This window comes from Lysinibacillus sp. FSL K6-0232 (assembly GCF_038008325.1).
GTDB lineage: Bacteria > Bacillota > Bacilli > Bacillales_A > Planococcaceae > Lysinibacillus.
Genome location: NZ_JBBOYW010000001.1, coordinates 185,514 through 243,184 on the forward strand (window position 1 = coordinate 185,514; position 57,671 = coordinate 243,184).

A 57,671-nucleotide genomic window follows, 5' to 3' on the forward strand; every position below is an offset into this window, starting at 1 on the left:
GGGAAGATACGCTTCTATTGCCTCTAAAGGAATTTGAATTACTAGCATTACTGGCTTCACGTCCGAATCAGGTATTTACACGCAGCTATATTATGGAACAAATATGGGGCTATGACTATGACGGAGATGAGCAAACATTGACTACACATATTAAACGAATTCGTGAACGATTAAATCGCTATCAGACAGCTGTTACCATTACAACAGTGCGAGGCGTTGGCTATAAGTTAGAGGAAACTAGATGAAAACGTTATATGGAAAATTTGTTATTATAACGATGCTTGTAATGGTTGGTAGTATGGGTATTGGCTTTTTAGCGACAAATACTTATTATCATCAAGTAGTAAAAGCTAAAAACGATGCGAAAAATGTAAAAATCGCACAGGATATTGTCAACTATATTGAAACGGCTAAACCACAGGATTTAGATAATTATTTAGCAACACTTGGCGATATTGGCTATCAAATTTATGTAACAACTGGTGATGAAGCACGCTTTTTTGGTGGGCAATATCGTGATAAAACATTGCCACAGTCGGTTATTGAGGATGTATTAGGTGGAGAAATCTATCATGGTATGCGGGACTTTCCAAAAGAAACCTTTGTAACAGGCTTTTTTGCGAATGAGCTTATTAATACAATTGGTGTACCCTTTCGTTATAATGATCAATCCTATGCATTATTTATTCGACCAGATATTCGACTATTATTTTCAGAAGTGCATACAATACTTGCTGGGTTAATTTTAGTGATGACAATATTGAGCCTACTTGCGATGCTATTGTTTGCAAGAGCATTGATTCGACCAATTACAAAGCTAACGGCTGCAACACATCAGCTTGCACATGAAAAGTTTGATACAGCACTTGATATTGAGCGGGCAGATGAAATAGGTCAATTAGCAACGAGCTTTACGATTATGACTGAAAAATTACAGGAAAATGATCGTATACGAAAGGAGTTTATTAGCAATGTATCACATGATTTTCAGTCGCCATTGCTAAATATTCAAGGCTATGTTGATCTCCTGAAAAATCCACAATTATTAGAGCAGGAACGGCAGGAGTATGCAACAATTATTGAGCTTGAAACAAAACGTCTATCTACATTAACAAAGCAATTATTATTACTAACATCACTCGATCAATCCACAAGAATAATGACACAACAGCCCTATCGCTTGGATGAGCAGCTAAAAGAAACGATAAGAAAATATCGTTGGCAGATTGAAGAGGCACAGCTCCAGCTTAGTTACAAAATGGAACAAATAATATATAAGGGAGATGCAGAGCTGCTCCAAAATGTTTGGGATAATTTGCTAACAAATGCTATCAAATATAATAAAGAGCATGGGCAGATCGATATCCGCCTGCTGGAGAAGACAAACTCTATTGATATTTTTATCGAGGATAATGGTATTGGAATGACATCTGAGCAATTATCAAAAGTATATGAACGTTTTTACCGTGCAGATACTTCTAGAACGAGGCAGGGCACAGGGCTGGGATTAGCGATTGTAAAGCAAATTATTGAGCTGCATGGTGGCACTATACAAATGGAAAGTGCTATAAATGCTGGCACAAAGGTTACTATTCATTTGCCTAAACTGTTATAAGAAGTTCATATAAAGTTTATATTCACACGATAAACTCCTTATTAAGTTAAATACGCTTAGAAGGAGTTATCGTATGGAACAAAAATGGAGTATACGTCTTATTCGGTTAGCAGCGATTTTTGCGTTCATTGGCACATACTTAGGAACACATATGTCAGGCTCAGGTAGCTATGAATATCGACCAATCCATGCACATATTTTACTTGTTGGCTGGTTGACTATGTTTGCGTGGGGTATTTTTTATCGTGTTTTCCAAGTAAAATCGCCAAAATTAATAATGATTCATGGCTGGACAGCGATTCTCGGTGTTTTTGGTTTAACAGTGGGAATGTGGTTTTATACAATGAACCCGTTTCATTTAGACGACACCTTTACGTTAGTATTCTTTATTATAGGTGGCACTACATTGTTAATTAGCTTTGCTTTATTTATTGTTGTCACATTTATGATTCGAAAATAATAACAACGCCCATATCATAGGCTAGTTTGTGATATGGGCGTTTTGATTAGCAGAGGTGAAGAAAATGCCACTGATCGAGGGTTTACTTTATTCCATATTTTCGAGTGATCTTTTTAACCACATTGTTGCTTCTTGATAGTCTTGTGCGACACCAAGTCCCTTTTTGTAAAGCATACCAAGCTGATACTGTGCCTTTTGATGCCCTTGATTGGCCGCAAGTCGATAGAGCTGGGCAGCTCTTGCAAAATCCTTTGGTACACCTTGTCCATGAATGTGCATTTGAGCTAATTGATATTGAGCCTTTGCATGCCCCTTTGCTGCAGCCTGTTCAATCCATTTTGCTGCCTCCGTGTAATCCTGCTCAACGCCCTTTCCTTTATCAAATAAATTACCAAGCTGATATTGTGCACCTGCATGTCCCTGAATCGCAGCTAACCGATAGCATCTACGTGCCTCCTCAAGGTCTAGAGCAACCCCTAATCCTTGCTCATACAATAGCCCTAATTGATACTCCGCCTGAATATGTGATTGATCGGTTGCCGCTCTCCACCATTTTGCCGCTTCCGTATAATTTACAGGAATATCCGTTCCTGCTGTTAGTAATAGCCCAAGCTCATATTGTGCATCTGCATAACCCTTTTCAGCCGCAGCCTTTAAGTATGATAGTGCTTTTTTGGGCTGCTGTAGCTGATAAGCATAGAGGCGTCCAAGCTCAAAGCCTGCACTAATATGCCCTTGCTCCGCAGCTAATAATAGCCATCTCTCTGCTGTGGCAAAATTTTGCTCTTTTTGATACAGTAGCCCAAGGCAATATTGAGCATTTAGATGCCCTTTATGTGCGGCAAGCTTAAACCACTTAATGGCTTCTTGCCCGTCCTGCTCAATGCCTTGCCCCGTATTATAGAGCATGGCTAGCTGAAACTCTGCATTTGTATGGTCCTGCAATGCAGCTATATGAAACCATTTTGCTGCCTCTTCAAAATTTTGCGAAATACCACGCCCCTTAAGGTACATATAGCCTAAATTGTATTGGGCACTAGCATCTCCTGCTAATGCAGCCATTTCAAAATAAGCAATCGCTTCTTCATAGCTTTGCTTAACACCTGTCCCATTATGATAGAGAAAGCCAAGATTATTTTGAGCGCTTGTATTCCCTTGATTGGCAGCTAATGAGTACCATTTTGCCGCTTCCTGAAAGTTTTGCGCCATACCAAGCCCTTGGTTATAAAGTACACCAAGGTTGTATTGTGCATCTGCATTGCCTAAATCCGCAGCAATTTGATAATAGTGTGCTGCCTTCTGATAATCTTGTGTTATACCTTGACCTAGATGATAAAGCACACCAAGGCTATAATAAGCATTTGCATCATTTTGCGCTGCTGCTCGTTCATACCACATTTTAGCGAGTGCATAATCTTTTTGCACACCACGCCCATGATTATATAAAACACCTAAATTATATTGAGCGCTAGCATCGCCATTTTGTGCAGCAACCTCAAACCAGCTTGCTGCATGTTGATAAGCCTCTATAGATTCCTCTTGCTGTAGCGTGTCATTGAAAAGAGCAACTGCCTCTTTAGCGAGAGCGGTTTGGCGAGTTGATTGAAATTTTCGGTCATATCGCTTAATAAACCATTCTACAATATCACTATTATAATCAAGCACAATTTTTGTAGCCTTTGCTTCTACAAGCTCATTGCTATTACTATTGGTCATTTTATATACAAGGTTCATCAATAAATAAATACGACGTGGATGAATTTGTGTAATAAAGCTTCGATTATTGAGCAGCGTTCGAACATTTTTTAATTTCGGCTTTGTATGCATCTCCAAGCGATAGACCTCATATAAAATGTCCGCTAGTACAAGGAGAGATTTATGCAAGGATAGCGCTGGATTTGTAGCAGCAAGCATACTAGCCTCCCGAAAATTTTTAGCTAATGTTGTAAAGGATAGTTGCTGTAACTTTTGATATTGCTTTTGTAGCACTTCATTATGTATAACGATAACAATCACCTCTTTCATCAAATGTTCTTCCTTCATATATCGGAAAAATCGCCATTTTATTGATATGTTTTCATGGTATTCATCAGTTGAATTGTTAGTATTACATGATACTATTTGATATAAGGAAAATGCATACAACCTGTCAGCCTATAGGTGGAGGAGAAAAATGAAAAATATTGCAGCTATTATTCCAGCATATAATCCACAACAGTCACTTATTACTTTTGTCCATCAGTTATTAACAACAACGATTACACAAATTATTATTGTGGATGATGGCAGTGATGCAAAATATAAAGGTATTTTTGATGAGTTAAAACAAATAGATGGCTGCCAAGTCCTTCATCACGATTTCAATATTGGAAAGGGTGGTGCACTGAAGACAGCGTTTGCTTATATACAGGGACATAGAAAGATGTTTCAAGGTGTTCTTACTGTAGGAGCACATGGTCAGCATACATTACAAGATGTTAAGCTTGTCTTAACAATGACAAAGGTATTTTCAGAAGGAATTGTGCTAGGTGTTCGTAATTTTCACTCCACTGATAGTACATTTTTTTCCTATTGGGGAAACCGTGCAACAACATTGCTTTTTGAACTACTGTACCATCGAAAATTAATGGATACACAAACTGGTTTACGTTATATTTCGATTAATGAGTTGCCTTGGTTGATAAAAGTAAAAGGTGAACGCTATGATTATGATACAAATATGCTTATTGCTGCACTTAAAAGAAAGTGTCCTATCTTTGAGGTAGAGATTGGACAGCTACGTATAAAGAAAAATACAATTATCCAATATGATGAAGTTGCAAATGCAGGAACCATTATTACGAAAATGCTAATGAATTATTTAAAACCAAGAATATAGTGCAGTATAAATAAAAGGAGCAAAGCTTATGGAATACTCAGACCAAGTGAAAAATCGTGTGAAGCGGATGGAGGGGCAGCTACGTGGTATTTTAAAGATGATGGAGGAGGGAAAGGACTGTAAGGCAGTTATTACCCAGCTATCAGCTGTCCGCTCTGCTGTAGATCGTACAGTCGGTGTAATTGTTAGCACAAACCTATTGGAGTGTGTACAAAATGCTGAAGGCGATGGTGAAAAAATGAATGAAGCTATACAGGAAGCTGTTAATTTAGTGGTGAAAAGTCGATAATATTTTCTTGAATGAAGTAAGGCAACACTGAATCTATAATATATAAGAAGCATAAAAGGGCTTGAGAGTGAGTTCTTTATGCTTTTTTTGTATATAATGAAAGAAAGACAACTGGAGGTGAGGAGTTTGTGGAAGAAGTTAGCGATTATCGTGATGATCATTATTTTTATCGACCCTATTTATACAGTTGGGAAGACGGTTGTTCAACAAGTGAAGACATGGGTAAATAATGATGAGATCGAAACAATGCTTGTGTCAACAAAGGATAAAATTATAGATGTTACTGCTAAACTATCAGATAAAGCCTCTATCGAAACAGCTACACCAATAGAAGATGTGCATCAAGCAGAGGTAGCCCCTACAGCTCCACCAGTTCAGAAACCAGAAACAAAGCTAGTTGTGACAAATGTCAAGGAAATGGCTGATGCAATGTATGCATACTACAGTAGCTTTTCACCTACATTTGAAATTCAGTATAAGGGCAATACGCAACGAATCGAGCAAATAGTGGAAGAGGCTTATAACGATGCCATTAAACGTGATGATTATGTATACGGTCATATTAGTAAACATGCTATTCGTTTCGAGTATGGGCGGAATCAGGCAACCATTTTTGGAGAGCAAAGCTATTTAATGACGCCAGAGCAGGCTGCCTATGTGGAGATGAATGCTCAGGAGATTATCGAAAAAATCGCAAATAATGCAATAACAGATGTAGAAAAAGTGCGAGCAGTTAACGACTATATCGTTGCAAATACAGTTTATACAGAGCAAACAAATGCTAGCCCACATAGTGCCTATACAGTTCTTGCGGAGCGTGGCGGTGTATGTCAGGGCTACGCCTTACTTGCACATACAATGCTGCAAAAGCTAGGCATTGAAACAAAATATATTGTCGGCTATGTTGGTCAGGAGGGACATGCGTGGAATTTAGTAAAGCTAGATGGTGAGTGGTATCATCTCGATACAACATGGAATGATCCAGTGCCAGATCGTAAAGGGGCAATTCGCTATCAATACTTTTTAGTGGATGATCGTACAATGGCAAAAGACCATACATGGATTGCTGAGGATTACCCAAAAGCAACAAGCACCCTTTATAGCTATTACCATGATATTGATTTCCCTGCACAAGTTGGCGATCAGTTATTTTTTAGTAATATTGCTGATGATAATAAATTATATGTACTTAATATGAAAACAGGCGATACAAAGCGTGTTACAAATTCACGTGCGCAATATATTGTTTACTCGGATGGTTGGCTCTATTTTAGTAATTATTCTAAAGGGGCATACTTAACGAAGATTCGTCCTGATGGAAGTGGGGAGCAGCTACTAAATAGGGAAGATACAAAGGATTTATTTGTAAAGGATGGCTATCTTTATTTTACAACAAATGAATTAAAGAAAATGGCACTATAAGCAACAGAAAAGGGCATGACTGGTTAACAGCCATATGCCCTTTTTGTACGTTCAATTAAATAAGTGATCGGCTGATGTTGGCATAAAGCGATAGTAATATGCGGATACATAGATGTTATTTGGGCTGTAAATGTTTTGAAAATCAATGGGTTATGTTTGATAGCACCACCATTACAATAAAGTGTGAAGGGTCCACTTTGATAATCAATTTTTTTCAAAACGGCATTTGCTAGCAGTGCCAATTCATAAGCTGCTTGCTGTGATATTTCAATCGCACAGCTATCATTTTGTACTACTGCCTCTGCAACAAAGGCACCCATTTTAGCAAGCTGTGCATTTGTATAAGAAGGATGAAATAGCCATGCGGCAAGCTCTGTTACATCTTGAATACCGAGGGCATGATAGACAGCATCCTTTAAAATAGTTGGCTTGCCACGACCATCCTCCATTTTAAAAATGGCTCGTATGACCTCCTGCCCTAACCAATACCCGCTACCCTCATCACCAGCTCGATGCCCCCAGCCTCCTGCACGGACAATTTGGTTGCCATCGTAGGCATAGGCAATGGCTCCTGTCCCAGCAATTAGTAAAGCTCCTGCTTGTCCAGCTGTGACACCTAATAGGGTAGCTTCGGCATCGTTTTCAATAATAAGGGTATCAATATGTAGCTGTGTAGCAGATAATGCCTTTTGAACGATTGCTGTTACCATTTTATGATCTTTTGGGGAGTCAATCCCCGCTAATGCAAAGGTAGCCACAGCAATATGCTTAGAGGAATGCTTTTGCAAAAAGGCTTCGACGGTTGCTAAAAGCTCTTGTAATATTGCTGTAGCTGCTTCAACACCAATTGCTTGATAATTAGAGCCCCTAGTTGATGTTGTATATTGAATAGCACCAGAATCAGCATCTACAACGGCACACGCTGTTTTTGTTGCACCACCATCAATTATCAACAGCCATTTTGTCATTGATTCCATTCCTCGATAAATGTTGTTAATTGCTTTTCAGCTTCGATAATGGCGTTTTCCTTTAAACGAATCCATTCATAAAGATGGTGCGTATTTAATTTCGAGCGCTCAAGGGTTGCCTTCATTGTGGCTGGGGCAGGGCCACCTAATACTGTTCGAACACCGACAAAAGATTCTGGTTTTAAAATTTTATAAAAGTCCTCTTCCGAAAGCTTCAATTCCTTGCCTGTAATCAATTTAGATTGTGTATTTGCCAGTCCCCATGTAAGGCTTGCAAGCGACTCCTCACCATGAGCGAGTAAAACTTTAATACATTTACTAACAATGCTATGTGCTTGGCGGAATGAAATCCCCTCTGAGCGCACTAATGTATCAGCAAGCTCGGTAACATTGGCAAAGCTATTTTCTGCACGATCCCTTAATTTTTTCTTATTTACATCCATTGTGACAACAAGAGAGCCAAATAGCTTATAAATACCGATTAGACGGTCAATAGCACGCCATAAATAAGGCTGCATATCATCCTCCGTATCTACAATATCCCCGAACGGTGTATTATGCACCATTTGTAATACAGTATTTGCATCACCCACAACGGCGGATAACAGCGAACGTGTATGCTCTATTGACACTGGATTACGCTTTTGAGGCATAATCGAGCTTATTTGTACATAAGGACTTGCTAGTGTAAAAGCATTAAATTCCTGAGTAGCCCATAATAAGAAATCCTGAGATGTACGACCGAGGTTTAGTGCAGCGAGCTGTACAATACTAGCTGTTTCTGCAATATAATCTGCACCTGCTACAGCATCCCATGCATTTTCAATAATATCATCGAACGCTAGCAAATCACGCATACGCTCTCTGCTAATATTAAAGCCTGTTGTTGTTAAAGCAGCAGCACCCATACTACTGCGGTTAACTGTTTTGTAGGCATGTTGCATCCGTTCAAAATCACGCTCAAGCTGGTCGATAACAGCCTTTAAATAATGAGCAAAGGTTGTTGGCTGAGCCTGCTGCGTATGCGTATAGCCAATCATAATCGTATCAATATGCTCCTCTGCAGCAGCAATAAGATCATCACGTAATTTCAGCAATTCGTGCATTAATAATAATAATTTTTTTCTCAGTGTCATGCGATAGATGGCGATGCCCATATCATTACGGCTTCTTCCAATATGAAGATTTCCAGCAACATCACCAGCAAGCTCGATTAATTTATTTTCAATACGGAAAAATAAATCTTCATATTGGGGGTTGTAATCCTCTAAACGATAATAATTTAAGTCTAATTTTTTTAGAGCAATCCCAATTTGTTTTGCTTCATCTGCTGTCACAAGTCCTTGTTCTTCTAGCATTTTTAAATGAGCGATATTAACTTGTAGCATAATTGTTAAAAAGTTTTTCTTAGCTTCATCATAAGCTGGCTGTAAAACAATTTTACGATAGATGTTAGACGGGAATATCATCCCATCCTCCTGCTGTGTTTTGTTGCGAAAATCTTCAAACATTGTAATGGCCTCCTAACAGATTAGCAGTTATATGGCTGAGCCAGCACTGCCTTTCGATAATTTTTCAGAAATAATAAGGACAACTAAAATTAAGCAAATTTGTAAAACACCATAAGCACAGGCGGTTCCAAATTTGAATGCGTATAGTTTTTGAAATATTGCGACAGATAATGGGATAGTAGATGTACTATAAATTAAAATGGATGCAACAAACTCACCAAAGCTTTGAACAAGTGCTAATAATGTCCCTGCTAATATCCCAGTAAATGTTAAGGGCACAACAATACGTCTAAATGTATACCACCAAGTAGCACCTAAGCCGCGGGATGCTTCCTCAATGGATTGATCGAGCTGGACAAGCGAAGCGGCGGTCGATCGAAAAACAAGTGGTAAATGTCTAATAAAATAAGCTAATGGCAAAATCCAAAACGTTCCAATTAGTACTTGGTTAAAGGCAAAAATGTTTTCTGTGCTAAAGGCAGCAATTAAATTCACTGCAACAACTGTCCCTGGTAATGCCCATGGCACCATAATTAAAATATCAAGCACTGTTTTACCTTTAAAGTTTAAGCGCACCATTGCATAGGCAGCCGCAACACCGAAAAGTATATTACCGATTGTCGCGATAACCCCCATCTGAATTGAGTTCCAAATAGGACGCCATGTGCGCTCATCCGTAAAGAGTGCGATATAATGATCAAATGTGTAATCGGTAGGAAGAATTTGTGTCTTCCAAGCACCATCGACAGAAAAGGAGATGAGTATTAATACTAATATTGGTAATAGTAACATGAATGTACCAATAAAGGAGGAAATTGTTGCAAAAATTTTCATTCCTTTAGAGGAAACTTCTGAGCGATGGACACTAATTCCTTTACTAAGGTTTTGATAGTTACGTCGATTTTGATACCAGCGCATTATGATTAAAAATGTAATGGATACAAAGGATAGGATCATCGACTGTGTTGCTGCCATTTCCAAATTTCCATTTGTTCGTGATAAATAAATTTGCATTGTCATCGTACGCTCAACACCAAACATTAAGGGTGCGGTATACGAAGCCATTGAAATCATAAATACTAATAGAGAAGATGCGACAATGGACGGGGTCAGCATTGGTAAAATAACCTTTGTCCATACGCGAATACGCCCCGCACCTAAACTTGTTGCAGCTTCTTCTAAAGCAGGGTCAAGCCCCTTAATTGCAGCAGAAGCGGTTAAATAGAAATAGGTATACATTGTAAAGGTGTGAACAACAATAACGCCCCAAATCCCTTTTAAGGAAAATGGTACATGGTCTAAACCAAATAACTGCTGAAAGAAACGTGGGAAAATACCGCTATCTCCATATAAAAATGAAAAGGACAGTACACCTACAAGGGGAGGGAGCGCCATAGGGACTAATACTAAAATAGAAAGTATTCGCCTTCCCGGGAAATTATAGCGTTCAAGTAGAAACGCCATCGTTACGCCAACAATGGCACAACTTATAACACTAATAATAGATATATAAACACTGGTCCATAAAGCCTCTAAATTTGCTGGACTTGCAATATCAAAAAACTTTTTATAATGAAAGAATGGCTCATCACCAGCAAAGCTTTGGATAAAGGTTTGATAGAAAGGATAAACGACATAGGCGAACAGCACTAAAAATAATGGTGCTATTAAAATATACACAAACCAATTGGAATAAAAAATCCGTGTCCATCTACTTTCGCTAGAGGCATTGGCAGACTGTTTTTCCATACTGGCTTCCTCCTATTCCCCTAAAAAATACAGTGAATCATAAGCAATATTGATAGTTATATCTTCACCGATATTTTTTATTTGGTCATAAGAATGAATAATCATTACTTTAAGTGAGAACGCCGTAAAATCTACAATATAATTAACACTTATCCCAGTAAACTCTACAAAGGTAATTTTCCCTGTTAGTGTGTTATCACCAGTTCCTAAATAGATGGATTCTGGACGAATCGAAATAAATACCTTGTTTCCAATCATATGCGTTAAAGCTGGAGAGCTTTGTTGTTTTCGCCCAGTGAAAACAAGTCCGTTTGCTGTGGTAACTTGTATATCCTCATCATCGATTGCCTTAATTGTACCTTCAATTAAATTTGTTTCACCAATGAAATTAGCAACAAAGCGATTGATAGGTCGATGATAAATTTCCTGAGGTGTGCCAATTTGCTTAATATCGCCATTTTCCATCACCATAATACGATCTGACATTGACATGGCCTCCATTTGGTCATGAGTAACATAAATCGTAGTAATACCTAGCTCAGCTTGGATACGTTTGATTTCAACACGTGTTTCCTCACGTAGCTTTGCATCTAAGTTGGATAAAGGCTCATCAAGCAATAAAATATCTGGCTCAATCACTAAAGCTCTTGCTAAGGCTACTCGCTGCTGTTGACCACCAGAAAGCTCATTAATTTTTCGCTTACCGTAATCGGCTAGATGTACTTGTCCTCTAATACGGTCAACCTTGTGCTGAATCTCTGCCTTTGAAAGTTTGCGTACTTGTAAGCCAAATGCAATATTCTCATCAACAGTCATATGCGGGAAAAGGGCATAATTTTGAAATACCATACCGATATTGCGTTTATTTGGCGGAAGTCGTGTAACATCGCGCGTATCAAAAAGAATTTTTCCATTGGTAGGGTAGTAAAAGCCAGCAATCATTCGTAAGGTCGTTGTTTTTCCACAGCCGCTAGGACCAAGAAATGTAAAGAACTCGCCTGCCTTTATCTCAAGATTTAAATTTTTTACACCATATACCTGACCAAATTGCTTAGAAACATTGTCGATATTGACACTTTTCAATCATAAGCTCCTCTCCAACAAAGAATTAGGGGATGATACAGAAAGGTAAAAATTCGCTAACAAAGCCGAATTTTTACCGAATTGCTTATTTCCCGCGTCCTTTAATATTGTTATCCCAATATTCCATCCACTTAGTTTCTTTGTCGGACATTTGCTGCCAATCAATATCAAATGTTGTTAAATTTAATTCCTGATACCATTCTGGCATGGAAGACTTATCAATATCAGAACGTGTTGGAATTTGATAATAATCATTTGCTAGTTGTGTTACCATGTCTTTTTCAAATAAAAACTCTACAAATAGCTGCGCATTCTCAAGGTTTTTCGCATTGTTTACAACTGCTACACCATCAACTAAAATAGGTGCACCACTTTTAGGGTAAATATAATCAAAAGGATAATCTGTTGTATATTTCTTTAATAAAATATCTTGCAGGTTCCATAACGATACACTGCCTTCCTGACGTGTAAGCTTTAAGTACAATGCATTAGGGTCTTGTGTATATTCCTTTGTATTGGCATCTAATTGCAGTAGCCAATCATAGCCCTTTTCAGGAGAATTAGCATCTTGTCGTACAATCATTGAGGAGTAAATTGTTCGCATTGTCCCTGATGCAAGCACGCCACGGATTAAAATTTGATCCTTCCACTTAGGGTCAAGCAGCTCATCCCAATCCTGTGGTCCCGTTTCCTTTGTGAGTACATCGCTATTAATCATAATCACCTCAGGCAGCAACATTTCCCCAAACCAGCGTCCAGCGGCATCTTTATGGTCAGGCTCGATAGCGTCGATAAAACTAGGCTGCCAGCTGTGCAATAAATCCTCATTTGCCCCAACAATTAAAGCAGATTGTGTACCACCCCACCAAAAGTCAGCCTGTGGATTAGCCTTTTCACCACGTAAGCGTTCTAAAATTTGCTGAGCGCCCATTGTTAAATACTCTACTTCAATGTCTGGATACTTTTCATTAAACTGAGCGATCACCTTTTGCACCATTTCCTCGTCACGCCCCGTGTAGATGACGAGCTTGCCAGAAGGTGTTGTAGCTGCTACCTCTTTTTTGTCATTATTTGTAGAATTTTTACTATCATTCGAACTACAGGCAGCCACCAGCATAAGCATCAACACAAGGAAAAAACTAAGAAGGCGTATTTTTTTCATTATATTCCCCTTTCTTAAAGTAAGGTACTTGCATATTGCAGTATAATACGAAGGGAGAATATTAATGTTAGAATTATTAAAAAAATTACATTCAACTTCATCATAACGAAGGCTATTATCGTTAGCAACGACATTTCAGTAAAATTCAAAAAAGCTCCTTAAAAAGGATTTTTCCATTTTTAAGGAGCTTTTTATTATTCGTTAATGTGCCTCTAATAAATTATTTTTTTGTCGACGTTGGGCAACAATTGTCGGTAGCATCATGCCTACAAGTACAAAAACAATCCCAATAATTTGTAAAATTGTTAAAGGCTCATGTAGCACAATAACCGAAACTGTAACTGCCACTGGCAATTCAATGGCACTTAGAATCGATGCAAGAGCGCCACCAATTTTAGGGATAGCAATAGAGAATAAATAAATCGGCAAAATAATACCGAACAGACCTAGTGCTAGTCCAAATTTCCATAAGCCATGAATAAATAATTGACCATTCCAAATAATTTCAGGGCTAAGGAAAATACTAATCATAATCAGAGCGACAAAGGAAACAATTAGCACCCTTGATGTTGTTGTGACACCCTCTACAGGTCGAGAGTTAAATTGAATAAAGCAAGCAAAGGTTACAGCAGCCGCAAAGCCAAATAGCCAGCCTTGGAGCGGAATGCCGCTTAAGTCTACATTTAAAACACCTGCCGCTAAAATAGTGCCTGCAAATAAAATAATAAGAGAAATGACCTCAGCTCGGCTTGGCCATCTTCTATGTAGCGCACAGTCGATTAGTAGACCAATCCATGTAAATTGAAACAGCATTACCACTGCAAGAGATGCAGGTAAATATTTCAATGATTCACCATAAACAATGCCTGTTGTTCCAGTAAAAATACCTGACCAAATTAAAATCAATAAGCCACTTTTAGAGGGCCTTGGTAACTGTCTTTGTGTCACAATAAAAATAAACACAATCAGCATAAAGCCAATAATATATTGACTTGATACAGCCTCTGCTGATGTAAAGCCATGCTGCATAGCTACTTTAATAATGGTTGATAAAATACCATAGCTACTAGAGGCAATGACAATCAAAAGAGGATAAATAAAATTTGTTTTCATAGATTTATGTTGTCACTTTCTAAAACTGTTTCACCATATGATGAAAAGGTTCATCAATAATGAACCATGGCTCTGTAATGACAAAGCCTAATCGTTCATAAAGACGGCGAGCATCTTCTTTTTCGATTTCAACATTTAATGATAGCTTTGTATAGCCTCGTTGCTTTGTTAGCTCCTCTGCAAATTGCAATAATAATGTACCAATACCTTTCCCGCGCGCTGCTGGTGCTACACAAACTGTATCAATATAGGCTTCATCCTCATGAGCCTCACGATCAATTACAATGGATGGAGCATTTTTTGCTGCTAGCCATTGCACAAGCTTAGCGTCCATTTCAATGGCATGTGCACCATAATAATAAACAAGAATTCCTAATATTTGTTCATCTTCAGTAGCAACAAAGGTATTTAAGTATGAGTGTCGATTGTCCTCACGTTGAAAAAGAATTGTTAGTTCCCGTATAACAGCTTCCGCTGATTGCTCGCCAGTTAAGCGATTAGCAATATCGCCAATGGCATCGATAATTAAAGGCACAACGGCATGGGCATCTTGTGGTTGCGCTTGTCGAATTGTAATAGTCATCTTGAACATCCCTACCTTCCTATAGGCAAGTATAACAAAGATAGAGGATGACTCAAGTTTTCCAGCTTGTTATAAAAAAATGCCAAAAGTAAAAACCTTTATAGAATGACAATTTTCGTGGTAATCTATAATGACTAGACTTTCAGGAGGCCAATCATGACAAAGCAAGATAAGGAATTTATATTAGTCTATGGAGATGCTTTTATTGACTATATTGCTGATGATGTTACAAATACATCATTTACTAAATATATGGGAGGTGCAACCGTAAATGTTGCAGCAGGAATTAGCCGCATTGGTGCGCCTTCCGCATTAATTACCATTACAGGAGATGACGAAGGCTCACAATTTGTGCGCGATGGACTTGCACAAGAGGGTGTAAAGCTAGATTATGCCGTATTTCATCCAGCTAAGCGTGTTAGTGGGGTTTATGTGCATTTAACAGAGGCATGTGAGCGTATTTTTAAAGATTATGTGGATGAAACACCAGATTTACAAGTTGAATCAACACAATTAAATGAAGAGGCCTTTAAGCATGCCTCTGCTTTAACAGTATGCTCAGGCACAATGTTCCATCCAACAGCACTTGCTACAACACAAGCTGCTGTAGACATGGCTAAGGATAAGGGAGCGATTATTGCAATGGATGCCAATATTCGCCCGTTACGCTGGAGCAGCGAGGAAATTTGCCGCGAAACGGTGACATCATTTTTTGAGGATGTCGATATTCTAAAGGTTACGGATGATGAATTATTTTTCTTAACAGAAACAACTAGCTTAGAGGAAGGTATTGCTCAGTTAAGCAGCTATTTAGTGCCTATTATTTTAGTAACAGTAGGGGAAAATGGCACATATGCCGTGCTAAATGGTGAGGTTATCCATGTGCCAACAGAAAAAGTAGTGCCTGTAGATACAACAGGCGCTGGAGATGCATTTATGGCAGGGGTATTACGCGATATTCACTATAACGGTTTACCTACAACAAAAGAGGAGCTTGTGCGTTGTACAAGCTTTGGCAATAAATTAGGTGCTTTAGCGGCGACAAAAGCAGGTGCATTGACGGCACTACCATACTATCAAGATATTAAGCATTTACTAAAATAACCTTAGAGGTGTATAAAAATGGAGAAAAACTATGATGTTTTAGTAAAAGACAAAATATTTTTTGGCGGTGCAAAAGATGCAGAAGCAGCCTTCGAACAAGAAGCCGTTGATATTGTAATAGATGTACGTGTTAACGGACTGTCATCACAGGAGCAAGAGGTAGCTTCTTATTCTTACAAGCATCTACCTATTGCGGATGAGGATATCGCTGTTGCCTCTTCGATTGAAAAAGTCGCGAAGGAAATTGCTTCAGCCTATAAAGAAGGACAGAAGGTATATATTCATTGTGGAAGTGGTGGGGGACGTGCAGGCGTAGCAGCAACAGCTACATTAATAGAGCTAGGAATGGCACAGTCATTAGAGGAAGCAGGGGCCGCAGTCAAGAAAGCCCGCCCACAAGTAACAATTCGCCCAAAAATGGAGAAAGCTTTACAGGAATTGTATAAATAGACAATAAGATGTGCCAGTCAATGGTGCATCTTTTTTATCTTGGTTCAGCAAATTATTTTTGTATCAAAAGCGAAGCATCAGCAGCAGATGTTTTATGTACTGAAAGCATTAGCAACAGATATAATTATGCTGGGGCGTAATTGATAAGCAGTATTCAACAATGAATAGCCTTTTTGCTCATTTAAGGGGATAATGGTACAGTAAAAATATCGTACTTATGTAAGAATAAAGGGGTGGAAATATGTTTACAGTCGGCGTTGTAGGCTCTGCAACATCCGTCCATAAAGTTATCTCAATTGCACAAAACTTAGACCTTAAAGCACATTTTATTTCACTACCATATACAAACTTCCAAGAAACAAAAGAAATTATTCAAGCACATGATCATGAAGTAGATTTTTGGTTTCCAACGGGGCAGCTTCCGTATGCCATTGCCCAAGAGAGTTTGCAAACAGGTGAATATTTAATACCAATACAAAACAATGAGGCAAGCCTATATAAAGCATTTTTAGAAGCTGCCTATAACTCCAATGTCTTTTTAAAACAACTAAGTGTAGATGAGATGGCTGAACATATATTAGAAGATGCACTTATGCAATTGAATATTCCCTCAGCTAATATTTACTTAAAAATCTATGACACTACAACGACAACAGAAGAATTGATTGATTTCCATCAAAAGCTATGGGAAGAAGGAAAAACATGTGGAGCTATTACGAGCTTTGAAGGCGTATATCGAGAGTTAAAACAAGCAGGCATCCCTGTTTATTGGTATTCCATTAGTCATTCTGAGATTATTCACGCGTGTAAAATGTTAGAGGAGAAAATAAAAACATCCTTCTTCAAAGATACACAAATAGGTGTATGTATTATCGACGTTGAGGATGTTGATGCGACAATTTTGCCAACAAACCCTTACGCACAACAATATCAAGCACTACAAATCAAAGAGGTACTTATTAATTTATGTGAGCATGTAGATGGGCTGCTAACTGAAAAGGGAGATAATAGTTATCTAATCGCTAGTACGCGTGGGGCAATTGAGAAAAATATGCAAACTTTGCGACAAAAAATCCATGAATTAAAGCTACTATCTGATAAACGAATTATTACAGGCATTGGTTATGGTGAAACAGCATTAGCAGCTGAGGTAAATGCAGCTTTAGCCAACCAGCATTCAAAGCAAAATGAGCAAAATGAAGTGTATATTATTCAAGAGGATGGTTCAGTTATTGAGCATCTTGGCAATAATAAAGAGCTTATTTATTTGAATAAACTATTAGACACACCTTCTGTTGAAGCATTGAAGGAAGCAAATATAAGTATGCGAACATATAACCGTATAAAGGCATTATTATTAAAATTAGGAACAGATCATTTTACAACACTTGATTTAACGAACCATTTACATATAGAAAATCGTAACGCACGCCGTATCGTTACAAATTTAAGCAAGGCAGGGCTTATTGAATGCATTGGTGAATCTACACATCATGTCAAAGGACGCCCACGTAAAGTCTATCGTTTTACTCAAAAATAACCAGATGATAATTTAAAAAGCGCTTAGCATAATGGAAATGCTAAAGCGCTTTGCTTTATCGTAAATGAACCTTAGTTCCTTTGCTTAAAATACTATGATAATCAATGTAATCATAAATATCTGATTGAATAGTATCACTAAATTGCTGAAGCTCTTGTAATGTAAGGTCCTCTATACCTTTATTATGATCCTCACAATAAATAACTACTTTCCCAACAATACTATGTGCATCTCTAAATGGTGTACCTGCCTTTACTAAATAATCAGCAAGCTCTGTTGCATTAAGGAAGCCTTTTTTTACAGATGCATACATATTCTCCTCATTGACCTTTAATGTACGAATCATTTCCGTCATAATTTTTAATGAGGCAAGCGTTGTATCAATCGCATAGAAGAATGATTCCTTTTCTTCCTGCATATCTTTATTGTATGTTAATGGAATACCTTTCATAATCGTAAAAATGGAGAATAATGCGCCATATACTTTCCCTGTTTTTCCACGAATTAATTCTGCTGCATCAGGATTTTTCTTTTGTGGCATAATGCTACTACCTGTTGCGTAAGCATCATCAATTTCAATAAACTTAAATTCTTGACTGCACCATAAAATTAATTCTTCACTCATGCGGCTTAGATGCATCATAATAATTGAAAAATCAGATGTTAATTCAAGTACATAATCTCGCTCACTAACACCATCCATAAAGTTATCTACAGGCTTTTTAAAACCAAGCTCTTGTGTTGTAATTGTGCGGTCGATATTATGTGTTGTGCCAGCGAGTGCGCCACAGCCAAGCGGATTTTCATTTAATATTTCAAGTGCATTTTGTACACGTTTTTGGTCACGGTCTAACATGTGATAGTAAGCCATTAAATGATGCTTAAATGTAACGACCTGTGCTCTTTGTAGATGTGTATAGCCAGGCATAATATATGGATTAGCCTCTGCTTTTTCCTTTAATGCATACTTAAAGGCTTCAATGGCTTGGACAACTTCAAGTGCCTTTTTACGTGCATACATCCTTGTGTCTACTGCTGTTTGATCATTACGGCTCCGTGCTGTATGAAGCTTTTTCCCAACATCACCAATGCGTTGAATTAAATTCATTTCTACAAAGCTATGAATATCCTCGTAATCACCTTTAATCGGCAATATACCATTTTCAATATCTTCTAAAATACTCTTTAGACCATCTGTAATAATCTCACCTTCTGCTTCAGAAATAATATCACACTGTGCAAGCATTTTTACATGCGCTAAGCTCCCAGTAATATCCTCAAAATAAAGTCGTTGGTCAATTGCTAATGAGCTATTAAATTCCTCCATTAAATGATTTTCTTCATTGCGAAAGCGTCCGCCCCAAAGCTTCATACCTTTAAACCTCCTCTAATTGTTGCTTTCTCTCTTTATTTCGTGCAAATCTACCTAAAATAATCGTACCGATAATCATTAAAATAATCGCTAATACTGCTGTATAAACGCTCTCATATACACCTGCAACTAAAAATGCTATTAATGTAATACATGCATTAAATAACGCAATTGGAATTTGTGTTTTATTATGATCAACATGGTCACAGCCAGCACCTGTTGAAGATAAAATTGTTGTATCGGAAATTGGTGAACAATGGTCGCCAAAAATTCCTCCTGAAATTACTGCTCCAATAGCGATATAAACTGAAATATCCATATGATAGGCTAACGGAATTGCCAGCGGTAGCATAATGGCAAATGTGCCCCAAGATGTCCCACAAGCAAAGGACATAATTGCGCCAAGAATAAAAATAATAGCTGGGATTAACATCACTGGAATGGCTCCATCCATGACACGTACTAAATAGTTAGCTGTTCCCAATTGCTCTAATACCGTACCTAATGACCATGCCAGTACAAGAATAATGACAATATCCATCATGCGGCGCATACCTGATACATAAATATCAAATGCTTCAATAAACTTTTTAACTTTATAAATAACCATTAAAGCAATTAACACCATTGCAGCTACTAAATATGAAATACTTAATGCTACCCTAAAGTCGCCACCTGGCACTTGTTTAAATGGGAAGCCCAATGGAATTAATTGTCCAAATAGCATTACAAGCAATACAAATATTGGAACTAATACTAGGCTTGCTTTACTTTTTGTTTCCAGATATTCATTCATCGCCTCTGTTTTACGTAATGGCTTTGAGTGTGCCCAATAAATTTCGCCTGTTTCTTCAATGCGTCGGTCTGCCTTACGCATAGGGCCGAATTCAGATTTTGTTAACAGCATAATGGGCACAATTAGTACTGCTAGCATTGGATAGATGTAGAATGGTAAAGCATTCATAAAGGCATCCCAATCCGACTCTTTAACACCTAAACGCTCGTACTCCTTGCTAATAAGCCCCATAATATAAACACCCCAGCCAATGAATGGAATCATTACTGCTACTGGAGATGCTGTAGAATCAATAATCCATGCAAGCTTTTCACGAGAGGCTTTGAGTTTATCAAAAATAGGCTCAAAAACAGGACCTATAATTAACGGTGTTCCTAAATCTGAGAAGAAAATAATAATACCGCCAACCCATGCAGACAATTGTGCACTAATTTTTGTCCGAATAAATATTGAAATTTTCTCAGCAAATGCTCCTGCGCCACCTGATTTCTCCATTAAGGCAACGAATCCGCCGATAAATACAAGCAGTGCTAGAACAGCCGCATTATAACTATCTGTCGATTGAACAAAAATATAATCACCGACAATAGATTTCACAGCCTTTAAGACATTACCGTTTAATAGAATCAATATCCCTGTAAAAGCGCCTAAAAATAATGAGATAATTACATTCCTTGTGATAAATGCTAAAGCAATCGCAACCACGGGTGGAATAATCGAAATTAATCCGAATGTTTCCATATATACGCCTCCTTTGATTTATGAGTATTTACTAGAAGTAAAGGTTTCATTAAAGGGTATTTACCCTTTAATTATCCTTTATTATAATTGCGCTTTATTTAATTTACAATCTATTCTGAAAAAAATAATTCTGTTGCTATAACAGATTACTGGATAGCCTATTTAAAGTGGCGGATAGGATCATTAAATCAACGGATAGAATGCCAAAGTTAACGGATTTACCATATTTGTTATATACATATTAGAACAAAATTGTTATATTAAATGTATAACAAAAAATGAGGTGATTTGTATGATGGAGGAGTTAGCAAAGGTTCCATGGGCGATAATAGCACCAATAATCGTTGTGCAACTTATTTTAATGATTGTTGCATTAATTGATTTACGTAAAATTCACGCAACAAATGGACCTAAAGTTTTATGGGTGTTTATTATTATCTTTGCCAATCTTATAGGCTCTATTGCGTACTTTATAGCGGGGAGAAAGCAATCATGACAACATTACTTCAAGTCACAGGTTTAACAAAGCAATTTGCAGAGCACAAAGTCGTAGATAATGTGCATTTTATGTTAGAAGAAAAAACTTCAACAGCATTAATAGGTCCTAATGGTGCTGGGAAAACAACAACATTGTCCATGTTAACAGGGCTGTTAAAGCCGACTGTTGGCAGTGTTGAGATGCTTGCAGGTGATTTACGCACAAATATAGGGTTTTTACCGCAATATCCTCAGTTTCATCCTTGGCTGAGTGGATTGGAGTTTACGGAAATGGCTGCGAGGCTAAATGGTGTAGCAGCAAAAAGGGCAAAATTAGAGGCACAAAAAACATTAGAATTTGTTGGCTTAGGAAATGCTCAGCATAAAAAAATTGCCATATTTTCTGGTGGCATGAAGCAACGTCTTGGTATTGCTCAGGCAATTGTGCATAAGCCTAAATTATTGTTATTAGATGAGCCTGTATCAGCATTAGACCCAGTTGGACGTCGAGAGGTGCTAGATTTACTAAAAGGGTTACAGCAAGAAACAACGATTTTATATTCAACGCATATTTTAAATGATGCAGAAGAAATGACAGATCAACTATTATTTTTACAACATGGCAGACTGGTGGAGCAGGGAACATTACATGAGGTACGACAACGCTTTGATGAGTCGAATTATATGATTGAATTTAGTACAGAGCAAGAGGCACAGCTTTTTGCAGGTCCATCTGATAATGTCAAAGGCTATTATGTTTTTGTAAAAATTATTAATGAGGAGCCAACAATGAAGGAGCTGCTTCAGCGTTTAAGTAAGTGTCCTTATACAATACGAAAAGTGGAAAGGCAAACAGCATCCTTAGAAGAAATTTTTATGAAGGTGGCGAAAAAAGCATGAGGGGATTTAATGTGTTGCTACAAAAGGAATTTAGAGAGGCATGGCGTAGCTGGAAATTTCTATGGATACCCCTTGTCTTTGCTTTGCTTGGAATGAGTGATCCACTAACAAATTATTATATGATGGATATTTTAAAGGCTGTTGGAAATGTCCCTGAAGGCTTTGAAATGCTTATGCCTGAATTAATGCCAGTTGATTTACTACAAGCTTCTATTAGTCAATTTCAAACGATTGGCTTGCTTGTGATGATGGCTGTCTTTGTTGGTACAATTAGTAAAGAACGAGCAAGTGGTATGGCAACATTATTATATGTACGCCCCATTTCATTTAGTGCTTATTTTCTCAGCAAGTTTATTGTTATGAGTACAATAAGCTTGGTAAGCATTTTAGCTGGCTTTACAGCAAGCGTATACTACACAAATATTTTATATGGAACATTAGATATTGGCTTATTACTCGCAGGCTTTCTTACGTATTATATATGGCTATTATTTGTAATAGCTGTAGCATTGATGATGAGTGCTAGCTTTAAAACTGTTATTGCTACTACATGTGCATTTACACTTATTTTTCTAGGGCAAATAGTAGATATGATTGTAGGAATTTTCTGGACAATATCTCCTTGGAAGCTAGCAAGCTACGGCACATTACTAATTCGAGGGACAATGGAAATGTCTAATTATTGGTGGAGCCTTTCGATTACTATAGTCCTGACAATGCTCTGCATTGGCATTGGAATCTTAATGATGAAAAGAAATGCCTCAATGGTGAAAATTTAAGAAGATGAGGCGAGGAAAATCCATTCAATAGGATTTTCCTCGCTTTTTTCTAGTTAAAACTTCCTTGGATTATCCATTATATAGACATATAATGTAGCTATAGCTCGAAATTTGTCAAATAACTCGGAAAATATAAAAAGAAGGTGCATAAAATTGGGGACAAGAAACTCTGATCGTTTCCTAACAGCGTTTAACCGAATAGACCATAGACTTAGAGATATTGTTGGTGTAAAGGATTTTATGCCCTTTTCACGTCTGATTGAACAGGCTAAGAGGAAGGATGTGCTGGTAAAGAAATATGAAGATGATTTACGTTCCTATGCAGACTTGCGCAATGCAATTGTGCATCATCGTACGTCTTTAAATTATGTGATTGCAGAGCCACATCTGGATGTAGTAGAAAGAATTGAATACATAGACGCTACCTTAGCGAAGCCAACACTTGTTGGACAGATGTTCTGTAAAAGGGTACTTGCTTTCCAAGAAAATGATTCCCTCAAACAAGTGTTAAAGGTAATACGTCAACGTAAATATACACAGTTTCCTGTTTATCATAACAAGCAATTTAGAGGGCTTATTACTACAGTAGGTATTACAAATTGGCTGGCATCCACAATGGGCGGCAACCAATTGCCAAATAAGGTTCCAACATTGCATGATATTTTAATACATGAGAAAAATAGGGTGAATTATAAATTTATCAGTAGGTATATAACGATTTATGAGGCGGAGGAGATTTTCAAGCAAGGGGTTGAAAGAGGGAAGCGCTTTGAGGCATTATTAATAACGGAACATGGCAAACCACATCAAAAATTAATTGGTATTATTACGCCATTAGATATTGTAAAGGTAGACTAACAAAAGTCGAGACAACAAGCAATTATGGGCTTGCGTGTCTCGCTTTATCTTTTAAGCTGATATATAGAGAACCATTTGTTTGAACTTGTGCAAAATAGACATCCTCAACAGCATGCACATTTTGCTTTTTCAGCTTCTTCATTACCCAGTCCTCTGTTAACTCAAGCTCCACAAGGTTTTCTTTAATAAGCTGCCCATCAGAAATAACCTCAGTAGGCAGGTAGGTAGGTGGTGATACGTCTGCTTTTACGTCCTGCTTTGTCGCAACCTGTTCAGAGGTTTTTTGTAGCACACTTAGTTTCCCATTTGTTTCAAGTAGCGCATATTGTACATCCTGAACAGAGAAAATAGCTTGCTCACGAAGCATCATCGTTAGCTCATCTAAATGCAAACGATTTTTCTTTAGGGCAGATTCTAAAATAAGACCATTTTGTACGACAATTGTAGGCTTATCGTCAACAAGGACACGAGCTTTTTTAGATTTAATAGTAATGAGGGTCATTAAATACGTTAAAGCACTCCACCAGATAAGAGAAATCATGCCATCTAAAAAAGGTGTTTCCTCTTGTGAGGCAATTTCAGAAGCAATCGACCCGAATGTAATACCTGTAATGTAATGGAAGAATGTTAGCTGGCCCAATTGCTTTTTCCCTAGAATACGGGCTAAAATGAGTAACGCAAAGAAGGAAAGTGTTGTTCTTAAAATCATCTCCCAGAAATGAGCATGAATAAAGCTTTCCATATCTATATCAACTCCTTTTACGGCTTGTCATTTTATAGCTTGTGCAAAAAGGTCAATAGTATGCGACAATCGTCTATACACATCATGTGAAAAAAGAGGTGGCAGCATGAATCACCAATTAAATACAACAAATCCAGTCTATCCTATTATGATTGCAATAGGCGTTGCGCACCTTATCAATGATACAATGCAGGCTGTTATCCCAGCGATGTTCCCAATATTTAAAAGTGAATTAGGGCTAACCTTTACACAAATAGGGCTTATATCGTTTGTTTTAAATATATTTGCTTCCGCATTACAGCCTGTTGTAGGCTTTGTCAGTGATAAAAGACCAATGCCATATGCGTTGCCGATAGGAATGGTTAGTTCCTTTATTGGTATAGCAGTTATAGCGTTTACAACACAATATTGGATTATTCTTATTGCGGTATTATTTTTAGGCTTTGGTTCAGCAGTATTCCATCCAGAGGGATCAAGAGTATCATTTATGGCAGCAGGCTCTAAACGAGGGCTAGCTCAATCAATTTATCAAGTTGGGGGAAACTCAGGACAAGCACTTGCACCATTAATTAGTGCCTATATTTTTGATATTTTCGGTCAGCGTGGTGCAGCAATAGTCTTAGTGGTTACAACATTCGGTATTATTTTATTGAGCAAAATTGCAGGATGGTATAAGAAGCAATTGGAGCAAGAGCGTATTGCAAAGAAAAAACGAGTATTAGTGTCAACATTGCCGCCTTTAACAAAAAAACAAGTCGGGATTGCATTAGCATTATTATTTACAATTATTTTTGCACGATCATTTTATACCACAAATATTACAAGCTTTTATGTCTTTTATTTAATGGATCATTATGATGTAAGCCTTCGATTGGGACAAATATTAATTTTCACCTTTATGGCTTTTGGTGTAGTGGGGACATTTTTTGGTGGTTCCTTATCAGACCGTATTGGCAGAAAGAATGTTATTATTTTATCGGTAGTAGTGCCTATGCCATTTTGTTTGGCATTGCCATATGTGCCATTATGGGCGGCAGTGCTATTTTTAATCATTATCGGTACATTAATTATGATTAGCTTCTCTGTCACAGTTGTCTACGCGCAGGAGCTTGTACCTGCGAAAATTGGTACGATGGCAGGGCTAACAACAGGCTTTGCATTTGGCATGGGGGCAATTGGGGCAATGGTGATTGGTATTTTAATGGATCACAAAGGCATTGATTTCACAATGATGGTTGTTTCCTTATTACCATTATTACTGCTAATTGCCTTCTTCTTACCAAAGGATAAGCCCGCATCAACTGCTATCTAACAAAAACGCGCCCTCTTTTAAAAAGAGGAGCGCGCTTTATTATTGTCTTAATGGCGATAAAAATTCTGCTGGCAGTTTTTCTTGGTCAATCACATAACCCTCTGAAATGTGAACCTCATGCATTTTATCGTTGTAAGTAAATTTGAAAATACCGTTATCAAAATCCGTACCAATTTCCTTGAAAAATATACCTTCTATAGATACATACTTAGGACATGTAAAAGCTACTTTAAAATTATCCTGCTCTTTAATTAAGTAAGCACGCACACCTTTTTCATATGTTTCATTTGCATCATCATCAGTTGGGCGTTGAACAGCAACAATATGAAAATCTACAAAAGGTACTTCTTTTAACAAGACGTTTAAGAAGGAGCCTTTTGTGATTTCCTCCCAGCGGCTTTGAGCACTTTGCCCTACAATTATTTGGGATATGCCATAATTTTTTGCGACCTCTGCAATAACCTTTTGTATCGGGCGTTTTTCATTATCTTGTAAAATGAATTTTTCAACCTCAAGTTCTTCTGCTAATTCTTTCCATTTTTCAATGTAATTAGATTTCTCTGCGTCAAATGCATCAAGGGGTTGCGAATCGACTGAAAGAATATAAAGCGGACAATCTAGCATTGTGGCCATTTTGTGACCACGACGTATTAAACGTTCGCCATTGCGACCATAGTAAACACAAACTAATATACTTTCGTCTAAACGCCCTTTTACATGCTTCATAAAAAATCTACACCTCTTATCTGTTATTATTTGGTTCACTGTTGATTTTGAAAAAATTATCCTAAAACAGCTAAAATCGATGCTGTTACAGTGCATTATGCTCATTAATATTGTATACTTAAAAATGTATAAAAGTTAACGATAATATATTGGAAAACCCTTGAAAAATTAAGCTTAAATCAATAATTATAAGTTATTTAATTTATGCATTACATGCATTTAATTAAAAATGTTGCCATATGAATCACTATTATGCAGGCTGTTAATTAGATAGTCAAGTGTATTTATAATGCTGATATTACTGATTTTTATTTGTATAAATTATTTGATTTTTCACAAGTTATTTAGGCTTACACAGGGTTAGAGGTGATGAGTCTGTAACCTCTTTGCATTTTGTGTTTTTATCTATTACCATGCTATCTTTTAAGAAGGTAACAATCGTTACTTTCTTACCCCGTGCAGTTTGCAAAAAATCAAGTTCACCATCTAATATATTCCTTAGCTTGAACAAATTTCTCTAGTGTTAACACTAAATATTCCAATCACCACAAACTTTGTTAGATGATTTTAGATAGTAGGAGGTTTTTATTTGCTTACAATTCTTATCGCAATTCTTTTGCCATTTGTTGGTGCTGCACTTATCCCATTGCTTTATAGGCGACTAAGGCGTGTCACACATCTTGGCTGGTTTGTTTTATCAGTCCCATTACTTTTATTTATTTTACTTATACGCTACATTCCACAAGTTGCCAAGGGTAAAACATTTATCCATACATATGAGTGGATTCCCTCTTTTAATATAAATTTTACAACCTACCTTGATGGACTCAGTATGATTTTTGGCTTACTGATTACAGGCGTGGGTAGTTTAGTTATTTTATATTCTATTTTTTATTTATCAACGAAAGAATCACTTCATCATTTTTACTGCTATTTATTACTATTCATGGGTGCTATGCTTGGTGTCGTTTTTTCAGATAACCTAATGGTATTATACACATTTTGGGAATTAACAAGTGTGTCATCGTTCCTATTAATTGCATTTTGGCATCATCGAAAGGCATCGCGTGCAGGTGCTAAAAAAGCGATGATGATTACAGTCTTTGGTGGACTATCTATGCTTGCTGGCTTCCTTATGCTTTATGTAGCTTCCAATACATTTAGCATTCGCGACATTGTGGCAAATGTAGCGGTTATACGAGATCATGCTTTGTTTACACCAGCATTAATTTTAATTTTACTAGGGGCATTTACAAAATCTGCTCAATTCCCATTTCATATTTGGCTGCCTGATGCAATGGAGGCGCCAACGCCTGTTAGTGCCTATTTACACTCAGCAACAATGGTGAAGGCAGGAATTTATTTAGTAGCCCGTTTTTCTCCGGTGTTTGGCGGAGAGGCTATCTGGTTCTGGCTAGTAAGCATTATTGGTCTTGTAACATTATTCTGGGGCTCCTTTAATGCGGTACGTCAAACAGATTTAAAGGCTTTATTAGCCTATTCAACTGTAAGTCAGTTAGGCTTAATTATGAGTCTATTTGGTCTTGGTTCTGTTGGGCATTATTACGGCTATGCAGAAAGTTCTATTATTTATACACAAGCAAGCTTTGCAGCATTATTTCATCTTGTGAACCACTCTACATTTAAAGGTGCACTATTTATGATGGTCGGCATTGTCGATCACGAAGTAGGTACGCGTGATATTCGTCGCTTGGGCGGCTTAATGGCGATAATGCCTGTAACATTTACAATTGCAGTTATTGGTAGTTTCTCAATGGCAGGGTTACCGCCATTTAACGGTTTCTTAAGTAAGGAAATGTTTTTTGCGGCAGTATTAGCTATCAGGGATGTTGAAGCATTCTCCATTGCTGATATGGGGCTACTGTTCCCGTTAATAGCATGGGTAGCGAGCGTCTTTACGTTTGTTTACAGTATGATTTTAATAAGTCGTACATTTTTGGGAAAACTACAGCCTGAGAAATTGGATAAAAAGCTGCATGAAGCACCATTCGGTATGTTAATTTCACCACTTATTTTATGCTTATTTGTAGTCGGTATCTTTTTCTTCCCAAATGTGTTAGGTCACTATATTTTAGAGCCTGCTATGGCAAGTATTTATCCTACTTTCCCAACGGCAGGTGAGTTAGCACCACATATTCATGCTTGGCATGGCATTTTAAGTCCAGAATTATGGATGACAATCGCTGTTATTCTTATTGGTACAATTTTATTTAAGACACTAAAAAAGTGGAAGCCGTTGTATCGCATATTTTCTCAAAAATATACGTTTAATACGTATTACAACCGATTGCTTGAAATGAGCGAAAGTGGCTCAACAAAGCTAACACGTAAATATATGACAGGTAATTTAACACATTATTTCATCTATATATACGTATTCTTTGTTGCTCTTATCGCAGGCTACTTTATTTGGTCAGATGCTATGACATTTAACTTTGACAAGGACTCTGCTATTGAATCTTACGAATTAATACTTGTATTCGTAATGATTTTTGCATCTATATGGATGGTTTTTGTAAAGGGTCGTGTGACAGCGATGCTGCTAAATGGAGTATTAGGTTATTCTGTTGCCTTTTTCTTTGTAATTTTCCGTGCACCTGATTTAGCCTTAACACAATTAGTTGTTGAGTCAGTTACAACAGCATTATTCCTTCTGTGCTTTAAATATTTGCCAGATTTAATGCCTGAAGTTCCTCGCAGAAGCGTGAGATGGTCAAAAGCACTTATTTCTATTTTGGTTGGGGCAACGGTGACAATTGTTGGCTTAGCAGTAGTGCACTATGATCGCTTTGAGTCAGTAGCCACTTATTTTAATGATTCTTATGAGCTGGCTGGTGGTTCAAATATTGTTAATACAATACTTGGGGATTTTCGTGCATTTGATACGATGCTAGAGGTTGTTGTTCTTCTAATTGCTGGCTTAGGGGTTTATACATTAATAAAGCTTAAGCCGCGAAAGGAGGAAGCAGATCATGAAAATTAATGATGTGATATTACGGACGGTTACAAAGGCTGTAGTATTTATTATTCTAACGCTTGGTATATATTTGTTCTTTGCGGGACACCATGCTCCAGGTGGCGGCTTTATAGGTGGACTTGTACTAGCTTCCGGCATTGTCTTGCTTTATCTTGCCTATGATATTGAAACAGTGCATAAAGGAATGCCATTCGATTTTAAAAAGGTCGCTGCTTTAGGTGTTTTGCTTGCTACAGGAACTGCGGTAGGATCATTGTTTTTCGATGTACCTTTTTTAACACAGACATATACGTATATAAATGTACCTATATTTGGAAAGATGGGCTTTTCAACGGTAACTATTTTTGAAGCGGGTGTAGCTTTAACCGTTGTTGGTGTTGTTGTGACAATTATTTTAAGTATAAGTGAGGATGAGTAGCCAATGGAATCTTTAATACTGGTTTTAGTAGGTATATTAGTAGCTGTTGCGACGTACTTAATCCTCTCGAAACAGTTATTGCGTGTTATCTTGGGAACTGCTGTATTATCACATGCCGCCCATTTACTTATATTAACAATGGGAGGTCTTAAAAAAGGGAATGTACCTTTATTAGGGGAATCAGAAGGTCCTTATACGGATGCATTGCCACAAGCATTAATTTTAACAGCCATTGTTATTAGCTTTGCTGTTACAGCATTTGTTCTCGTTTTAGGTTATCGAGCGTACAAAACAAATGGTTCAGGGAATTTTGATGAATTGAGAGGTACGCCAGATGAGTAATATTATCGTTTTGCCATTAATCGTGCCAGTTATTACAGCTATTTTACTGGTGTTTTTAAAGGAGCATGTATTTTTACAACGTATTATTAGCCTATTAACGCTTAGCTTTATTGTTGTAATTAGTATTATTTTATTGCTGGAAGTACAAGCACAAGGTGTTATGCGTATTGACTTTAGTGGTTGGATACCACCGTTTGGTATTTCCTTTGTGGCAGATTCATTTGCAGTCTTACTGGTGTTAGTTGCCAATCTCGTTGCAGTCATTTGTTTGCTTTATGCTATTTTTACAATGGAGCTAGCCTATGAAAAAATGTATTTTTACCCACTTACATTACTAATGGTTGCCGGTGTTAATGGCTCATTTTTGACAGGGGATATTTTTAATTTATTTGTCTGCTTTGAAGTGATGCTGCTTGCCTCCTATGGGCTGATTAGCTTAGGTGGCGAGAAAATTCAACTGCGTGAGGCATTGAAATATGTCTTAATTAATATTGTAGCATCGTGGATTTTCCTAGTGGCGCTAGCATTCCTATATGGAACTGTTGGTACATTGAATATGGCTCATATTTCGCTTCGGGTGATGGAGGCAGGAGTAAATCCATTGATTACAACGGTGGCACTGATTTTTTTAATTGTCTTTAGTTTAAAAGCTGGACTCTTACTATTCTTTTGGCTACCGGGTTCCTATAGTGTACCTCCAACAGCCGTCGCAGCACTATTCGCAGCACTATTAACAAAGGTAGGGATTTATGCACTTGTACGATCCTTTACATTGCTTTTCCCGAATAATACTGAAGTCACACATACAGCACTTGGTATTATGGCAGGGGTTACAATTGTAGCAGGCTGTATTGGCGCTCTTTCAGGGCGAGATGTCAGGACCATTGCTTCCTATAATGTGCTGATTGGCGTTGGATTTATTGTTGCTGGTTTAGCGATTGGTACAGAATCAGCCTTACAGGGTGTTATCTATTATTTAATGCATGATATGGTTGCAAAGGCTATGTTGTTTTTAGCAGTTGGCATGATGATTTATGTAACTGGAGAAACTGTTATTGATAAAATGAGTGGGCTCATTCGAAATTATCCTTTCTTTGGCTGGTTATTCTTTATTGTGATGTGCTCATTAGCTGGTATACCACCATTAAGTGGCTTTTTAGGGAAAGTTTTAATTGGGCAAGGCGCAATAGAGGGCAGCAATTTTGTTCTATTAGGTCTAGGGTTTTTATCTAGTTTAATTGTTTTGTATTCGCTGTTACGAATTTTCCTATCCTCCTTTTTTGGAGAAACGATTATTAGCTTAGAGGATGAAAAGCCATTGCCAAAGCTTGTGATGCTACCGTTAACACTATTGGCGGTGTGTACAATTGGCTTAGGAATTGGCGCAGAAAGCTTAGCACCTTTTGTAACAGATGCGGCAGAAGCACTTTACACGCCCTCTATTTATATAGATGCGGTATTGGATGGAGAATTATGGCAAGGTGAGGTGAATAAATAATGGCGATGCAGTTTATATTAAATTTATTTATCGCAACACTTTGGTTGCTCTTGCAGGATGAGGTAACACCGCAGTTTTCAACATTTTTAATGGGCTTTATTGTAGGTATGGCTATCTTATATGCGATGCATCGCTTTTATGGCACTCAATTTTACTTGCGACGAGTATTTTCCATTATCAAATTACTATGGCTTTTTAATTGGGAGCTGTTTTTATCAAGCTATAGTGTACTCAAACAAATTATGACACCCAAGCTCAATATTACACCAGGTATTTTTACGTATAAAACGGTGTTAAAGGGTGATTGGGAAATTACGGCACTTGCAGTATTACTCACTTTAACACCCGGCTCTGTTGTGATGGAAGTATCTGAAGAGGGCGATGTGTTTTATATTCATGCAATGGATATTGAGGAATCTAAAGACGCTGTCATTCGCTCAATTGGAAAGTTTGAACAAGCAATCATGGAGGTGACACGCTAATGCTTAACAATATCTTGCTACTGGCTCTTGCTTTCTTTAGTATTTCCATTGCGCTGTCGTTGTATCGTGTTATTCGTGGGCCATCTATGCCTGATAGAGCAATAGCACTTGATACAATTGGTGTTAATCTGCTATCAGCTATTGCAATTGTATCGATTATTTTAAAAACAAAAGCTTATTTAGAGGCCATTCTGATTTTAGGAATATTAGCGTTTATTGGGACGATTGCTTTTAGCAAATATATTGAAAGAGGTGTGATTGTTGAACGTAAATCAAATGATTGAATGGGCAGCAGTCGTACTTATTTTAATTGGCTCAATCGTCAGTGTGATTAGTGCATTTGGTATGATCCGCCTGCCAGATGTTTATACACGCTCACATGCTGCTACAAAAAGCTCCACATTATCAGTATTAACATGTCTATTAGGTACATTTATTTACTTTTGGGTGCACGATGGCTATGTTAGTGTACGATTAATTTTAGGGATTCTTTTCGTCTTTGCCACAGCACCTGTTGCAGGACATTTAGTATGTCGTGCTGCTTATCGTTCTCGCGTTCCTTTAGCAAAGGGCTCAGGGGAGGACGAGCTAAAGCCAAAGCTATTTTCAGAAGAAAAATAAAAGGAAAGGGGCTGTGCAAAAGCTTTGTTGCACAGCCCTCTTCTATAAAATAAAAATATGTTAAACATGGTTGCTTCTATGATTGATATTGAAAAATTAATTGATAGCCAGTGCCTCTTGCCATCACAATCTTAGCTGGTTGTCCTGGAATCGCATCTAGCTTTTTTCTTAGATTACTAATATGCACTCGTAATGCCTGTGTTTGCCCAATACTATCCTCATCCCAAATACGTCGATATAGCTCAGCGGCTGGAAAGGCTTGTTGGCTATGCTGTGCTAAAAAGAATAAAATTTGAAATTCCTTTGTTGATAAAGTTAATACAGTATCGCCAATTGAAACCTTTCCTAAGTGTATATGAAAATGCAATGTATGAATAACTTTAGAAGATTCCTCCTCGACTGGCATTATAGATTTAATAGGGTAGCGTCGTTCAGATAATCGTTCAATTGTTTTTAATAATCGATCATGGTCAATTGGCTTTAAAATATAATCCGTAGCTTGTACATTAAATGCTTCTAAAGCATATTGCTCATATGCTGTAACAAAAATAATATCGATTTGATGTGAAGCATTCTCTATTTTAGATGCAAGTTGAAGGCCAGTCATTTCAGCCATTTCAATATCTAAAAACAAAATATCAGGCTTTAATATATCAATATTTGTTAAGGCGTCCTTTGGGTTCCGAAAGGTTCCGATTACCTCAATGGAGTCGCTTGCTTTTAGCATAGATTCTAATAAATGGATGGACAAAATTTCATCGTCTACAATAATTGCCTTTAGCAAAATGCTCAAATCCTTTCTATCGAAATAATTGGAAAACGAATTTCAACGGTTGTTCCTTTATTTTCAATGCTTTCAAAATGGATAGTAGCATTTTCAAATTTTTTCAATCGTTTAGAAATATTGCGAATACCAATACCTTGACTAGGGGTTGTTTCACCATGCTGAATTTGTTGTAAAAGCTCAGAAGATATGCCAATACCATTGTCTATAAGCTGAAAAATTACCATATGCTGCTCCTGCATTATCAATAATTGTAGCTTGCCACCCTCTTTTTTGAGCTTTAACCCGTGAAGCAGGGCATTTTCCACTAATGGTTGAAGCAGAAGCGGTGGAATAAGACATTGAATAGGCTTATCCATACAAATTTCCCATTCTAATTGCTCAGGATATCGGATACGATGAATATCTACATACGCATTAATAAGACTAAGCTCTTTTTCTAAAGGCACAAGGCTATTGGCATTTTCAAAGGCAAAGCTATTGCGTAAAAAAGTAGCAAAGTTTGTAATCATCGCCCGTGCCTGCTCCAAATCTAAATAGCTAAGTGATAAAATTGAATTTAATACATTGTAAACAAAATGCGGTTTAATTTGGGCTTGTAAAAAAGCAGTTTCCATAGCAATTGCTGCCCCAGCTGAATCCTTTAATAAAATAAGATTGCGTACACGTGTCTTTAGCTCCACGCTATCAAGAGGCTTATGTAAAAAATCATTCGCTCCTGATTGAAAGGCTGCAATCATATCTTCTGGACGAATCGCTGCTGTCAGCATTAAAATAGGTAGCTCTGTAGCTGTGTAGCTTTGTCTAATTTGCTGGCAAACCTCATATCCAGAAATCGTAGGCATCATAATATCTAAAATTAATAAATCAATATCAGGATGCTGTGTCAGCTGTTCAAAAACATGTTGCCCATTATCAATAGCAATAACGGAGTAGTTTTCTTGTGTCAAAATATCAATTAATACTTTTAAATTAACAGCATCATCATCTACAATAAGAATTTTTTTCTTCCCTATTTTTTCAACAATATGTGGGAATGTTAGGAAAGGTTGCTGATAGGTTTGGGTAGGCATTGCTGGCAATTCCTCCATTGTTGGCTGTGCTTTTAGGAGTTTGATTGAGAATATTGTACCTTGTCCAACAATAGAATTTACACTAATTTTCCCACTTTGCCGTTCTATGAGCTCTTTTGCAATGTGTAAACCTAGTCCAGTACCACCAACTGAATGGTTTAATTGCTGGAATGGGTTAAAAATGGTTTTTAAATTTTCAGGTGCAATGCCACAGCCAGTGTCTTGTATATCAATGACTAAAAATCCTTGTTCCTCATAGCAAGTGATATCAATTTTCCCTTCGTTTGTATACTTTACTGCATTATGAATTAAGTTATATAAAATTTGCCGAAGTCGATTTTCATCAGCTTGGACAAAGCATCCGCGCTTAATATGGTTATATATTTTTACATCTTTGCTAATCGTATAGGACAACACTTCTACAGTCATATGTGTAACCGCAAATAAATCCACAGATGTTATCCGTAATGTTAATTCATTTTCCTTTAACTTTGAAAAATCAAGTATATCGTTGACCAAATAGGAGAGGCGTTCAGCGATATTAAAAATAAGTGTTACTTTTTCCTTCTGTTCCACAGCTAGGACAGGCTTACTATTGTCATTTAACATAGACTGAGAAATCCCAATAATGCCATGCAAGGGTGTTTGAAATTCATGAGATGTTTTAGCAAGAAACTCATCTTTTAATTGGTCGACATGTATAAGTGCCTCTGTAAGCTTGCCCTTCTCTAAATAGGAATCTGCAAAACGGTGAGAAATATATAAAGAAAGCATTGTTAAGCAAATAAACGGTAGCAATGGTGGCAGAGCATTCAGTTCAAGGTTAATATTGGTGTTTAAAGTAGCAACGATAAAATAAAGTAAAATAGCTAATGAGCTTAAGGTTAAATACATTACACCAGTGGCTTTCTTATAAATAGCGTTAATTTGTACATAGAAAATATAAACAATATTTGCAAAAACATATAATGAGTTGATATTTTGCAATTGTGAATTAATTGCTGTTGGTAGCATACCTGCAAAGATAAATAGGATACCGATAATGCATAATACTTTTACAACTCGACGATTCATATATGTTAGTAATGCGCGATAGAAATATAACAATATAAAGAGACCTACAGATACACTTGACACCATTTGTATGCTTTGAAATGGTGCATAGCTCATATTAACAAAGGCTAGTAACAGCTTTTCACCATGCGTAAGCGTGTAGAGCGCACTAGCAAAACAGAATAAAGCAAAATAGAGCTGCTCAATGCCTAACCTTGAATACAGATAAGAGCCGAAAAAATAAATAAACATTGTTAAAAATCCTGCTAGTGTAATTAAGTCATAGAATAGTGCACCTTCTCGAAGCTTTGCAATACTATGTTGATCCCCTAAAAAGATGGAACTTATAATACCTCCACCTGGTGCATAATCAAAATTGGCTACATGGACAATCAATTCCAGCTCTTTTTTATCAGGCGAAAAATAAGCAGTATACGGTGTATTATGTGGGGTATAGCTATGATCCTCGGCTGGCTCTCCACTATGTCCAATCCGTTGTCCATTAATATACAAGGCGTTTGACATACGTATTGTGCTCGTTTTAATGCCTAAAATCTCCTCAGTATCATCAATTAAAACTTTAAGGCGATAAGTCCCACTTGCAAAGGAGGGTAATGGTTGTCCATCAACTGTATATTTTGTCCAAGGAGAAGGAACGTCAACAATATAGCTTTGATAGGTGTCGAAGGCTTCACCACCCACTAAATGATTTGGAATAAATGCCCAATCCCCGTCTAATTTAACAGGGGCATTATCATGAAATGTATGATGGCGTAAATCCATCACACCTTTAACTGCTTGGGGTTCATGCGAGCTAGGTTGAGTTAAGTAAAAGGTAACGCTCGCTAACAGCAGTGACCCAATAATAATCGCGAATAATAGTGATAATTTTTTCATTTTTAAAAACCCCCTTAACCTGCAACTCCCTCACTCAACATGGTTTTAGTTGGATTATACAAGATAGCCTATCTTATTAAAATAGAAGCAGGCTGAACGTTAAGAAATCTTAACGCTAAAAATGCTCATAATTCTTTTATACTTGATAAAACAATACACAGAAAAAGGAGAATAGTAGATGATAAAAAAATGGAGTAGTATCTTCATTATTGCGGTATTTATTTGGTCACAGCTAGGGCTGCTATCCCCAAAGGCTGATAGCGGTTTTCTAACGGAAACAAATCCAGATGGTTTAACTATTACTGGGTATGCGGGATTAATCCCAGACGGGGACTTAGTTATTCCACGCACTTTATGGGATGGGGGTGTTGAAAAAAGCGTAACAGCAATAAAAGAGTCCGCTTTTTCAAATAAGCAATTAACATCCTTAACATTTGAGCCAGCGTCCGAGTTAGTAGAGATAGGGGAAGGAGCTTTTGCTGGCAATGCATTAGGGAGTGTCCAAATCCCTTCTTCCGTTCAAAAGATAGGGAATGTTGCCTTTTCAGTTAGTCAACTAACCTCTTTAACATTTGAACCAGGGTCTGAGTTAGTAGAAATAGGAATTGGAGCTTTTACTGGCAATACATTAGGGAATGTTCAAATCCCCTCTTCCGTTCAAAAGATAGGCGACAATGCCTTTATGTTCAATCAACTAACGTCCTTAACGTTTGAGTCACCTTCTAATTTGGAGGAAATAGGGGCAACTGCTTTTCAACTAAATGAACTAACAACCGTTACCATTCCTTCTTCTGTTCAAAAAATAGGTAATGGTGCCTTTCAACAAAATAAACTAACATCAGTAAATTTTGAACCAGCATCTAACTTAATTGAGATAGGGCATAACGCTTTTTCGTCTATGATGCTGACTGGAGAATGGAACAATATAGTATCTATTACTATTCCCGCAAGTGTAACAAAAATAGGCGAGTCAGCATTTTTTGGGAATAAACTAACAACAATTATATTTGAAGAGGGAAGTCATCTTGAGAAAATAGAAACGAGTGCATTTGTAGGAAATGAGCTAGAGAGTATTACGTTCCCATCCAGTATAAAAATGATTGGTCATTCAGCATTTGTACTTAATAAATTAAAAACAATTGAATTTAAACAACCACTAAATCCGCCAGTAACAGTCGATGTTAGTGCATTTAATTTCCAAGATAATAACATGAGTATTCAGTGGTTTATAAATGGCAATATCCAAACTCCTTGGGATCAGCAAACTGTAACAACTGCACTAAAAATTTATTCTACACCGCAAACAACACATGAAGTAACCTTTGAAACAAATGGCGGAAGTCCGGTGAACACGGAGGTTGTAATAGCTGGAGAGCTTGTCATGAAGCCAGCAGACCCAATACAAGATGGCTATATATTTGATGGCTGGTATCGTGAGGACTTACAAACGTTATGGAACTTTGCAACAGATACAGTGACAGAGCCAATAACGCTACATGCAAAATGGGCAGCAGCAAGCCCATTTACCACTTCTAACAATAGTGATGGCACTGTAACGATTACAGGCTATAATGGCACTGTACCAACAGATTTAGTGATTCCTGCTGAAATTAATAATAAGCCCGTGACGATTATTGGGATGACTGCTTTTATGCAAAAGGGTTTAACAAGCGTCGTTATCCCAGAAGGTGTTAAAAAGATTCAAACATCTGCTTTTTCAGGGAATCAGTTAACAAATGTAGTGATTCCGTCCACAGTGGAGGAGATTGAAAGCACAGCATTTAAAGGCAATAAATTAGAGCAAGTCGAGTTTAAGGGGAACGTGAGTAGTGTAGATGGTTCAGCCTTTTCTAGCCAAGCATTCGCTACATTTACAGGTTGGTACACAGACCGCACTATGCAACCATCTGCACTATGGAATGGAACTGTACCACAGGCAATGACAATTTATTCGACAGGTATTCCTGGATATACGGTGACATTTAATACAAATGGCGGAAGCATAGTTGCGCCGAAATTTGTAACATCAGGTGAAGGCATTGCAACACCAACAGCACCGACAAGAGCAGGCTATACATTTGCAGGCTGGTACAAGGATAGTCTATTACAAACAGCTTGGAATTTTGCAACAGATAAGGTGACAGCCAATACAACGCTTTATGCGAAATGGAATGCTGTATCAACACCAAATCCACCACCATCTAATTCAGGTTCAACTTCATCTACACCTGCTCCATCTAATCAAATCACGGTGGATGTAGTGGATGCAAGTAACCCAAATGCGGTATTAGTGAAAACGGTTATTACACGTGAAAGTACTGGTGGTGTTGTAAAGGATACAGTGAACTTTACGTCTGCGAATGCAAGAGAGTCGATAGAAAAACTAGTGAATCAAGAAAATAAAAAATCACGTATTGTTATTCCAGATATGGAGCAACAAGTAAGTGAAACAACCGTGGGAATTGCAAGAGAAGCAGCACAGCTATTAACAGAGGGGCAAACAGGCTTAGGGATCGATATGGAAACAGTAAAAATGGATATCCCAGCTACCTCTCTAGCAAATTTAGCAAGCGATATTTATTTCCGTGTAGTGCCAGTCAAAGCACAGACAACACAGCAACAGCTAGAGGAGCGAGCTAAAGCAGAGGCGAGTGTCCAGCAGTTAACGAACAATGCAACCATCACATTACTTGGGCAGCCAATGACTATCGAAACCAATATGCAAAATCGTCCTGTCACGTTAACATTGCCTCTACCAAAAGATGTGACGCAGGAGCAATTAGATAATTTAGCGGTGTATATTGAGCATAGTGATGGCACAAAAGAGGTGGTACGTGGGCAAGTAGTGGATTTCAAAGAAGGGACAAAGGGAATCCAATTTGATGTCACAAAATTCTCGACGTTCTCGATTTTATACGCACCTGTGAAAAAGGAGCAGCCAACAGAGGAAGTGGAAATTGAAGATGAAATCGTGGTAGAGGAACCTATTTTTATACCATATATTAAAGGCTACCCAGACGGTACATTCCGCCCGAATACAGCCGTTACACGTGCGCAAATGGCAAGTATGTTAGCTCGTTACCTAACAGATAACGCTATTCCAGAAGCAACAGCGAGTTTTACAGATACAACAAAGCATGAGGCGAAGGATGCTATCGAATATGTACACATGCAAGGCATGATGAAGGGGTATAACAATCATTTATTTGGACCTAATGATGCCATTACACGTGCACAAATGGCGGTTATTGCTGTACGCTGGATTGACCAGCAGTGTGAGGCTGACTCTACAGATAGCCCTTACTGTAATAACAATAGACATCAAATAACGTATACAGATGTAGCCTCCCAAAATTGGGCTGCCGAGGAAATTGAGCGCATTAGTCAAATGGACATTATGACTGGCATAGGGGAAAATCAATTTGCCCCGAATGATATACTAACGCGGGCGCAAGCTGTAAAGGTGCTGAATCGTTTATTGAACCATCCAGTAACAGAGAAAGTCGAAGCCCCGCTATTTACAGATGTTACAGTTAAACATTGGGCATTCTATGAAATACAAGCAGCTGCAATAAAAAAATAACTATGTTAAATGGCATATAAGAGATATGATGGTATATCTTTTATATGCCATTTTATCATCAATAAATTTTATGCAAAAGCAATTTCTGTATATATTTTATTAATATAATTATTGTTATTTTCATATAATGAGAAAGAGTTTAAAATATCGTATAGGAAATATTTTCTTTAACATAATTGCCTGAATAAATTGATTTATTTGAAAATTACATATATAATATCCTTTTAAAACATTTGAAGTTTTACTTGATTATTGTTGCAAAAGAGTATATCTTAAATAGCAGAAAGATTTTTTATTCTTAAAAATGAATAAATATCCATTAAATGCTTTTGAGAAATATACTCGTATACACAATAAATTATTAATAAAAGGAGATACTTAGTATGAAGAACAAATTATTTATGTTGATGCTTATACTAGTTATTGGTGTGCTTGCTGCATGTGGCGCAAAGGATACTAACGAAAGCAAGTCAGGGGCAGATGTAGAGGATACAGGGGAAAAACAAGTATTAAAAGTAGGGACTTCTGCAGACTATGCACCATTTGAATATGTGGATGCAGCAAAGGGCGAAGAAATTATTGGCTTTGATATTGATTTAATTAATTTAATTGGTGAAAAAATAGGTGCTGAGATGCAGATGCAAGATATGGATTTTAACAGCTTAGTGCCAGCTTTACAGGCGGGCAAAGTTGATGTTGTAATTTCAGGTATGACACCAAATCCTGAGCGTGAAGAAGTAGTAGATTTCTCAGATAAATACAATGAAACAGAGCAAGTAATCATTGTGAAAAAGGATAGTGGCATTGAAAAAGAGGCAGATTTAGCTGGTAAAAAAATAGGTGTACAAACAGCATCTATCCAAGAAAATTTAGGGAATGAAATCGCAGCGAAAGTAGGCGCAACAGTAGAAGGACGTACACGTATTCCTGAAATTGTGCAGGATATGATGTCAAAACGTTTAGATGCAGGTATTGTTGAAGGTGGCGTTGCAAAAGGCTACTTAAAAACAAATGATGAATTAGTCGCTTTCCCTGTAGAAGAGCAGCCAGAGGACTTTAAAGCAATTGCTGTGCCGAAGGGTAGCGATTTAAAGGATAAAATTAACCAAGCATTAAAAGAGCTAGCTGAAGAGGGTAAAATTCAAGAGCTAGAGGAAAAATGGTTAGAGAAAGTTGAATAATACCAATATGCGATAGCTCTTTTGGGGCTATCGCTTGTGCTTTTCATTTCTATAACAAAGAAAGGAGGGGGCGCTGTGAATTTAGATTTTACAGCTATTGTTCCCTCTATTCCTTATATTTTAAAAGGGATAGGTGTTACACTTCAAATTGCAATCGGTGCATCAATCATCGGTTTTATTATAGGTATCTTACTCGCATTATGTAAAATTGGTAATGTCAATGTTTTACGCATGTTCGCTGATTTCTACACATCCATTTTCCGTGGTACACCACTTGTACTGCAATTATTAATTATTTACTATGCAGTGCCACAGCTATTAGATATTCAAATTGACCCTATTCCAACAGCTATTATTGCTTTTGGGTTAAACTCAGGTGCGTATATTTCAGAAATTATTCGTGCAGGGATTAATGCGGTCGATAAAGGACAAATGGAGGCGGCACAGGCTCTTGGTATTCCATATGCCAAAATGATGAAGGATATTATTATTCCACAGGCAGTGAAAAATATTTTGCCATCTTTAGTCAATGAATTTATTACATTAAATAAAGAAACAGCTGTTGTAACAGTAATTAGTGCGCTCGATATTATGCGTCGTGCTTATATCGTTGGTGGTTCAACATATCGTTATCTTGAGCCATTACTTTTCGCAGGGGTTATTTATTATTTAATGACGCTTGTTTTAACGTTCCTTGGTAAACGAATCGAGAAAGGAATGAGAAAAAGTGATTAAAATTGAGGATTTACACAAATCATACGGACAAAATGAAGTTTTAAAGGGTATTTCCACGGAAATTCAAGAAAAAGAAGTAATTGCAATTATTGGGCCATCAGGGTCAGGTAAATCAACATTTTTACGCTGCTTAAATTTATTAGAAACACCTACAAACGGCAAGGTGACCATTGCGGGAGACATTTTAACAGATAAAGGCACAAATATTATGAAAATCCGTGAAGAGGTTGGCATGGTATTTCAGCATTTTCATCTTTTCCCACATAAAACGGTGCTTGAAAATTTAACGTATGCACCGATTAATGTGAAGGGGATGGACAAAGCCTCTGCTAATAAAAAAGCAGAGGAGTTACTCATGAAGGTTGGTCTATTTGAGAAGCGTGGAGAGTATCCAAATCGTTTATCGGGTGGTCAAAAGCAGCGTGTTGCCATTGCGCGAGCACTTGCGATGGACCCAAAGGTTATGTTATTTGACGAGCCCACATCAGCACTTGACCCTGAAATGGTTAAAGAGGTATTAGCCGTTATGAAAAACCTTGCAGAAAGCGGTATGACAATGCTGATTGTGACACATGAGATGGGCTTTGCTCGTGAGGTTGCTGATCGCATTTTATTCCTTGATGGCGGCAAGCTTATTGAGGACGCCCCACCAGAGCAATTTTTCACAGCACCATCAACACAGCGTGCGAAGGATTTTTTAGAGAAGGTTTTATAAATAAAGATAATATAGTAAAACACTCTTGGCTGAAGAATTTATTTTAGTTAAAGAGTGTTTTTCATGTTGCGAGTATAAATAAATCTTAGTGCATTCATAGCTGCAAAATAAAAGGTTAAGAAAACTTAACGTAAAAAATGGAAAAAATTCATGGTGCAATAGATAGACCTATAATATAATTAAAAAAAGTTAAAAGTCACCAAAAAAATAAAACCTTTGATTTTATGAATTAGGTATTATGAATTAATCTTATATAAGTTTGTTTTAATTTATCTGAATATTCCGATTTATTAAGGAGGCTAGATAACTGCAATCTACGAAAGTTAAAAAGATTAGAGTAATAAGACAAACTATTCGATTCTTTTCTTAGTTATTACTAATCAATACATTGGAAAAATAGCTGTATTTTTATTTGTAAATCATGTTTTGAATGGAGGTGGGGAGCTTAGCTAAATGAAAGATATGGTGAAATTGCGAGTGGCATTACCTGAAGAGGAAGATACTCTTTACTCATTATATGTATCTACAAGAAAAAGTGAATTTGCCATGTTGGAATGGAATGAGCAACAAATAGAAGAACTATTACGCATGCAATATGATGCTCAAAAAGTTTCTTATCAGCAACAATTTCCCCATGCCAAATATGAAATCATTATGTATGAGGGTGCAGGCATTGGGAGATTGATAACCGAGGTACAGCAAGAAGCAATACGTCTGATAGATATTTTCGTACTTCCTGAATATAGAGGAAGGGGAATCTGTACAACGCGATTGAGAGAATTGCAATGTACAGCTGCTGAATTAAGATTACCTTTAGAATTAAAAGTGTTGATAGGAAACCCTGCACAGAGGTTGTACGAGCGATGTGGGTTTGTTGTTACAGATGAAGTGTTGCCATATTTATTAATGAGATGGGAAGTTGATAAATAAGGGCTTTTTAATTTCTCAAAATCAATTGATAGGAAAAATAATTTATAAGAATGAAAGGAGAATGGTATTAATGGATGCTTTTATAGGAACTATTTTACCTTGGCCTCTAGACTGGGCTCCCCGAGGATGGTTTTTATGTCAAGGGCAGGAATTACAAGTAATGCAGCATCAGGCGCTTTTTGCATTAATTGGCTATAGGTACGGAGGGAATAATTCAACTACGTTTAAATTACCAGATTTACGAGGTAGGGTGCCAGTAGGAACGGGGCAAGGTGAAGGATTAACGAATAGGCAGATTGCACAAAAGGGGGGCAGCGAAGAGGTGGTCTTGCAAGCTGGTCAGATACCACCACATAGTCATACGGTTACATTAAATAATACATTTAGTGCAGGAATTAGTGGTGGAAGTATTAGTAACGGAACGTGTGAAGTTACTGTGAATTTACCAAATAATGCAACCACGGTAGCAGGGAATGCGACATCTGTGCCAGGTTCAAATACATGTTTAGGTGTAGCAAGAACGACTGCTAATCAACCTATAAACATATACAGCACAAACTCACCTGATACGACACTACAGACCAATTCGGTGCAGGCAACAGGAACGGTAGCAGGAACAGTAACAGGAACAGTAAATGGGACAGTAACAGGAACAGTAAATACTGGCGTAACAGGCTCTGGTACTCCTGTTGCGAATATGCAACCTTATCTAGTTTTAAATTATATTATATGTTATCAGGGTATTTTTCCAGACAGACCATAATTAGTAAACAAATTAAAAGTTTTATAATGCTAATTATTTAATAATTTTATATTTTCATAGAAATGTGTAGTGTATCTAATGATTTGAGGTAGATATTTAGAACATTTTGGATATCCGTAGAGGAGTCTTTAACAGTAAAGTTCCTATATAGTGAGAATACGAATTTTCCAAGTGTTTATATCTTGATTTGTATAAACAATCCTTACAATCAAGGAGCTAAATTTATTTTGAGGAGAGGATTGGATGAAAAATAAAAAGTGGTTGAAAATTATTTCCGTATTTGTAGTTGGGTTATTGCTTTTTAATTTAATTTCTTTTGGTGGATTTGCAGATATAGAAGTAAGTGCAAGTTCGGATACGAATGTTGCGAAAAGCAAGCAATATTCGGCTTCAAGTGTAGAGGGAGGTTGGGCAACAGCCGATATGGCTTTTGATGAAGATGAACTTACTTATTGGGGGTCTAATCTAAGTGAGGGAGAAATTACTGAGAGTAATCCCGCTTGGCTGATGGTGAATCTTGGTACACCACATACGATAAACCGTTGGGTTGTGGTGGGTGCAGCATTCAAGGACACAGCAATGGAATCGTATACCGTAAAAAATATTAAGTTAGAAGGTAGTAATGATGGTGTGAATTTTACCCAAATCGATTTTTCTGATAATAATATAGAAATTGATTCTAGTGGATATACAACAACAATTGATAAAACATTTTCTTCTTCAGTAACATATCAATATTTTCGAGTGAAAGTTACAGAAACTTTTTCGAGTATGCCAGGAGAAATCTTAACGGCTATGATTTATGAATTTGAATTATGGGGGTATCCAGTTGCTGGAACAGTAGATGCGGAGACGCCAGCAATCGGAACGCAGCCAGTAGGAGCGACTGTGAACCAAGGAGCTACTAGTCCAACATTAAGTGTAGGGGCAAGTGTAGGTGATGGGGGCACATTAAGCTACCAATGGTACAGCAATACGACGAATAGTCCGAGTGGAGGAACCTTGATAAGCGGAGCCACAAATGCGACCTATGCAGCCCCGACCTCTACAGTAGGCACGATGTATTACTATGTAGTAGTAACGAACACAAATAATGGAGTAAGTGGTAATCAAACCGCACCAGTTACAAGTAATGTAGTAGGGGTAATCGTGAATGCGTTAGTAGATGCGGAGACGCCAGCAATCGGAACGCAGCCAGTAGGAGCGACTGTGAACCAAGGAGCTACCAATCCAACATTAAGTGTAGGGGCAAGTGTAGGTGATGGGGGCACATTAAGCTACCAATGGTACAGCAATACGACGAATAGCCCGAGTGGAGGAACCTTGATAAGTGGAGCCACAAATGCGACCTATGCAGCCCCCACTTCTACAGTAGGCACGGTGTATTACTACGTAGTAGTGACAAACACAAATGGTGGAGTAAGTGGGAGCCAAACGGTAATATCCACAAGTAATGTAGTTTCTGTAATAGTAAATTCAGCACAAACTATTACTATCACTATCACCTATAACGGCAATGCAAACACAGGAGGCACAGCTCCAACAGACAGTGAAACGTATGAGCAAGGAGAAGCAGTAACCGTTCTGGGTAATACAGGAAATCTGATAAAAGCGGGTTACACGTTTGCAGGCTGGAATACGCAAGCAGATGGAAATGGAATAGATTATGCATCAGGTTCAACTTTCCTAATGGGAAATGGAAGTATCATATTATATGCAAAGTGGAATCCTGTAGCTGTAACATATACAGTGACGTTTGATGTCGCTGGAGGAAGCACAGTATCAAATCAAACGGTAGCCCATGGAGGAAAAGCGAGTATACCAACGCCAGCGCCAACAAAAGTAGGCTATATATTTGAAGGCTGGTATACAAGTAGTGCTTACACAACACCATATAATTTCCAAAATGTAATCACAGCGAACACCGTGATTTATGCTAAATGGGTTAGTAATCAGACAGGTGGTAGCAATACTGATTCGTCTCCGACCCCTGAATCAGGTTCAACAACATCTCCATCCAATATAGAAGAAATTGTGGTGGATGTAGAGTCTGGTGACGGTGACCTAGTTTCTAAAACAACGATCAAACGAACAAAAAATGTAGATAATACGATGAAGGATGAAGTGACATTAACACTAGAGAGTGCAGCAGAGACGATTAAGAAATTAAAGGAACAAGGAAATGATAAGGCACGGATTATCATTCCAGACCAACAGGATCAAGTAAATCAAGTCCATGTGTCTATACCGAATAATGTAGTGACACTTCTTCAAGAGGGTGCAATTCATCTGGAAATTGTCACAGATAACGTTAGAATTGATGTGCCTAAAACTTCATTGGAAATGTTTAATGATGATCTCTATTTCCGACTTGTTCCTATAAAAGGGCAGGATGAACAACAGGAGATTAAAGAACAAGTGAGCAAGGAAAATATTGTGCAGCAGTTGGTAGGAAGTGCGGTTGTGGAGTTGCTTGGTCGTCCAATGACAATTGAAACGAATATGCAAAGCCGTCCTGTTACCCTAACACTGCCTTTGCCTAAGGATATAACACAGGAACAGCTTGATCATTTGGCTATCTACATTGAGCATAGTGATGGTACAAAAGAGGTTGTACGTGGAACGGTTGTAGAATTTCAAAAAGGAATAACAGGCTTACAGTTTGAAGTAAATAAATTCTCAACTTTCTCAATTCTCTACTTACCAGAAAAGGAAGAAATAAAGGAGCCACCTACTGACGCTATTAGCCATACACCATATATCCAAGGCTATCCAGATGGTACTTTCCGTCCGAATACCCCTGTTACACGCGCACAAATGGCAAGTATGTTTGCACGTTATTTAACTAACAATAATATACCTGAAACAAATGCAACATTTACAGACACGGCGCACCATCATGCTAAAGATGCAATAGAATTCGCAACAGCAGCAGGTCTATTTAAAGGAATGACTGCAACAGAATTTGATCCAAATGGCTCTATAACAAGAGCGCAAATAGCAACAATAGCTGCCCGTTGGATAGAGCAGCATTGTGTAGATAGTCCAAATGCAGATTTTTGTCAGCCAGCTGTAGAAAGTACAGTATTCAAAGATGTTAGTATCGAGCATTGGGCTGTTAAAGCAATTGATACGGTTAATGCATCAGGGATTATGATAGGTGTTACAGCAGATATATTTAAGCCAGATGACTTCTTAACACGTGCACAGGCAGTGAAGGTACTAAATCGACTGTTTGAGCGTCAAGTTCTGACAGAAGCCCAAACACCATTATTTACAGATGTAACTAGTGATTATTGGGCGTTTTATGAAATTCAAGAAGCGGCAAAAAAATAGACTGAGGATAGTAGGGCACGACGATAACCTAACAAATCGTCGTGCTTTTTATTTATAGTTCAAAGAGAAATTGATACCCAAAGCCTCTCACTGTTGCAGCTTTAGTTCTATGGTTAGTAGTAGATTCCGCTTTTTATAAATTTCCAATATAAACCTTTAGTGCCTGTGTGTCCCATACTTTCCTCTGCCTAAATAAGCTTATACAGTTTAGGGGATATCACTCTAATTGAATTATTTATCCTATTAATTTAGTGGATTCGGATACATCTCTAACATTCAGCAATAACTTTTACACCTTGTTCTCTCAATCATGGGGTGTTTTAACTTAAAATGATGAATGTATACATAAGTAGATCATTCTACCAATGGTATATTATAGGGGAATTTAACTAAAATTAATGATAGGGGCTATGTGCATTTTATGCATTTAAAGTGTATATACTGACAATCACACTGTTTTTTGCTTATAATAGGGGAGTCGGATTTGATTCTGAAAAGTAGCTACAAAGTGAGCGATTGCGATTGAAAAAATTATTATATATTGTATTTTTTATTGTTTTTATAGTCATTTTTTTGTACGTAAACAATCACTGGCTAGTCGTAAGTAAGCATGTATTCGAGTCAGAAAAAGTGCCTGCTAGCTTTGATGGGCTACGCATTGTACAGGTGTCGGATTTACATGATGCCCTCTTTGGTGACAATCAGCAGAAACTGATTGCTAAGGTTCAGGCTACAAATCCTGACTATATTTTTATCACAGGAGATGTGATAGATAGCAATCGCTACGATTTACAGCAAAGTTTACAGGCAGTAAAAGGACTAGTGGAAATAGCGGATGTTTATTATGTACTAGGCAACCATGAAGTAGCGACAAATAAGGTGAGTGAAATTTATGAGACGCTATCATCGTTAGGGGTACATATAATGCCCAACGAATCGACCGTATTAGAACGCAACGGGGAGCGTTTGGCGATTGTTGGCATTGAAGATCCGTTAATGGGAACATCAACAGAAGAGATGCTGGAGATAGCTACCACATATTTACCAGATGATATGTTAAAGCTATTGTTAGCGCATCGGCCTGAAATGTTTCGTACGTATGTAAATAATGGCATAGATTTAGTGTTTTCTGGACATGCGCATGGTGGGCAAGTCCGTATTCCAGGGCTTGGTGGACTTGTTGCCCCAGGGCAGGGGCTATTTCCAAAATATACGGCTGGCGTCTATGAAGAAGGTAGGACAAAGATGGTTGTTAGTCGCGGGTTAGGGAATAGCTCAGTGCCTTATCGCATTTTTAATTTACCAGAAATTATTGTAATGGATTTAAAGAAAAAGTAAGCACCGCGTAAAATCTACGCAGTGCTCAGACTGTAGACAAAAGCCATCGAGAGGTTCACTCTCGATGGCTTTTGTCATTTTTCTTCCTATTTCTTTTATAGATTTGGTTATATACAACCAAATCTAGCATACTCTTCGAGCATAGTTGCTCTCTTAAGCTACTTGCCACGTCCAAGTAGCCAGTTTCTTTAAATTAATGGCAGCAAAAGTAAGCATCGCCTGCATGGACAATTTTTTCAGACCTCTTAAGGTTGTCCATCGCATACCATGCTTTTCTTTTGCATCGGCAAAGACACGCTCAATCGTTTCTTTGCGCTTTGCATAAATTTGTTTGATGTCATAGGAATGGCGTAAATGTTCAGCTTCCTCCACATATGACTCCCAGATATGGCGTTGAATGAGTTTTTGATGATGCTTACTTTCTGTACATTGGGAAAGGTTTGGACACTTCGCACAAATCAAAGGATTCGATTTATATTGCCGATATCCTCCTTTCGTCGTTGTTGCATACTTCAATATCTGCCCTTGTGGGCAAAGATAACAATTATAATGCTCGTCATATATATACTCATGCTTTCGGAAGAATCCATCTTTCGTTTTAGGTCGTGTATACGGAAGAACAGGCAACATTTGATTCTCTAATAAAAAGTTCGTAATCGCTGGTGTTTTATAGGCTGCATCTGCCGCAACAGCGATTGGTTTTTGAACGTTTTGAATGACTCTTTCAACAAGTGGCTGCAATACATGGCTATCGTGCACATTTCCCGGAGTCACAATGGCACCTAAGACAAAGCCCTTTTCATCTGTCGCTGCATGAAAGGAATACGCAAACTGCTTCGTACGTTCATCCTTCACGTAATACCCACTTTCAGGATCTGTCGTGCTTTCCTTTATTTCTTTCCATTCTTCCTTTTCAAACTTCTCCGGGGGAAAGGGCTTTTTTCCGTGTTCTTCACGATCCATATTTAACTCTAATTGAAGTTTTTCTTCATAAGCCCGTGTTTCTTTTCGTACAACCTTTTTATCATACTTCCGTTTATTCGCACTCGCTTTCACATGCGTAGAATCGATAAATAAATGGTCTGCATGGAGGAGTCCTTGATGCATAATCTCTTTTAATATACGATAGAATATCTGCTCAAATATATCAGTGTCTTGAAAGCGACGGACATAATTTTTACCGAAGGTAGAGAAATGCGGGACTTCTGTATGGAAGCCAAATCCTAAAAACCAACGATACGCCATATTCGTTTCAATTTCTTTGATGGTTTGACGCATGGACCGTATACCAAAAACGTACTGAATAAACGTCATTTTAAAGAGAACAACAGGATCAATACTAGGGCGTCCTTTAGCAGAGTAGAGATTTTCTACTAAAGGATAGATAAATGAAAAATCAATAGCCGCCTCTAGTTTTCGCACTAAATGATCTTGGGGAACTAATTGATCAATCGTTAGCATTTCTAATTGTTCACGTTCATTGATTTGATTTTTTGTCATCATGGTTGATCACCTCGAAAGTGTACTTTTTATCAATAGATGAATAAGGAATTCTTTATGTAGAAGTTGATTGGAACGAAGGGTGGCGACTCCTGCGGGAAAAGCGGGAAAGTCGAGATCCTGGACTGAGCGAAGCGAGGGAAGCAGCTCGACCCCGCCCGCGGAAAGCGTCCGCCCGTAGTGGAAATCAACGGCTTTACTTTATTTTATTGTAAAAGAAAAAAGACTGTAGGCAAACTCAAAATTCATTGAGTTTGTCTACAGTCTGAGCACCGCGTAAAATCTACGCAGTGCTTACTTTTTCTTTACGCTCAGTTCGCTTCACAAGATAGATACTTATTTCATATAAAAGAATCATCGGTATTAAGACAAGTAGTTGACTGATAAAATCAGGTGGTGTAATAAGGGCAGAGCCTACTCCCATTGCAATATAAGACCAGCCCCGTATTTTTTTCATCGATTCAGCAGTGAGTGCACCAATTGCAGATAAAAATAGGGCAACAATCGGTAGCTCAAACAGTAAGCCGAGCGGCACGGTAGTCATTATTAAAAAATGCATATATTCACTGGCAGATACCATCACATTAAAATTAGCTGCTCCAATGCTTACTAAAAAGGAATAACTCAGCGGATTGACGATGAAGTAGCCGAAAAGAATTCCTCCCAAAAAAAGCACGAGCATAATCGGCGCATAGAAGCCTAAAAACCGACTTTCTTCTTCCTTTAAGCCGGGCTTTACAAAGCTCCATAAAAAATGTACAAGAAATGGCAGTGCAAGCCCAAATGCTAAAGTAGTAGAAATGGTCATATAAAACTTTACAACCTCCAGCGGACCTAAAATTACAAGCGAATGACCTCGTGTAATAAAAGGAAACCAAACATTAATGGTTGAAAAAACTACAATAAAAAATAATATAAATACGGTAAGCCCTTTGATAATTTGCTTGCGTAGCTCTGAAAGGTGCTCCAATAAGGAGTTTACAGGAAGCAGGGGCTCCTCTGCTTCCTGTTCCATCATCTCCGTTGGCACTTCCACAAATTCAGCCTCCTGCTTATCAAGAGGGCTTAAATATTTTCTGTGTCCATCTTCGTATGGGTCCATCGGCAAACCTCCTACGAAGCATCCGATTTTTTGTCAATCTTTTTCACCGAATCATCGTCCTCGTCATCCATAAGCCCTTTAGTAGACTTTTTAAATTCTGCAAAGGTTTTGCCAACTGCGCCACCGATTTCCGGTAATTTTTTAGGACCAAAAACAATTAAAACAATTACCAAAATAATGATTAATCCAGGTACACCAATTGCTCCAAGGCCTCCCATATGTCTTGCCTCCTTTTAAAAATTTTTATACTAAGGAACCGCCTGATTGACTATATTTAATAATGCCCTCTGCACAACGATAAGCGAGTGCACCTAAAGTACCTGTTGGATTGTACCCGCTATTATGCGCAAAGTTTCCAGCACTTACTGCAAAAAGATTATCAACATCCCAATGCTGTAGATAGTTATTTACAACACCCTCTTCTGGGGTTAAGCTCATCACAGTGCCCCCTGTATTATGGGTTGTTTGGTAAGGTACAATGTTGTAATCCGTAATCTCAGCATTTGGTACAACTGTTTTTGCACCCATTTCCTTCATAATCTCTGCCGCTCGTGCAGAAATATATTTATGAAGTGCGCGATCTTGGGCTGTAAAGTTATATGTGAGCTGCACCAATGGCAAGCCGTAAGCGTCTTTATAAACAGGGTCTAGTGATAAATAGTTCTCCTTATGAGGCATACATGCACCTTGCGCACCAATCCCGAATGAACGTGTATAGTAATAAATCGATTGCTTTTTAAATTCTGGTCCCCAAGTAGGTGTATCTGGAGGTGTTGGATTTGAGCCGATTGGTCGAGTACCCGTTTGTGTTAACGCAATATTTCCTCCATGAATAAAATCTAATTCACTATGGTCAAAATTATCGCCATTATAATCATCTATACACATACCTAAAGAGCCAGCGCCCATAAATGTATTGTATTGCTCATCGAAGAATCCAGCAGCACCAGGCAAGATTTGATAGCAATAATTTTTGCCAAGTGTGCCTTTACCAGTAGTAGGATCATATCTTTCACCGATATTCGAAACCATTAACAACTTAGCATTGTTAAAGACATAGCTCGTCAACACCACAACATTAGCAGGTTGAATAAATTCCTCACCTGATACGGTATCAATATATCGAACACCAGTCACCTTATTACCTTGCTTTAAAATTTCTACAACATTGGAATTAAAACGTAAATCAAAATTACCTGTCTTTAATGCAGTAGGGACAACCGTAATTTCTGCAGAAGATTTTGCACCATATTCACAGCCAAAACGCTCACAGAACCCACAATATTGACAAGCATTAATCGTTTCACCATCAGGATTTTTATAAACCTCTGATACATTGGCAGATGGAACCATATATGGCGTAAGCTTTAAGTTTTTAGCAGCCTTCTCAAACTGTGCAAGCATTGGCGTTTTTTTCATTGGCGGTGTTGGATATGGATTTGATCGCTTGCCAGCAAATGAATTTTTATCATCGCCTGAAATACCAGCCGTTTTCTCGAACTTATCAAAATAAGGTTCAAGTTGATCGTATGTTAGCCCCCAGTCTTGAAGGAGATAATCTGGTCCAAGCTTATTTGGCCCATAGCGTTTCTCTGTTAATGTTTTAATTTGAAAATCATAGGGCAAAAAGCGGTAAGTCATCCCATTCCAGTGTGTTCCTGAGCCACCTAGACCTTCACCGAGTAAGAAGGAACCTAGCTGACGCATTGGCAATGCCTTCATATTGCGGTCATTACGAAAGCTGACCGTTTCCTTGGATAGATTTTGCATTAAATCATAGCGAATCGCATAGCGGTATTCATCATGAACATTTAAATAATCCTCAGTGCCACGCTTTTGCCCTCGCTCTAAGCCAACAACCTTTAGACCTGCTTTGGCACATTCAGCAGCAATAATACCGCCTGTCCAGCCTACACCAACTGTTACAACATCTACACTTGGTAATGTTTTAGCCATATTCTAACCTCCTTAGTGATTGCCTAATGAATTAGGCTCAATTTTTTGAAATTTTGGATCCTCAATTTGTGTAATATAAGCCATTTGATGGCCAGGAAATTCCTTCATACGCCAGCCATCCATATTGCGATTGCCACCATACATAGGGTCAGCATATGCACCTTCTAAAGTAGCTGCACGTAATAACACAAAGAAAAATGCAGATGTTACGCCAACCATTTCTACCTCTCCCTTTTGAAAGGCTGTTAAAATTTCATCCATTTGTTTGCCCTCTAAATCATTAAAGCTTTTTTGATAACGCTTTTGAGCTTCATCCTCCATTTTTTGAATGCCCTGTCTAAAAATTTCTGCTCGTGTTAAGCGACTTTGATAGCCTTGTGTAGGGGCCCCCACATCAAAGGGACCTTGCATATACTCTTTAGAGTTACTGCCATACTGTCCTGCTAGCTGATGATCAATAAAGTAGGGAACATCCAACCCAATAGCACCCGGCCCTAAATCATCCTCTGGAAAAATGCGTTCTGTCGCATTGGATAAGATGCTAAAATCTCGTTCATTTCTAAAAAACATCTTAGCCTTTGGAGAGCCGGTAGCTTCATTTGTTGTACCATGTTCACCATGCTCTAAAGTAGAAGTTCCTTTACCATTGATGTTATAGCCTACTAGCCCACCTATTAATCCACCACCGACTAATGTACCAGCGGCAATACCTGTTGTTTTTAAAAAATCTCGACGCGAAACATTATTGTTATCTGTACTCATAGAAATTCTCCCCTCAAAATAGTTGAAGTTACTTCTATCTTTCATCATCAGCAAAAAATGCGAATTATAATCAATTTTTGTTGGAAAAGTATTCATTTCAGTGGAAAGTTTGTGATTTTATGTAGAAAAAAGAGGAAATAACGTAAAGCTACAGCCTATGAAAGGGGGAACCTGAAAAAGAAGCTGCTTTAGTGAGCAGCTTCTTTCTAGTGTAAATTAAGCATTTTGCATAGCTTCTAATAATTGTTCTTTAGTCATTGTACAGTCACCGCCACCTTGTATCATCTGGTCGTTTCCACCGCCTTTACCATTGATAAGTGGTAGTATCTTTTCAGCAATAACCTTCATGCTTTGTGTTACATTTTTACCTTTAGCTGCTACAAATTGTAGCTTGCTGTCATTTTGTGAAACGAGCAGGACGGTGCTATCTGCTTGCTGAGTTACAATCGTACGGGCAATTTTTTGCAGCTCCTGCATTGTCCGCTGATGAAAGGCAGCCGCTACAACAGTAGTATTTTGTTCAATAAGTGCTTGTGCTTCGTATTGTAGCAGCGATTCTTTAGCTGTTGCCAGCGCTTTTTCGGTATGCTTTTGGGCAGTCAGTATTTTAGTTAGCGCTGTTGCCGCTTCAATTTCAGGCACGCTTAATTGGCGTGCAACATCAGCTAATACTTTTTTTCGCATAGCAAGCTCATGTAAAACGCGCTGTCCACATACAAAGGAAATACGGACATTGCCTTTCATTTTTTCAGTGCCAAGAATTTTAAGAGCACTAACCTGTCCTGTAGAAGTTGGATGGGTTCCTCCACAGCCGTTGTAATCAAAATCAGGGATAATCACCAATCGAATATCTCCTAATACAGCTACTTCCTTTCGAAGCTGATAGGTGGTAAGTTCCTTTTCTGTCACCCATACTGTTTCAATTGGACGATTTTCTAAAATAATAGCGTTTGCTCTTGCTTCAGCTTCTGCCAATTGCTGCTCTGTCACCGCATCTATTGCAATATCAATAGTGACATGCTCACTTCCTAGATGAAAGGCGACCGTTTGTGCGCTGAATAGCTCAACAAAGGCAGCCGTTAAAATATGCTGTCCTGCATGCTGCTGCATATGGTCAAAGCGTCTTGTCCAATCTAACTTTCCATGTACAACACCATCTAAAGCAGTTAGCTTACCTTGCATATAATGACGAATTTCATCGTCTATTTTTTCAACATCTATTACTGGTACATTGTTTAAAGTGCCTGTATCATGTGGCTGACCTCCTCCAGTAGGATAGAATGCTGTATTTGATAATACAACATAATAACGATTAGCCTCATCTATTCCTGTACGAACAATGCTCGCATCAAATTCACGTAGCATCACATCTTGGTAATATAGTAGCTCCTTCAAGAAAAAGCCCCCTTTATATTAAATAACTGCCGTTTTATTGTTGCATAATTATTTGCAGGTGTATATGGCTTTTCTAGTTGACCCATGCTGAAATTGATTTAATATAAAAAGGAACAGCTAAAGATAAAGGAGTTAGTAGAATGGAGATTACACAATTTTCAATGGAAGAAATTTTAGACCCAACAAATATTATTGAAGGTAAACGTTTTGAATTTATTTTGGATGTAGAAGTTGACGAGGAAGATGAGCTTTACCATGAGGCAGGCATAGAGGTTCGTGTGCTAATTGCTGAAAAGGATGCGGAGCCATTTATTTTAAATTACTTTGTGATGGAAAAGGCAGAGGGTGAATATTTAGATTTAGCACTAGAGGATGATGAACTAGAAGAAATTTTAGCATTCTGTAAAGAGGAAATAGCTAAAGCATAAAGAGCAGGGCGTGTCTTCAAGTTATATGGGGATACGCTCTTTTTGTTGGAATTAAGGATTATGTAAGCTTGACGAAATATTTATGTAGTGTTGGAGCATTAAACTAAGTTTTAGCATTTATAAAAATGGGGAATTTATATAAAGAGGTGTTAAAATGTTCACGTACACACAATCTATTTTTACGGCATTTTTTATAACGATTATTTTATCATTTATTCTTTTTGTACCATGGCTTATTTATACGTATCGCAAATATGGCTATTTATCTGTATCGAAAACCATTATTATGTTTTCCTTTATTTTTTATTTTTTATCCGCGCTTTGCTTAGTATTATTACCATTCCCATCTACAAGAGATACTTGCTCACTCCAGTCAGCAGATACGGTTCATGCAAACTTACGACCTTTTCAATTTATTGATGATATTTTAAAGGATAGTGGAGTGGTGATAACAAATCCATCCACATGGCTTGCCCTTACAAAACAGCAAGCCTTTTTCCAAGCTTTTTTTAATTTCTTACTATTGATGCCATTTGGCGTTTATTTACGGTATTTTCTACAGGAAAGAAAATACTGGAAGCGAGCCTTGCTATTAAGCTTTTTGTTAACATTGTTTTATGAGGTAACACAGGGAACAGGTATTTATGGCATTTTTAATTGTGCGTACCGTATTTTTGATGTTGATGATTTATTCTTAAACAGTGTAGGCGCACTAATAGGCTTCTTGCTAGCCCCTATTGTCTGGGCACTATTCCCTTCACATCAGGATGTGGAGGCAAAGGCTGCCGAAATAGAAAAAAATAATGTTGTGAAGCCACTTTCTATTTTGCTGGCATTGGTGATTGATTTATTGCTAGCACATATTATCTGGCTGATTATTGGAGCATTTACAGGGTATAGTGGTATATTCGAATTGCTAGTGAAAATTATTTTATACATGCTGTTCTTTGGATGTGTGCCAAGTGTGATGAATGGTGCTACATTAGGTATGAAGTTTATGCGTTTTACCATGGTCAATAAAAATGGTAAAAGTGTAAGACGACAATCATGGCGTCGCTGTATAGCTATTATTGCCACGACATGTTTAGTAGAGGCAATTACAACGATTGGCAGTATTCAATTAAATATGGATTCGCCATTCTATATTTTAC

The 57,671-nt window shown here is 37.7% G+C and carries 51 protein-coding genes (2 of these 51 cut by a window edge); 31 read left to right on the forward strand and 20 right to left on the reverse strand.

What is annotated here, in order from left to right; genetic code table 11:
- The 3 genes from MHB42_RS00935 to MHB42_RS00945 all read left to right on the forward strand — a co-directional run.
- A protein-coding gene (locus MHB42_RS00935) for a response regulator transcription factor (RefSeq protein ID WP_340803875.1) crosses the window boundary here: on the forward strand, positions 1-245 show its end. The gene continues 427 nt to the left of window position 1, outside the view; 245 of the gene's 672 nt are visible here — the last part of the coding sequence; its start codon lies off the left edge, out of view; it ends in the stop codon at positions 243-245.
- The gene (locus tag MHB42_RS00940) at positions 242-1,615 is read left to right on the forward strand and encodes a sensor histidine kinase (protein WP_340803877.1); all 1,374 of its coding nucleotides are present in this window, start codon (positions 242-244) and stop codon (positions 1,613-1,615) included. Before MHB42_RS00935 ends, MHB42_RS00940 begins: the two co-directional genes overlap by 4 nt.
- 73 nt (positions 1,616-1,688) lie before the next feature.
- Positions 1,689-2,075 (forward strand): hypothetical protein, encoded by a 387-nt coding sequence (locus tag MHB42_RS00945; protein WP_340803878.1) that lies wholly within the window; start codon positions 1,689-1,691, stop codon positions 2,073-2,075.
- An 87-nt stretch (positions 2,076-2,162) separates the two neighbouring features.
- Here MHB42_RS00945 and MHB42_RS00950 read toward each other — a convergent pair whose 3' ends face one another.
- Positions 2,163-4,100: an SEL1-like repeat protein gene (locus MHB42_RS00950; protein WP_340803879.1), complete on the reverse strand. Its 1,938-nt coding sequence runs from the start codon at positions 4,098-4,100 to the stop codon at positions 2,163-2,165.
- A gap of 148 nt (positions 4,101-4,248) precedes the next feature.
- On the opposite strand from MHB42_RS00950, the gene MHB42_RS00955 reads away from it, so the two are divergent.
- From MHB42_RS00955 to MHB42_RS00965, 3 genes are all read left to right on the forward strand, one after another.
- On the forward strand, positions 4,249-4,953 hold the full coding sequence (locus tag MHB42_RS00955) for a glycosyltransferase (protein WP_340803880.1): 705 nt from the start codon (positions 4,249-4,251) through the stop codon (positions 4,951-4,953).
- 28 nt (positions 4,954-4,981) lie between these two features.
- On the forward strand, positions 4,982-5,242 hold the full coding sequence (locus MHB42_RS00960; protein WP_053993550.1) for a metal-sensitive transcriptional regulator: 261 nt from the start codon (positions 4,982-4,984) through the stop codon (positions 5,240-5,242).
- A gap of 117 nt (positions 5,243-5,359) precedes the next feature.
- Entirely contained in the window at positions 5,360-6,664 is a 1,305-nt protein-coding gene (locus tag MHB42_RS00965; protein WP_340808501.1) for a transglutaminase domain-containing protein, read from the forward strand.
- A gap of 23 nt (positions 6,665-6,687) precedes the next feature.
- On the opposite strand, the gene MHB42_RS00970 is transcribed toward MHB42_RS00965, so the two are convergent.
- The 7 genes from MHB42_RS00970 to MHB42_RS01000 form a co-directional block, all read right to left on the reverse strand.
- The gene (locus tag MHB42_RS00970; RefSeq protein WP_340803881.1) at positions 6,688-7,632 is read right to left on the reverse strand and encodes an N-acetylglucosamine kinase; all 945 of its coding nucleotides are present in this window, start codon (positions 7,630-7,632) and stop codon (positions 6,688-6,690) included.
- On the reverse strand, positions 7,629-9,143 hold the full coding sequence (gene argH / locus MHB42_RS00975) for an argininosuccinate lyase (RefSeq protein WP_340803882.1): 1,515 nt from the start codon (positions 9,141-9,143) through the stop codon (positions 7,629-7,631). The genes MHB42_RS00970 and argH (MHB42_RS00975) overlap by 4 nt, the downstream gene beginning before the upstream one ends.
- A gap of 27 nt (positions 9,144-9,170) precedes the next feature.
- On the reverse strand, positions 9,171-10,892 hold the full coding sequence (locus MHB42_RS00980) for an ABC transporter permease (RefSeq protein WP_340803884.1): 1,722 nt from the start codon (positions 10,890-10,892) through the stop codon (positions 9,171-9,173).
- A gap of 12 nt (positions 10,893-10,904) precedes the next feature.
- The gene (locus MHB42_RS00985; RefSeq protein ID WP_340803885.1) at positions 10,905-11,975 is read right to left on the reverse strand and encodes an ABC transporter ATP-binding protein; all 1,071 of its coding nucleotides are present in this window, start codon (positions 11,973-11,975) and stop codon (positions 10,905-10,907) included.
- An 85-nt stretch (positions 11,976-12,060) separates the two neighbouring features.
- On the reverse strand, positions 12,061-13,137 hold the full coding sequence (locus MHB42_RS00990; RefSeq protein ID WP_340803887.1) for an extracellular solute-binding protein: 1,077 nt from the start codon (positions 13,135-13,137) through the stop codon (positions 12,061-12,063).
- Between the two features lie 201 nt (positions 13,138-13,338).
- Complete coding sequence (locus MHB42_RS00995) at positions 13,339-14,250, reverse strand: EamA family transporter (RefSeq protein ID WP_340803888.1); 912 nt, start codon at positions 14,248-14,250, stop codon at positions 13,339-13,341.
- 19 nt (positions 14,251-14,269) lie between these two features.
- The gene (locus MHB42_RS01000) at positions 14,270-14,833 is read right to left on the reverse strand and encodes a GNAT family N-acetyltransferase (protein ID WP_340803889.1); all 564 of its coding nucleotides are present in this window, start codon (positions 14,831-14,833) and stop codon (positions 14,270-14,272) included.
- A 156-nt stretch (positions 14,834-14,989) separates the two neighbouring features.
- On the opposite strand from MHB42_RS01000, the gene MHB42_RS01005 reads away from it, so the two are divergent.
- The 3 genes from MHB42_RS01005 (at position 14,990) to MHB42_RS01015 (ending at position 17,927) form a co-directional block, all read left to right on the forward strand.
- Positions 14,990-15,937, forward strand: a complete 948-nt coding sequence (locus MHB42_RS01005) for a carbohydrate kinase family protein (RefSeq protein WP_340803890.1) — start codon at positions 14,990-14,992, stop codon at positions 15,935-15,937.
- Between the two features lie 18 nt (positions 15,938-15,955).
- Complete coding sequence (locus tag MHB42_RS01010) at positions 15,956-16,387, forward strand: protein-tyrosine phosphatase family protein (RefSeq protein WP_340803891.1); 432 nt, start codon at positions 15,956-15,958, stop codon at positions 16,385-16,387.
- A gap of 241 nt (positions 16,388-16,628) precedes the next feature.
- Entirely contained in the window at positions 16,629-17,927 is a 1,299-nt protein-coding gene (locus MHB42_RS01015; RefSeq protein WP_340803892.1) for a hypothetical protein, read from the forward strand.
- 55 nt (positions 17,928-17,982) lie between these two features.
- Here the strand turns inward: MHB42_RS01015 and argH (MHB42_RS01020) are convergent, their stop codons facing one another.
- Positions 17,983-19,299 carry an argininosuccinate lyase gene (gene argH, locus MHB42_RS01020; RefSeq protein WP_340803893.1) on the reverse strand — a complete coding sequence of 439 codons (1,317 nt, stop codon included), beginning with the start codon at positions 19,297-19,299 and terminating at the stop codon, positions 17,983-17,985.
- A 4-nt stretch (positions 19,300-19,303) separates the two neighbouring features.
- Positions 19,304-20,836: a Na+/H+ antiporter NhaC family protein gene (locus MHB42_RS01025; RefSeq protein WP_340803894.1), complete on the reverse strand. Its 1,533-nt coding sequence runs from the start codon at positions 20,834-20,836 to the stop codon at positions 19,304-19,306.
- A 292-nt stretch (positions 20,837-21,128) separates the two neighbouring features.
- On the opposite strand from MHB42_RS01025, the gene MHB42_RS01030 reads away from it, so the two are divergent.
- From MHB42_RS01030 to MHB42_RS01045, 4 genes are all read left to right on the forward strand, one after another.
- Entirely contained in the window at positions 21,129-21,332 is a 204-nt protein-coding gene (locus MHB42_RS01030; protein WP_340803896.1) for a PLD nuclease N-terminal domain-containing protein, read from the forward strand.
- Complete coding sequence (locus MHB42_RS01035) at positions 21,329-22,213, forward strand: ABC transporter ATP-binding protein (protein ID WP_340803898.1); 885 nt, start codon at positions 21,329-21,331, stop codon at positions 22,211-22,213. Before MHB42_RS01030 ends, MHB42_RS01035 begins: the two co-directional genes overlap by 4 nt.
- Positions 22,210-22,992, forward strand: a complete 783-nt coding sequence (locus MHB42_RS01040; RefSeq protein ID WP_340803899.1) for an ABC transporter permease — start codon at positions 22,210-22,212, stop codon at positions 22,990-22,992. The genes MHB42_RS01035 and MHB42_RS01040 overlap by 4 nt, the downstream gene beginning before the upstream one ends.
- A 153-nt stretch (positions 22,993-23,145) precedes the next feature.
- The gene (locus MHB42_RS01045; protein WP_340803900.1) at positions 23,146-23,850 is read left to right on the forward strand and encodes a CBS domain-containing protein; all 705 of its coding nucleotides are present in this window, start codon (positions 23,146-23,148) and stop codon (positions 23,848-23,850) included.
- 22 nt (positions 23,851-23,872) lie between these two features.
- Here the strand turns inward: MHB42_RS01045 and MHB42_RS01050 are convergent, their stop codons facing one another.
- A complete protein-coding gene (locus MHB42_RS01050) occupies positions 23,873-24,592 on the reverse strand; it encodes a DUF421 domain-containing protein (RefSeq protein ID WP_340803901.1) in 720 nt (239 codons plus the stop codon).
- A gap of 106 nt (positions 24,593-24,698) precedes the next feature.
- Between MHB42_RS01050 and MHB42_RS01055 the strand changes: the two genes are divergently transcribed.
- Complete coding sequence (locus tag MHB42_RS01055; RefSeq protein WP_340803902.1) at positions 24,699-25,904, forward strand: MFS transporter; 1,206 nt, start codon at positions 24,699-24,701, stop codon at positions 25,902-25,904.
- A 39-nt stretch (positions 25,905-25,943) separates the two neighbouring features.
- Here the strand turns inward: MHB42_RS01055 and MHB42_RS01060 are convergent, their stop codons facing one another.
- Positions 25,944-26,630 (reverse strand): histidine kinase, encoded by a 687-nt coding sequence (locus MHB42_RS01060; protein WP_340803903.1) that lies wholly within the window; start codon positions 26,628-26,630, stop codon positions 25,944-25,946.
- 589 nt (positions 26,631-27,219) lie between these two features.
- On the opposite strand from MHB42_RS01060, the gene MHB42_RS01065 reads away from it, so the two are divergent.
- Genes MHB42_RS01065 through MHB42_RS01095 form a run of 7 tightly spaced genes read left to right on the forward strand, consistent with a single transcriptional unit; the run spans position 27,220 to position 32,989 of the window.
- Positions 27,220-29,634, forward strand: coding sequence for a Na+/H+ antiporter subunit A (locus tag MHB42_RS01065; RefSeq protein WP_340803905.1), 2,415 nt, complete (start codon positions 27,220-27,222; stop codon positions 29,632-29,634).
- Positions 29,624-30,046: a Na(+)/H(+) antiporter subunit B gene (locus MHB42_RS01070; protein ID WP_340803906.1), complete on the forward strand. Its 423-nt coding sequence runs from the start codon at positions 29,624-29,626 to the stop codon at positions 30,044-30,046. The genes MHB42_RS01065 and MHB42_RS01070 overlap by 11 nt, the downstream gene beginning before the upstream one ends.
- 3 nt (positions 30,047-30,049) lie before the next feature.
- The gene (locus tag MHB42_RS01075; RefSeq protein ID WP_340803907.1) at positions 30,050-30,388 is read left to right on the forward strand and encodes a Na(+)/H(+) antiporter subunit C; all 339 of its coding nucleotides are present in this window, start codon (positions 30,050-30,052) and stop codon (positions 30,386-30,388) included.
- Positions 30,381-31,886 (forward strand): Na+/H+ antiporter subunit D, encoded by a 1,506-nt coding sequence (locus MHB42_RS01080; protein WP_340803908.1) that lies wholly within the window; start codon positions 30,381-30,383, stop codon positions 31,884-31,886. Before MHB42_RS01075 ends, MHB42_RS01080 begins: the two co-directional genes overlap by 8 nt.
- Positions 31,886-32,368 carry a Na+/H+ antiporter subunit E gene (locus MHB42_RS01085; RefSeq protein WP_340803909.1) on the forward strand — a complete coding sequence of 161 codons (483 nt, stop codon included), beginning with the start codon at positions 31,886-31,888 and terminating at the stop codon, positions 32,366-32,368. Before MHB42_RS01080 ends, MHB42_RS01085 begins: the two co-directional genes overlap by 1 nt.
- Positions 32,368-32,652: a Na(+)/H(+) antiporter subunit F1 gene (locus MHB42_RS01090; protein WP_340803911.1), complete on the forward strand. Its 285-nt coding sequence runs from the start codon at positions 32,368-32,370 to the stop codon at positions 32,650-32,652. The genes MHB42_RS01085 and MHB42_RS01090 overlap by 1 nt, the downstream gene beginning before the upstream one ends.
- A complete protein-coding gene (locus tag MHB42_RS01095; RefSeq protein WP_340803912.1) occupies positions 32,630-32,989 on the forward strand; it encodes a Na+/H+ antiporter subunit G in 360 nt (119 codons plus the stop codon). The genes MHB42_RS01090 and MHB42_RS01095 overlap by 23 nt, the downstream gene beginning before the upstream one ends.
- 76 nt (positions 32,990-33,065) lie before the next feature.
- Here the strand turns inward: MHB42_RS01095 and MHB42_RS01100 are convergent, their stop codons facing one another.
- Together MHB42_RS01100 and MHB42_RS01105 are read right to left on the reverse strand one after the other, a co-directional pair.
- Positions 33,066-33,773: a DNA-binding response regulator gene (locus MHB42_RS01100; protein WP_340803913.1), complete on the reverse strand. Its 708-nt coding sequence runs from the start codon at positions 33,771-33,773 to the stop codon at positions 33,066-33,068.
- A 5-nt stretch (positions 33,774-33,778) separates the two neighbouring features.
- Positions 33,779-36,796, reverse strand: coding sequence for a hybrid sensor histidine kinase/response regulator (locus MHB42_RS01105; RefSeq protein WP_340803914.1), 3,018 nt, complete (start codon positions 36,794-36,796; stop codon positions 33,779-33,781).
- Between the two features lie 178 nt (positions 36,797-36,974).
- Between MHB42_RS01105 and MHB42_RS01110 the strand changes: the two genes are divergently transcribed.
- The 8 genes from MHB42_RS01110 (at position 36,975) to MHB42_RS01145 (ending at position 49,377) form a co-directional block, all read left to right on the forward strand.
- The gene (locus tag MHB42_RS01110) at positions 36,975-40,379 is read left to right on the forward strand and encodes a leucine-rich repeat protein (RefSeq protein WP_340803916.1); all 3,405 of its coding nucleotides are present in this window, start codon (positions 36,975-36,977) and stop codon (positions 40,377-40,379) included.
- A 383-nt stretch (positions 40,380-40,762) separates the two neighbouring features.
- Complete coding sequence (locus MHB42_RS01115; protein ID WP_340803917.1) at positions 40,763-41,560, forward strand: transporter substrate-binding domain-containing protein; 798 nt, start codon at positions 40,763-40,765, stop codon at positions 41,558-41,560.
- Between the two features lie 75 nt (positions 41,561-41,635).
- Positions 41,636-42,295 (forward strand): amino acid ABC transporter permease, encoded by a 660-nt coding sequence (locus MHB42_RS01120; protein WP_340803918.1) that lies wholly within the window; start codon positions 41,636-41,638, stop codon positions 42,293-42,295.
- Complete coding sequence (locus MHB42_RS01125; RefSeq protein WP_340803919.1) at positions 42,288-43,010, forward strand: amino acid ABC transporter ATP-binding protein; 723 nt, start codon at positions 42,288-42,290, stop codon at positions 43,008-43,010. Before MHB42_RS01120 ends, MHB42_RS01125 begins: the two co-directional genes overlap by 8 nt.
- A gap of 453 nt (positions 43,011-43,463) precedes the next feature.
- Complete coding sequence (locus MHB42_RS01130) at positions 43,464-43,940, forward strand: GNAT family N-acetyltransferase (protein WP_340803920.1); 477 nt, start codon at positions 43,464-43,466, stop codon at positions 43,938-43,940.
- 70 nt (positions 43,941-44,010) lie between these two features.
- Positions 44,011-44,703, forward strand: a complete 693-nt coding sequence (locus tag MHB42_RS01135) for a phage tail protein (RefSeq protein ID WP_340803921.1) — start codon at positions 44,011-44,013, stop codon at positions 44,701-44,703.
- Positions 44,704-44,946: 243 nt separating this feature from the next.
- Positions 44,947-48,039 carry an S-layer homology domain-containing protein gene (locus MHB42_RS01140; RefSeq protein WP_340803922.1) on the forward strand — a complete coding sequence of 1,031 codons (3,093 nt, stop codon included), beginning with the start codon at positions 44,947-44,949 and terminating at the stop codon, positions 48,037-48,039.
- A 522-nt stretch (positions 48,040-48,561) separates the two neighbouring features.
- Positions 48,562-49,377: a metallophosphoesterase gene (locus MHB42_RS01145; RefSeq protein WP_340803923.1), complete on the forward strand. Its 816-nt coding sequence runs from the start codon at positions 48,562-48,564 to the stop codon at positions 49,375-49,377.
- Between the two features lie 153 nt (positions 49,378-49,530).
- Here MHB42_RS01145 and MHB42_RS01150 read toward each other — a convergent pair whose 3' ends face one another.
- From MHB42_RS01150 to MHB42_RS01175, 6 genes are all read right to left on the reverse strand, one after another.
- The gene (locus MHB42_RS01150; RefSeq protein WP_340803925.1) at positions 49,531-50,880 is read right to left on the reverse strand and encodes an IS1182 family transposase; all 1,350 of its coding nucleotides are present in this window, start codon (positions 50,878-50,880) and stop codon (positions 49,531-49,533) included.
- 280 nt (positions 50,881-51,160) lie between these two features.
- Complete coding sequence (gene tatC / locus MHB42_RS01155; RefSeq protein ID WP_340803926.1) at positions 51,161-51,979, reverse strand: twin-arginine translocase subunit TatC; 819 nt, start codon at positions 51,977-51,979, stop codon at positions 51,161-51,163.
- Between the two features lie 11 nt (positions 51,980-51,990).
- Positions 51,991-52,197 carry a twin-arginine translocase TatA/TatE family subunit gene (gene tatA / locus MHB42_RS01160; protein WP_340803927.1) on the reverse strand — a complete coding sequence of 69 codons (207 nt, stop codon included), beginning with the start codon at positions 52,195-52,197 and terminating at the stop codon, positions 51,991-51,993.
- A 25-nt stretch (positions 52,198-52,222) separates the two neighbouring features.
- Positions 52,223-53,935 (reverse strand): GMC family oxidoreductase, encoded by a 1,713-nt coding sequence (locus tag MHB42_RS01165; RefSeq protein ID WP_340803928.1) that lies wholly within the window; start codon positions 53,933-53,935, stop codon positions 52,223-52,225.
- 12 nt (positions 53,936-53,947) lie between these two features.
- Entirely contained in the window at positions 53,948-54,697 is a 750-nt protein-coding gene (locus tag MHB42_RS01170; RefSeq protein WP_340803929.1) for a gluconate 2-dehydrogenase subunit 3 family protein, read from the reverse strand.
- A 216-nt stretch (positions 54,698-54,913) separates the two neighbouring features.
- Positions 54,914-56,092: an alanyl-tRNA editing protein gene (locus MHB42_RS01175; protein WP_340803930.1), complete on the reverse strand. Its 1,179-nt coding sequence runs from the start codon at positions 56,090-56,092 to the stop codon at positions 54,914-54,916.
- 140 nt (positions 56,093-56,232) lie between these two features.
- Here MHB42_RS01175 and MHB42_RS01180 point away from each other — a divergent pair, with 140 nt between their 5' ends.
- Entirely contained in the window at positions 56,233-56,520 is a 288-nt protein-coding gene (locus MHB42_RS01180) for a DUF6509 family protein (protein ID WP_340803931.1), read from the forward strand.
- 154 nt (positions 56,521-56,674) lie between these two features.
- Positions 56,675-57,671, forward strand: the 5' portion of a protein-coding gene (locus MHB42_RS01185; RefSeq protein ID WP_340803933.1) for a VanZ family protein. It continues 149 nt past the right edge of the window; the window shows 997 of its 1,146 coding nt (coding positions 1-997); it begins with the start codon at positions 56,675-56,677; its stop codon lies off the right edge, out of view.

Bases quoted from the DNA above. Each gene is read 5' to 3' on its own strand.
- MHB42_RS00940 (WP_340803877.1), top strand. From the start codon at position 242: ATGAAAACGTTATATGGAAAATTTGTTATTATAACGATGCTTGTAATG.
- MHB42_RS01025 (WP_340803894.1), bottom strand. From the start codon at position 20,836: ATGGAAACATTCGGATTAATTTCGATTATTCCACCCGTGGTTGCGATT.
- MHB42_RS00970 (WP_340803881.1), bottom strand. From the start codon at position 7,632: ATGACAAAATGGCTGTTGATAATTGATGGTGGTGCAACAAAAACAGCG.
- MHB42_RS01070 (WP_340803906.1), top strand. From the start codon at position 29,624: ATGAAAATTAATGATGTGATATTACGGACGGTTACAAAGGCTGTAGTA.
- MHB42_RS01170 (WP_340803929.1), bottom strand. From the start codon at position 54,697: ATGAGTACAGATAACAATAATGTTTCGCGTCGAGATTTTTTAAAAACA.
- MHB42_RS01055 (WP_340803902.1), top strand. From the start codon at position 24,699: ATGAATCACCAATTAAATACAACAAATCCAGTCTATCCTATTATGATT.
- MHB42_RS01000 (WP_340803889.1), bottom strand. From the start codon at position 14,833: ATGACTATTACAATTCGACAAGCGCAACCACAAGATGCCCATGCCGTT.
- MHB42_RS01180 (WP_340803931.1), top strand. From the start codon at position 56,233: ATGGAGATTACACAATTTTCAATGGAAGAAATTTTAGACCCAACAAAT.
- MHB42_RS01150 (WP_340803925.1), bottom strand. From the start codon at position 50,880: ATGATGACAAAAAATCAAATCAATGAACGTGAACAATTAGAAATGCTA.
- MHB42_RS01040 (WP_340803899.1), top strand. From the start codon at position 22,210: ATGAGGGGATTTAATGTGTTGCTACAAAAGGAATTTAGAGAGGCATGG.
- MHB42_RS00995 (WP_340803888.1), bottom strand. From the start codon at position 14,250: ATGAAAACAAATTTTATTTATCCTCTTTTGATTGTCATTGCCTCTAGT.
- MHB42_RS00980 (WP_340803884.1), bottom strand. From the start codon at position 10,892: ATGGAAAAACAGTCTGCCAATGCCTCTAGCGAAAGTAGATGGACACGG.
- MHB42_RS01035 (WP_340803898.1), top strand. From the start codon at position 21,329: ATGACAACATTACTTCAAGTCACAGGTTTAACAAAGCAATTTGCAGAG.
- MHB42_RS01135 (WP_340803921.1), top strand. From the start codon at position 44,011: ATGGATGCTTTTATAGGAACTATTTTACCTTGGCCTCTAGACTGGGCT.
- MHB42_RS01090 (WP_340803911.1), top strand. From the start codon at position 32,368: ATGCTTAACAATATCTTGCTACTGGCTCTTGCTTTCTTTAGTATTTCC.
- tatA (WP_340803927.1), bottom strand. From the start codon at position 52,197: ATGGGAGGCCTTGGAGCAATTGGTGTACCTGGATTAATCATTATTTTG.
- MHB42_RS01030 (WP_340803896.1), top strand. From the start codon at position 21,129: ATGATGGAGGAGTTAGCAAAGGTTCCATGGGCGATAATAGCACCAATA.
- MHB42_RS01110 (WP_340803916.1), top strand. From the start codon at position 36,975: ATGATAAAAAAATGGAGTAGTATCTTCATTATTGCGGTATTTATTTGG.
- MHB42_RS01130 (WP_340803920.1), top strand. From the start codon at position 43,464: ATGAAAGATATGGTGAAATTGCGAGTGGCATTACCTGAAGAGGAAGAT.
- MHB42_RS00950 (WP_340803879.1), bottom strand. From the start codon at position 4,100: ATGAAAGAGGTGATTGTTATCGTTATACATAATGAAGTGCTACAAAAG.
- MHB42_RS01085 (WP_340803909.1), top strand. From the start codon at position 31,886: ATGGCGATGCAGTTTATATTAAATTTATTTATCGCAACACTTTGGTTG.
- MHB42_RS01075 (WP_340803907.1), top strand. From the start codon at position 30,050: ATGGAATCTTTAATACTGGTTTTAGTAGGTATATTAGTAGCTGTTGCG.
- MHB42_RS01080 (WP_340803908.1), top strand. From the start codon at position 30,381: ATGAGTAATATTATCGTTTTGCCATTAATCGTGCCAGTTATTACAGCT.
- MHB42_RS01050 (WP_340803901.1), bottom strand. From the start codon at position 24,592: ATGGAAAGCTTTATTCATGCTCATTTCTGGGAGATGATTTTAAGAACA.
- MHB42_RS00960 (WP_053993550.1), top strand. From the start codon at position 4,982: ATGGAATACTCAGACCAAGTGAAAAATCGTGTGAAGCGGATGGAGGGG.
- tatC (WP_340803926.1), bottom strand. From the start codon at position 51,979: ATGGACCCATACGAAGATGGACACAGAAAATATTTAAGCCCTCTTGAT.
- MHB42_RS01115 (WP_340803917.1), top strand. From the start codon at position 40,763: ATGAAGAACAAATTATTTATGTTGATGCTTATACTAGTTATTGGTGTG.
- MHB42_RS01015 (WP_340803892.1), top strand. From the start codon at position 16,629: ATGTTTACAGTCGGCGTTGTAGGCTCTGCAACATCCGTCCATAAAGTT.
- MHB42_RS01010 (WP_340803891.1), top strand. From the start codon at position 15,956: ATGGAGAAAAACTATGATGTTTTAGTAAAAGACAAAATATTTTTTGGC.
- MHB42_RS00945 (WP_340803878.1), top strand. From the start codon at position 1,689: ATGGAACAAAAATGGAGTATACGTCTTATTCGGTTAGCAGCGATTTTT.
- MHB42_RS01005 (WP_340803890.1), top strand. From the start codon at position 14,990: ATGACAAAGCAAGATAAGGAATTTATATTAGTCTATGGAGATGCTTTT.
- MHB42_RS01060 (WP_340803903.1), bottom strand. From the start codon at position 26,630: ATGAAGCATGTAAAAGGGCGTTTAGACGAAAGTATATTAGTTTGTGTT.
- argH (WP_340803893.1), bottom strand. From the start codon at position 19,299: ATGAAGCTTTGGGGCGGACGCTTTCGCAATGAAGAAAATCATTTAATG.
- MHB42_RS01105 (WP_340803914.1), bottom strand. From the start codon at position 36,796: ATGAAAAAATTATCACTATTATTCGCGATTATTATTGGGTCACTGCTG.
- MHB42_RS01165 (WP_340803928.1), bottom strand. From the start codon at position 53,935: ATGGCTAAAACATTACCAAGTGTAGATGTTGTAACAGTTGGTGTAGGC.
- MHB42_RS01140 (WP_340803922.1), top strand. From the start codon at position 44,947: ATGAAAAATAAAAAGTGGTTGAAAATTATTTCCGTATTTGTAGTTGGG.
- MHB42_RS00955 (WP_340803880.1), top strand. From the start codon at position 4,249: ATGAAAAATATTGCAGCTATTATTCCAGCATATAATCCACAACAGTCA.
- argH (WP_340803882.1), bottom strand. From the start codon at position 9,143: ATGTTTGAAGATTTTCGCAACAAAACACAGCAGGAGGATGGGATGATA.
- MHB42_RS00990 (WP_340803887.1), bottom strand. From the start codon at position 13,137: ATGAAAAAAATACGCCTTCTTAGTTTTTTCCTTGTGTTGATGCTTATG.